The organism is Flavobacterium aquidurense, assembly GCF_031458035.1.
In the GTDB taxonomy this organism is placed as follows: domain Bacteria; phylum Bacteroidota; class Bacteroidia; order Flavobacteriales; family Flavobacteriaceae; genus Flavobacterium; species Flavobacterium aquidurense_C.
Genome location: NZ_JAVDXR010000005.1, coordinates 346,027 through 390,607 on the forward strand (window position 1 = coordinate 346,027; position 44,581 = coordinate 390,607).

The following is a 44,581-nucleotide window of genomic DNA, read 5'->3' on the forward strand; positions in this document are numbered from 1 at the left end:
GTATTAGTTCTTAAAATAACTTTTGCCGGCTGGTTTTGAGCTGTAATTTCTTTAGACCAAACTGCTTCGCCTAATTCTTTTACTCCTAATTCATCCATCCAATCCGGAATAGATTCTTTTAATGCTCTAACTTTTGAAAGTTCGTCAAAACGACCTTTTATTTTTCTCTCAGGAGTTCCTTCCAATTGTCTCCAATCCGGAATAGGATATCCTCTTAAAACTGCCCAAACTGCAAACATTCTCCATAAATTGTCTCTGTCAAAAGGTTCTTTAACTTCGGCAATTTCAGCGTATAATCTTTTCCAACGAACAATTTCGTATATCGTTTCAGCAACAAACTTCCTGTCAGAACTTCCCCAACGTTTGTCTTTTTTTAAGGCTCTTGCTACCACTTTGTCTGCATATTCTCCTTCATTGAAGATAGCATTCAAAGAATCGATGGTAGTATAAACTAAATTTCTGTGTAATCTCATTTTAATTATTTGAGTTGCAAAGGTACTATTAAATGATTGAAAGTTAAATTTTTAATTTTAATTGTTATTTTGACTTTCATTTAAAAAGAAAAAAAACACTCTGATAAAGTTTAAAAGAGTGTTTTTTGAATATGTTTTGGTAACAGTTTATTTTATAATTCGGGTTAATCCGATGTTTTCCGGAGCGTGAAGCACCATTGGGAATTTCTCTATTTTTACCGAACTACTATCTAAACCAAAAGCTCTTTCTTCAGATAAACTTAGTTTTTTAATGAAGAAATAAGAGTTCATAATGATATTTTCGTGCCATCTTAAATCGTTGTCATTTGATAAAAACTTCTCAGACAATACAAATTTGAAGTCACCAATAATATTGTTTTTGTTTAATGATTCGTAACGGCTGGTAATATCTACTTCGCCACGTTTTACCATATCGCGAATTACTTCTCTAAACATTAAATTGATTTTGGTAGGTTCTCTAAAGCCTAAATTAAAATCGATTCTGTAGATATCGTCCTTTGCGATTTCGGTAACTTTATATTGTGTTTTATAAGGCTCAGTAAGAATATTTACGTGTACAAACCAGTAAATGTCAGCTCTTTTAGGACGCTTTTGAAGAATCGAGTAAATCACTTTTTCCTCTAATTCGTCAACACGATTCGCATTTGTCATATAAACTAAATGCGTTGCGTATTTAGGAATAGATAAGTCTTCGCTCAACTCCATCAATACCTTCTTATAATCGTCAATCTTGATGATTTTAGTATAGCTTTTGTTGATTTTCTTAGCCAAATACCAAATTGTCATAATCGAAATAAGCATTATCGCGATGATTAAAGTAACGTAACCACCCTCGGCAAATTTTGTGATATTGGCAAAAAGGAAACTGAATTCTATTATCAAGTAAATCGTGATTAACGGAACCATGAAGTATAGTTTTACACGCTTCATGATTAAGTAATAGTTAAGCAAAATCGTTGTCATGATCATACACAAAATAATGGCAAGACCATAAGCATGCTCCATATTTCCTGATTTCTGAAAGTGCAAAACGATTCCAACACAACCAAAAAACAATAACCAGTTAATTGACGGAATATATAATTGACCTTTAACTTCAGTAGGATATTTGATTTTTACTTTAGGCCAGAAATTCAAACGCATAGCTTCATTTATCAATGTAAATGAACCACTAATAAGTGCCTGAGAAGCAATTACAGCTGCTAAAGTCGCTACTACAATTCCGAATGGTAAAAACCAGTGCGGCATGATAAGATAAAACGGATTTCCATTTTCACCTCCTAATTGTTGTAATGTATTTCCTTCGTGGTGAATTAAGTAAGCAGCCTGTCCAAAATAATTTAGGACCAAAGTCGTTTTTACAAAAATCCAGCTAATTCTGATGTTTTTTCGTCCGCAGTGTCCCATGTCTGAGTATAATGCTTCTGCTCCGGTAGTACATAAAAATACAAAACCTAAAACGAAGAAACCATCAGGGTGTATCGATAACAAATGATAAGCATAGTAAGGGTTAACGGCTTTGATAACCTCAGGATGATTCAATACTTGAATTGCTCCCAAACTTCCTAACATAGCAAACCAAATTAACATCATTGGCGCGAAAAATTTCCCAACTAGCTTAGTTCCAAATTGTTGTATGGTAAATAGTATGAATAAAATTCCGATTACGATATAAACAATGGTAGAAGTTTCCATTGTAGGATAGAATGCCCTGATTCCTTCTACTGCCGAAGAAATAGAAATAGGCGGGGTAATAATTCCGTCAGCAAGCAATGCACTACCTCCAATAATGGCGGGTACAATGAGCCACTGAATTTTGGTTTTTTTTACTAAAGCATATAAAGCAAAAATACCACCTTCGCCATGATTGTCAGCACTTAAGGTAATAAGAACGTATTTTATGGTAGTTTGTAATGTTAATGTCCAAAACACACATGAAATACCTCCTAAAACAATATCTGCATTAATAATGTGTTCACCAAGTATGGCTTTCATTACATACAACGGAGAGGTACCAATATCTCCATAAATAATTCCTAATGTGATTAATAAACCCCCAATAGACAACTTACTGTGTAAGTTTTTATGCGCTGCGCTCATGTATATTTTTATAAAAGACGGTTGCAAATTTACTGTTTTAAAACAAATTAGCGTCAATTAATAGTAAAAAGATAAAAAAAAGCACAATCGTTAAATTGTGCTTTTGCTTTTTATTGAAATCGGACGTCCTGAATTAAATTCTTCTATTCGCTCCACGAGATCCTGAATTACCTTCTCTTTGCGGTTGAGACCCTCTTGATTCTTGGCTAACTCTTGGTGTCTCAGATCTTTGTGCAGTTTGTGGTCTTGCCTCACTTGCTCTGTTTTCAGAATAGTTTCTAGGAGTTTCTTGTCTTGGAGTAGATGCTGTTCTGTTTGTATTCATTCTATTGCCTGAATTTTCTCTTGAGTTATTCATGTTGTTGTCAGAATAATTTCTTGGAGTATCAGTTCTTTGAGCAGGAGCAGTTCTGTTTGATCCCATTCTGTTGTCTGAATTCCCTCTTGAAGTATTCGTATTGTTTTCAGAATAATTTCTTGGAGTTTCAGTTCTTTGAACAGGTGCACTTCTGTTTTCGCTTATTCTGTTATCTGAATTTCCTCTTGAATTATTCATGTTGTTGTTGGAGTAATCACGTGTCGATTCTACTGTTCTTTGCGTGTTTTCAACTCTTGACGGCGTGTTTACTCTGGTTTGATTATCTTTTGATGAAACACGATTTGTATTATAATTGTTGTCAGAATTTGTTCTGTTTTCAGTATAATTTCTGTTAGTGTTTCTGTTTTCATTTCCAGATGGTCTTTCAGTATTAGATCTGTTGCTGTTGTAAACATTAGAGTTTCTGCTTGTTTCTCTGCTTGCAACACGTCTTTGATCAAGTTCGTATCTGTTATTTATATTGGCATGTCTTTGTGAAAAACCATAATTCGGATGCGCTTTTTCGTATCCATAAGTACGTCTTGATTCATATAAAACTGGAGCTCTGTAACTTCTTCTATAATTTACATAGTTGTAATGATTGTTTACATTTATACATACATTTATATTACTTCTGTATCTGTAAATTGGGTAAGGGCTCCATGCATAATAGTATGTTGGATAGTAATTCCAAGTCCAGGCAGAATAGTATGGTCTGTAATTTGTTACCCAAAATGAAGTATAAATTACCGGAGCTACACTGTAAACAGGTTCGTAAATGTAGTTGGCGCCGTATAAATAACTGTTACCAACGACCTGAACGCTTACTTTATTGTAATTATCACGTTCTACATCAATTGTAGCAATGTCCTGATAAACATCGCGATCAAGAACTGCCTGAATAATGACTACGTGTGTTCTGGATTCTACTGATTCGATTACACGAAGATAATCTACTTGATTATCACCATTTAAATCAAGATTTGATATTTGATATTTTGGATCATTTAAACGTCTTTCGAAATCCTGAAGATTCGCTGATTCTCCAAAAATAGAAGCAACGGCTCTCAAGTCTAAATTATCACTGATATCTGAATTTTTGGCGTAAACAGTAGTCTGGCTTTGTACGCCACAAGAACTTAAACCTATAGTTATTAGCGTGAAAAGAAGTAGTTTGGCTTTCATGGCAAAATGATATTAAGATTAATATTCTGAGATATCCAATTACTGTGCCAGAAAAAAGAACAAAAGCTATTTTATATGTTATAAATAATTGTATTTTAGCAACAACTAAATCTTAACCTATATGAAAAAAATACTATTGTTTTGTTGCGCATTTATTTTATTTATGTCTTTTAAAACATTGGGTGATAGTGATAAAATGGCGTTTTATGGTGGTTTTACTTCAATGCAGGTAGATACATTATTTCAGGATAAAATTAGCATTAGAGCTCTTTGTATCGATAAAAATAAGGTTTGGTATGGAGCAGATAATTCTCGCTTTGGATATTTAGATTTAGAAAAAAAGGAAAAATTTGAAGATCATATTTACCGTGATACCTTAAAATTAGAGTTCAGAAGTATCGCTCAAACTTCAGATAATGTTTTCTTATTAAGCGTGGGTAATCCGGCATTACTTTATTCTGTTTCTAAAAAGACAAATAAAGTAAAATTAGTTTATAAGGAAGTCAACCCAAAAGTTTTCTACGATAGTATGCAATTTTGGAATGATAAGGAAGGAATCGCTATTGGTGATCCTACGGAAGATACTTTTTCGATTATTATTACCCGTGATGGAGGAGAAAACTGGACAAAAGTATTGTCCGATAAATTACCTACCAATGCCCAGGGTGAAGCGGCTTTTGCAGCAAGTAATACAAATATTGTTATAAATGGTGATGATACCTGGTTGGTTTCAGGAGGAAAAAAATCACGTGTTTTTTATTCTCCGGACAAAGGAAAAACATGGAAAGTTATTGAAACTCCGATTGTTCAGGGAAAAGCAATGACTGGTATTTTTACAGCTGATTTTTATGATTCTAAGCATGGATTTATTGCAGGAGGTGATTACGATCAGCCAGGCAGAAAAAGAGATAATAAAGCTTTTACGTCAGATGGTGGAAAAACATGGCAATTAATAGGTCAGGATATGGGCTTTGGGTATGCTTCATGCGTACAATATGTACCGGGAGGAAACGGTAAAGAAATTGTGTGTGTTGGGTCTGAAGGAATTCAATACTCTCAAAACGGCGGTGAAAACTGGACGCAATTATCTACTGATACAAAACTTTTTACACTTCGTTTTGTAAATAGAAATACTGCAATTGCTGCAGGCCACAATAAAGTGGTGAGACTTCGCTTTAAGTAATCCAGTAAGATTTAAAATAATAAGCCCCCTAAATAATAAAGTAAGAATTATTATATAGGGGGCTTATCGCTGTTGTACCTTTATTATTTACCGGCTTTATCTCGATATTGTTTTAACAGTTTTCGGTTAAAATCATCCTCAGATTTTTTAAGTTTTAATATTTTCTTTGCAGAAAGTATCTTCTTAAGATTCGACATGTATTTCTCACGTAAAAGGTAAAGCTCTTTGTCTGTGCTTTCAATTTGAGCTAAAAGTGTTGCAGCTTCTTTTTCTGAAATTGAGTTGATATTGTCATCATTTAATCTACTCATATAAGCTTTCATTTTCTCATGACGCAATTCAAATTGCTTGTCATCAAAAGCATTGTAGATTGGCCAGAATTTCTCTGCTTCTGTCGAGGTCAGTTCAAGTTCTGTTGTTAAAAAAGAAACTTTGTATGCTTTAACTTTATCACGTTTTTCATCAAGATTTTTATCATTTTGGGCATAAAATGAAAAAGTGATTAAGAACATAAATAGCGGTAGTATTTTTTTGATTTTCATCTTTTTATGTTTTTGTTTTTATTCTGAAATTAAATTCTCAATATTAGGGTTTGAAGATAAAACATCTTCGAGTGTTTCTTGTTCAAGCGCAACGTTCTTGCCTAGTTTTTCAATGTCTTTAGTATCAAGTTCTTTTACCAGATCATATTGATTCAAATTCGACTGATAGGTTAAATAGGTTTCTAAAGTAGCCTCATCAAGTTCATTTGATGTTGCTTTGTAATTATTAACGACAGGAATCATTAAAGCAATTACAATTGCAGCAGCAGCTACAAGCGAAAGTACTTTTTTACGTCTGTAAATCGGAATTACTTTTACTTCTCTCTCGTTTATTTGTTGTAAAACTTTTGCCGATAAATCATCAAAATAATAATCCGGAGTTTTAAATCCAGTTTTTATTTTCGGCTCGTTTTCTAATTTAAATGCTTTCATAATGTCTATAAGATAGGTTTAGTTACAAAAGGTTTAATTTGACGTAACATATAATTCAATTTTTTTTACCGCATGATGATAAGAAGCTTTCAATGCACCGACTGAGGTTCCTAAAATTTCTGCAATTTCTTCGTATTTTAATTCTTCAAAATATTTCATTTTAAAGACTAGTTGTTGCTTTTCTGGCAATGTAATAATCGCTTTTTGAAGTTTAATCTGAATTTCATCTCCATCAAAATAAACATCTGCCTTCAAATTGTCGATGGTTTTATTTTGTAAATCTTCAGATGTGATTCCGTTTAATTTCGCTTTTTGGTTGAGGAAAGTCAGTGCTTCATTGGTAGCAATTCGGTACATCCAGGAAAAAAGTTTACTTTCTCCCTTGAAATTTTTTAAATACTGAAAAACTTTTACAAATGTATTTTGCAAAACATCGTCTGCATCATCATGATTCAAAACAATATTTCTAATGTGATTATACAAAGGTTTCTGATAATCGGACAAGAGTTTTTGAAACGCAGTATTTTGCGTTTTAGGATTTAATAACTGTTCTATAAATTCCTTCTCGTTTGTCAAGCTTTATCATTTATCTTGTTCCCTTTCAAAGTTAACAATTATAACTTTAAACTTATTAGATTGAATTTTAAAGCAAAGGTTTAACGAACCTTTATTTTTTTTAGAATTCCGACTGTTCTTCTTCAGTTGGTTTTGGATCTGGAGCCGGAACAGCAGGTTTTGCAGGATGTGTTGGTGTCTGTGTTGTTGGTGTTTCCGTCTCTGTTTGAGGTTGATAAACAGGAACTTTTGCAACCGGTATTACTTTAGGTTTAGTCGGGAAATAAATTTCCGTCATCAATTTCGATGGGCTTTTTGTATCTAATTTACTAATCGTAAGTATTTCAAGGTGCGACCAGCTTAAATCCGGAACGATTTTTTCATTATTGATATACGCAGTTGTTTTTGCAATTGCTTCGCTTGTATGTGTGTAATCTCCTTTAAGAGTTGTTTTTACGGCTTCGAAACCATTTAGTTTTCCTGCTGTAATATCACTTCCGGCACTTGTTGTAATTTCTTTATTTATAGGCAAGCAGATTGAAATTTTTGCCAATCCGTTAACTACATCGTAAGTATGATAAATAATAAAAGGTTTTCCGTTTGTGGATAAACCATTAGTTTCACTAAACTGAATAAGTTTCGGAATTACAATTCGGGCATTTTTATTTATCTTTTGAATTTCGCTTGTAAATGTTTGTTTAATATATGGTGTTTCAATTTTTTTAACCACGCCATTTACCTTGATAGCATAAGTTTTGGTCTCGTAATCAAGATTTTTGTCAATGTTGGCAAGACTTTTTTCGTAAATAGTTCCAATGATATTATCAGAGCCTCCATTTAAAGCGGTATAAATTTTAAACAAAAAGCTCATCGTTCCTTTAGCTTTCCAGGTCACTTTTGTTTTACCGGCCAAAGTATCTTTGAATGTCCAGTTGACATCAGCTTCAGTTCCGTCAAAATTCATTTTTTGCAGAATGCTTTCTCCTTCTTTTGTTTTGAGTGTTATTGCATTTCCTTTTCCATCAACACCTTCCCAATAAAATGATGCACCATTACCTGAAGTTTTGTTAGGGAAAGTCATTCTCATCGTAGGATCTTCAACGGACCAGGATTCAAAATCTTCATAATTTCTAAAATCATTAACGTAGTTGTAAACAGTCGTTCGGGATGAGTTGATAACTTTGCTTCTTTCTACAGAAAAAATCCCTTTTTGTGTAGCAACAAAAACGGTTAGCGCAACTAAGCTTAATAATAATAAAAGAAATAAATATTTTAAAATCTTCATTTGGTGTAGGTTGTTTGGTGTCGTAAAGTTATAAATTTTATTACTTGTCGCACGAATTGCAGAAAAAAATAAAACTATACTTTTAAATTGGTTTACAAGTTAAAAACAAGTTCAAACAGAACGATTGTGTTGAAGTTTAATTGTTAATCTTCAACATATATTTTATTTTAAATATAGAAAATAATTCTGGAATTACCTTTTAAAAAAGAATTTGATAACAAATAAGATGGCAATAAACAATAGAAAAACGATCAGGACTTTGTAATTTCCTTTGTAGAAAATTTTGTGTAATGCAAGATCTTTTCGATAAGCAAATATCATAACGATTACAAAGGCGATGAAAAAACAGACTGCGAATATTAATTGTCCCTGACTAAACATAGTTTAAAATTATTTTTGACAAATTTAGAGAATTGTATATGAATAGTTGCTAATTTGGTATTTCATTTCATTAAATATAAAAAACAAATAGTATCATAATATGAAAAAACAACTGGATGCAGTTAAAGAATTTCACACTGCTTTTAAAATAGGACATAGCGAAACGCCAATTGCCGATGTAGGCGAAACGAAAAAGTATCTTCGTTATAATTTAATGAAAGAAGAAAATGAAGAATATCTTGATGCTGTTCAGAATAATGACTTAGTCGAAATTGCAGATGCACTTGGAGATATGATGTATATTTTGTGCGGAACAATCATCGAACATGGTTTGCAGGATAAAATTGAAGCTGTTTTTGATGAAATTCAGCGCAGCAATATGAGTAAATTAGGAGAAGACGGACAACCGATTTATCGTGAAGACGGAAAAGTAATGAAAGGCCCTAATTATTTTAAACCTGATTTTTCTAAGCTTTTATAAAGAAGATTAACCGCAAAGAACGCTAAGTTTTTTTTATTGAGTTCCTGGTAAAAAAACAAAGTTCGCAAAGCTTTGTGTCATTTTTGTCATTTCGACGGAGGAGAAATCCTCGCAAGTAACTCCGTCCCTGAAAGTCGCCAATCTTTGTCGAGCTTCTCACGAGGATTTCTCCTTCGTCGAAATGACAAGATTGTGAAAAAATAAAACCCGACAGCTTTTAAGCTGTCGGGTTTTTGTATTTAATATCCTTTTTTGACTATTGAACTTTAACCGTCCATCCAAAAGTATCTTCAGAAAGTTTATTTTGAAGACTTGTAAGCTTTTCTTTTAAAAGAGAGGCATATGAATTTTCAATCGGAGTCATTTCATAATAAACATCCTGATAAGAGAATCCTTTGATTACGCTGATAACCGCAGCAGTTCCAGCTCCAAAAATTTCTTTTAATGATCCGTTTTTAGCCGCTTCAACTAATTCTGATACAAGAACAGGACGAACTTCTACATTCAATCCTTCCTTTTCAGCCATAGCAATTAAACTTTTTCTGGTAATACCGTCTAAAATTCTTTCGCTTGTTGGTGCAGTCATTAAAGTATCGTTAATTCTGAAGAAAACATTCATTGTTCCTGCTTCCTCCAGTTTTGTATGTGTTGCATCATCTGTCCAGATTACTTGTTGAAAGCCATCTTTATTTGCAAGGTTTGTTGGATAAAACTGTGCAGCATAATTTCCTGCAGCTTTTGCGGCTCCAATTCCACCATTTGCAGCTCTACTATAGTGTTCAGCAATAATTACTTTTACTTCGCCTCCATAATATGATTTTGCAGGAGAAAGTAAAATCATGAATTTATATTCGTCAGATGGATTTGCAATAACACCAGGTCCTGTTGCAATCATAAAAGGACGAATGTACATGCTGCTTCCGTTTCCTCTCTGGATCCATTCCTGATCGATTTTTAATAATTCATTTAAACCATCCATAAAAATAGCTTCCGGAACTTCTGGCATTGCCATACGTACAGCTGAATTATTAAAACGCTTGTAGTTTTCATCAGGTCTAAACAACCAAACATCATTATTTTCATCTTTATAAGCTTTCATTCCTTCAAAAATTGCCTGACCATAATGAAAGACTTTTGAAGAAGGATCCATTAAAATAGGAGCATACGGCTTAATGACAGGAGCTTGCCATTCCCCATTTTTAAAATCACATTCGAATAAATGGTCTGTAAAAACAGCACCGAAGCTTAAGTTTTCAAAGTCTACTGCGCTTATTTTTGACGAAGTAGCTTTTCTGATTTCAATTTTGCTTGTTTGAGTTGTACTCATAATTATGTAAGTTTTATGTAATTTTCATCGCAAGAAAAAAAAACTAAAGCGATGATTTGGTGTAAAATAGATTTTATTAAATGCAAAATTAAGTAAAAATATATAATTTCCTTACTAAAACTGCATTAATTACCGTGTTTAACTGAGATTTATTTATCTTATAATAAACCTAAAAAATTAACTGACTTTTATAAAGAATTTATGAAAAAAGTGGCGTTTTTTAAGGCTTTACGCATTTGTTTTGACTAAATTTGGCTTGCAAAATAGTCTGGAAATCAGTAAATCCAGATTGTAAATATCGAAAAAGTGAAAAGGGAAATAATTAAAACGCTAGATGGTTCAACGACAATTCGTTTGGAAGAATGGGATGAATGTTATCATTCTAAACACGGTGCAATTCAGGAGGCAAAACATGTTTTTATAAAAAACGGACTTTCATTGTTTGAAAATAATCCTGTTAGTATTCTAGAAATTGGTTTTGGTACTGGTTTAAATGCTTTCATTACTTTTTTAGAAGCAACTCAAAAACAACAAAAAATTGATTACGTTGGAGTAGAAGCATATCCGGTTGAGGCTGATGAAGTGCTGGCAATGAATTATGTCAAGGAACTTGATGCATTGGAATTTGAAAATATTTTCGAAAAAATGCATAAATGTGAATGGAATAGTAAAACCGAAATTAGCAATGAATTTTTATTAACTAAAAGAAAACAATTTTTTGACGAAATAGACGATTTTGAAACTTTTGATTTGATTTACTTTGATGCTTTCGGATACCGTGTGCAACCGGAGCTATGGAGTACGGAAATTTTTCAGAAAATGTATAATAGTTTAAAACCAAATGGCATTTTGGTAACATATGCTGCCCGGGGCGTTGTGAAAAGAAGTATGATTTCTGTAGGATTTACCGTTGAAAAATTAGCAGGCCCTCCAGGAAAACGTGAGATGTTTAGAGCGTTTAAAAAGCTATAAATCGCCTATTTATAATAGTTCCACATTGATTTATGTGTATTAAGAAAACGGTTTCGTTATTAAAATTTTGAAAAAAATAAGTTAAAAATACTCGTTATGTGTCATATTTGTTTAAATTTGGTGCGAGTTTAAAAATAAAGATAAACCCCCATAATCTTATTTTATTATGTCAAAAATGATGTTTGATTACACGAAATCAATACTTGAGAGAGTTAGTTTCGATCCGATACTTTTCTGCAAAGAGGTAGAAAAAGCTATCAAAACACTGTTACCGTATGAAATGGAGCAATTGAAAGAATGGTTATTAAATTTCATTATTGAAAAACCAGAATTAAAAGAAAGTTTACTGCTAATTAAAGTATAAAAAAAGGAGCCAAATTGGCTCCTTTTTTATTGCTATTTCTTTTGCAGCGGACTAATGATTTGAACATTCTGAAAAACGATTGCTCCTTTTACAACTCCGGCAATTGTGGATCGAAGCGCGTCAATGATTTGCATTTTTAATTCGCTCTTTGGGTAAATTAAACTAACCTCACGGGCAGGTTTTGGTTCCTTAAAATTACGTAGTTTCAGTTTATCGGAATCTTTTAAATCCATGGTGTGCAGGTACGGTAGTAACGTAGTGCCCAAGCCTTCGTCGGCCAATTTTATCAGCGTTTCAAAACTTCCGCTTTGAATCTGAAAATTGTTTTGTTCGACATCAGTTCCGTTTTTGCATAAATTCAAGATACCATCTCTAAAGCAATGCCCGTCTTGCAAAAGCAAAATCTCGTTGATATTTAAATCGGCTACCTCAATTTCTTCTTTCTGAAAATTGGCATGATGCTCCGGTATATAAGCAACAAATGGTTCAAAATACAAAACAATCTCTTTTATCTTTTCGTCTTCAAGCGGTGTTGCGGCAATTGCTGCATCAAGATGACCATTTTTAAGTTTAACGATTATTTCGTCAGTATTTAATTCCTCGATTAACAGTTTTACTTTTGGGTATTTTTTGATGAAATTGCTTAAGAACATTGGTAAAAGTGTTGGCATAATCGTCGGAATAATTCCTAAACGAAATTCGCCGCCAATAAAACCTTTTTGTTGTTCCACAATATCCTTAATTCTATCGGCTTCGTTTACAATGTTTTTTGCCTGATTGACAATTTTTTGACCGATGTCCGTAAGTTGAATAGGTTTTTTGCTTCTGTCAAAAATTAGAATATTAAGTTCTTCTTCAATTTTCTGAATCTGCATGCTTAAAGTAGGTTGCGTCACAAAACATTTTTCGGCAGCAAGTGTAAAGTTTTTGTGTTCTGCAACTGCTAACACATATTGTAATTGAGTTATAGTCATTTTGATAGTAAATTTTGATACAAAAATAAGAAAATATAATTTTTTTTTATAACTTTTTTAGAGAACTTCCTTTAAATTTGTAGTAACTTACTGTAAAAATAATAATAACATGAAAACGAATATTTTAGGATTACCTGTAAAAGAGTCAGAATTATTAGTAAAAGAGTTAAATGTCTTATTGTCTAATTTTCAGGTTTATTATCAAAACTTAAGAGGGATACATTGGAATATTAGAGGAAAACGTTTCTTTGATTTGCATGTAAAATTTGAAGAATTATATACCGATGCTCAATTGAAAATCGATATGATAGCCGAAAGAGTTTTAACTATTGGAGGAACGCCATTGCATACTTTTGAGGATTACATTAAAAACAACAAATTAACTGTTGGGAAAAATATCTCAAATGATGAAAAAGCAGTTCATTTGATTGTTAATTCTTTGTCGGATTTGCTTAAAATCGAAAGAGAAATTTTGAATAAGTCTGCTGAAATCAATGATGAAGGAACAAATTCTATGATGAGCGACTTCATCGCGGAGCAGGAAAAAACTATCTGGATGATGAATGCATGGCTTGAAGAAGAGCTGTAACGTGTTGTTTATAAATAATTTAAAAGCAGAATATTTTCGTTGAAATATTCTGCTTTTTTTGTGAATGTTAAATTTCTATAAAAATTTTTGCTTCGCGCTTTGATTTTGTTTGTTTAACGCTATTTTTGCCACAATGAAATTAGTCGCTCGCATATTATTATTCATATTTATTGCTTTCTTAGCAACGCCAACAGTTGTGACGTTGATGAAGAAAAGTAATGATACGTCTATGTTCTTCAGTTTTTCTGAAGAGGAGCATTCACACAAAGAACTTAAGGCTGCTGTTTATCCAGCAATACTTCAACATGAAGTTATAATGCCAGTTTATATTGAAAAAAAGACAATAGTGTCTGAAAATATTGTAAAACTAGACAATATTTCTCCAAGCATATTTGCACCACCTCCTAACTTGGCATAATACTTCCGATTATTTTGAACTGAACTGCGCTTGAATTAAGTGTGGTTAATCTTTAATGAATAATTTTTTTAGTATTGTATTATGACAAAAAAAATCAATCTTTTTGCCAACCTTAAGTCTGATTTTGCTTCAGGTTTAGTGGTTTTCTTGGTGGCTCTCCCATTGTGTTTAGGTATTGCAATGGCTTCAGGAGCACCTTTATTTTCTGGAATTATCGCAGGTGTTATAGGTGGTATTGTGGTGGGGTATTTAAGCCAGTCACATATTAGTGTATCTGGTCCTGCGGCTGGTTTGACAGCTATTATTTTGACCGCCATAACTGATTTTGGTGCCTTCGATGTGTTTTTAATGTCTGTTTTTATTGCTGGATTAATTCAATTAGCATTAGGATTTTTAAAAGCAGGAAGTATTTCAAATTATTTTCCAACCAATGTAATCGAAGGGATGCTGGCGGGTATCGGGATAATTATCATCTTAAAACAATTGCCACACGCGTTTGGTTACGATGCCGATTTTGAAGGAGACCAGGCTTTTATTCAGAATGATGGAAGCAATTCATTTTCATTTTTATTCGATGTAATTAACCATATTCAATTAGGAGCAGTAGTAATTTCGTTAGTTTCGTTAATAATATTAATTTCATGGGATAAAGTTTCTTTTTTAAAGAAATTAAAATTAGTTCCCGGAGCACTTGTTGCTGTTATTGCTGGGATTGTTTTAAATCAAGTTTTTATTTCTACAGGTAGCTCATTGGAAATTGCAAAAGAACATTTGGTTTCTTTGCCAGTTCCAAAATCTTTTGATGAATTTAAATCAATTCTTATCACGCCAAATTTTGCAGCAGTTACAAATCCTCAGGTTTGGGTGGTAGCGATAACAATTGCCATTGTTGCTTCTATTGAGACGTTATTGTGTATAGAGGCTGCAGACAGAATGGATGTTCAGAAGCGTTATACCAATACGAACGTTGAACTAAAAGCTCAGGGAATTGGTAATATTGTAAGTTCTCTTTTAGGTGGTTTACCAATGACATCTGTTGTGGTAAGATCATCTGCAAATAATAATGCAGGAGCAAAATCTAAAATGTCGGCAATAATTCACGGTGTACTTTTATTGGTCAGTGTTTTGAGTATTCCGGCGATATTAAATAAAATTCCGTTAGCTACTTTAGCTACCGTTTTAATCTTAGTTGGATATAAATTAGCTAAACCGGCAACATTCTTTCATTTCTGGGAAAAAGGAAAATATCAGTTTGTGCCTTTTATTGCAACTTTAGTGTTTGTAGTAGCTACAGATTTACTTAAAGGAGTAGCTTTAGGAATTATCATCAGTATTATTTTTGTTTTGAGAGGAAACTTAAAGAGGGCTTATATTTTCAAAAAAGAAGAATATGAAGATGGAGATGTTATTCATATTGATCTGGCACAGGAAGTTTCATTTTTGAACAAAGCAGCCATCAAACAAACGTTGAGTGAAATTCCTGAAAATTCAAAAGTGATTATCAATGCACATGATACGGAGTATATTGCGCATGATGTGCTGGATTTAATTCGTGAGTTTAAAGAAACACGTGCCGTTGATCAAAATATCAAAGTGAAACTGAAAGGTTTTAAAAAGGCATACGAGCTGGAAAATACTCCGGAAATCAATAATCACGTTTCTATCGAGCATTATTATGATGTTGCGAAGCGCGTATTGGTGAAAAAAGAAGTTACAAAAGAAGATTTTTAAACAAATTAAATAAATTAAGGTGTTTTTAAAGCGTGTGAAGTATCAAAATTTGGGTAATTTTACATAAGTTCTTATATGATACGTTTAATCACGTAAAAATACTATTCAAAAAAAATATACATAATAATGAAAGATTTTTATAAACAGATATTAGACAATAACAAAGAATGGGTTGAGAAATCATTAGCATTAGACCCAAATTATTTTGCAGATTTAGCTAAAGGTCAAACGCCGCCATTGTTATGGATTGGATGTTCTGACAGTCGTGTTCCTGCAAATGAAATTATTGGTGCAAAACCGGGAGAGGTTTTTGTACACCGTAATATCGCCAACATGGTAATTCACTCAGATATGAATATGCTGAGCGTTTTAGATTATGCTGTAAATGTTCTAAAAGTAAAACACGTTATTGTTTGCGGACATTATGGTTGTGGTGGTGTAAAAGCGGCTATGGGGAATCAGTCTATTGGAATTATTGATAACTGGATTCGTCATATTAAAGATGTTTATCGTCTGCATGATCGCTACTTAGATTCAATTCAGGATGAGACACAGCGTTTTAATACGTTTGTTGAAATCAATGCAAAAGAACAAGTATTTGATTTAGCAAAAACATCCATTGTACAGGGTGCCTGGAAAAATGGTCAGGATTTAACGCTTCACGGTTGGGTTTACGGTTTAAACTCTGGTTTTGTAACCGATCTGAATGTTAATATTAGTTCGAATGATGAACTGGATGAAGTTTATCAATTGAAATTATAACAATAAAAAATCGCCTCAAAAGGGCGATTTTTTTTGGGATAAATTTTTTCTTGACTTCCCAACATCTAATACTAAGGTCTTAGTTTTTTACCACGTTGTTCTGCATAATAATCCAATGCCCTGTAAGAAGCATAAAACTTATAGATGTTACTCACATACTGAACTGTTTCTTGTCCAATCTCTTTGGCTGCGATGAGTTCAACATTATCAAACCACAGATTTGGATTCAATCCTTTAGATTTTGCTATTTCGCGTAATTGTGCTACCCGGGATGGGCCTGCATTATAGGCTGCCAAAGCAAGTAAGTGACGGTTTAATTCATCAATATCAGGATTACTAAAATACCGATCAATTAAAAAGCGCATATATTTGACACCAGCGTGTACATTATTATCTATTTTATTGATATTTCTGATGTAAAATGGTTTACTGGCTGCGGTGGTGGGTAAAACCTGCATAATCCCTACAGCACCCTTATTGCTCACAAGTGCCTGATTCAAACCTGATTCCTGATAACCCTGTGCGATCAAAAGAAGCCAGTCAAGCTGATATCGGTCGGCATATTTCAAGAACGGAGCTTTAAGTACATTCACTTGTGAGAAGGTTTTTGTAGTGTATATTTGAGGTAAAAGATTCGCATTTTTTACATATTTATTGTAAAGCGTATTACCTATCAACGTTCCTTTTGAATTTTTTTCTAAAAACGTATCTACGGCGGCTTTTAATTTTGGTGAGTTTTTTCTAAAAACTATACCGTAGGAAATATTTCGGGCTAGTGGAATTTTATTATACAAGACTAGATTTGGCATTACCTTCGACCATAGTTCGGCAATATCTTCAACCATTGCTGAAAATGGAATAACACCTGAGTGTACCATTTCGAGTACATCTTCTGTTTCTAAATATGGATCCAGGGTTTTAATAATGATCGGCTTCAAGCCTTTATTTTTTAATGAATCATTTAATTTTAAGGCGGCAGATTCATAGCTGCTGCCCTCGCGGAGATAAATTTCCTTGCCAGAAAGATCTGCGAGTGAATTGAGTTTTGGCGATTTCGGGCCACCTACCACAATCTCTTTGAGTCCGGTAATGGATGGAATAGAAAAATCCACCTTTTTTTTTCTTTCCTCTGTAATGGTCATACCAGCGTATGCGAAATCAGCATAACCTTCCTGAAGAAGAGGTATAATCTGACTGCGATTTACGGGGATAAATATTATCCTTACTTGATTAGGCTTTAAGTGTAATTGTTTATTGAGTGAATTTTCAAAAAGAGTTAAAACTTCGAAAGCTACACCACTTCTCTTATTTATATTTATTGCGTAGTAAAAATGGGTATAGGGCACCAAAACGCGTATTCTTCTACGCTGAACCATACTGTCTAGATCACCAAACTGTACTTTTCCTAAGCCTAGAAATTCATTCTCAGAATTAAAATTATACCAGGTCGTATCCACCTTAGTGACTATGCTTGTAGAATCTGAAGCACCGTCTGTTTTTTCTTTTTCATTTCTACAGGATGCGCAACTCAAGGAGATAATCAAAAAGCTCAATATTACTCTTATTTTATGCATCTTTTTTGTGTTTAATATAAATTAAAGTTACGTAAAATAATCTGATTGTCAGTGATTTGATAAAATGTTTAAATAATGTATTTCAGTTTTTAGTAAAAAGCGTATGTATTTCATAGTGTAAAAAAAAAGGAGCTTCAAGTTCTATTGAAGCTCCTTTTTTACTAATGAGGGTAATTTTTTTTATTCGTTTTCGTCTAGATTTTCATTAAATGCAGATGGTAACATTGTTGGAATAAACTTTATTAAAATCGGTAATAATAAGCTTCCGCCAGGCAGTAAAAAAATTGTTAAAGACGGAATCGTTTTACAGATATCCAAAAGTTGTTTTTTTACTTTTTTCTTTTCCTTGGCATCTAAATCTCTTGTTGTAGAATAAGCCAGTAAAAGCATTAATTCTTTACTCTGGACAATTTCCTTAACCAGTCTGTTTTTGTTTCTTATAATCAGTTTTACGACCGTGTGCGTCATTTGATCATAGAAATGTTTTACCGGATTTGAATAATTAAAATACGGAATTTTCTTTTTATGTGTCGTTATAAAGGCGTTTGTAGTCTCAATACTATGAGTAACAAAATCGTCTGGAACCTGCATCATTGAGCCTAACGAATATAAAAAATATGCTTCTTCATTTTCGACAACTCCATCGCTCCATAAAGCCATTCCCGCCATATCGATCAGGTAATAGTGCTCAAGGTTATTATTGAAATAATCGAGGTGCAAAGTTTCCAGAGTGTCAACTGTTACTTTTGAAAATTTTGAATATCGGATTGAGGCTTCAAAAAGCTTTATCAGTAAGTCGTCGTGCTGCGATTTTACGGTTTTGGTTTTTAGTGCCAATCCCACAATACCAAGAACGGTTTCTTCAATTCGCTTAAGATATTTCTCCGGAATTGCACCATGAACCAAATATTGCCTGAAAGCAAGAACATCAATAAACAATAATGCGTTCGTTACAAGATGTGAAAAGTTTTTGCTAATGATACTGTCATTAGTCTGAACTCTCTGGTCTATTATATTTTCTAAAGAAAGGGAAGGCGTGTCTTTTGGAAGTAAAATTTTAAATAAATTAAACCCTTCCGGATTCATTTCTTTATAAAATTTTAAAACTTCTGACGTAAAATTATTGGGCTCAGAATTTCTTTTTTCTAAACAAAACACTCCATATAACGTGTTTAATAGCGCAATTTTAGAAATCTCGGTTTTAAACCAGCCTTTTATCGGAATTGGAATTTGAGAATCAATTGAAATGATATGTCCATAAATGAACCCGGTCGCTCTGACTTTATCGTAAAACGATTCATCAGTTTCAAAAGGAATAGCTTCTGAAAACTTTTGTTCGCTAAAAAACTTATCTATCCAACCTGGTGCTGATGGGTTAATCATTAACTTTTGTTTGAAGCTGCAAAGCTATATCTTTTTCTTGTTTTTAGGTTTAATTTTAAATGAAATAACCACTAAATTTTGTGAAAAATAGTGGTTATTATATTCTTATTTAATGATTCCTGCACAAGCAACTCGGCCACCCGCATTTCCTGTAGGCTGTGTCGTGAAGTCATCTGTTCCCTGATGTACGATCAGACCTTTTCCTAAAACATCTTTGGTTGCATCTCCACAGCCAATACACCATTCGTCAGTGGTTAATGTAATAGTTCCGTTGCCTTTTGCATCAGCGGTAAAATTCCCAATATCACCTTTATGATATTCTGCAGAACCCCATTTCCCGTGCTTTTTAAAAGTAGGATTCCAGTGTCCGCCTGCAGAACTACCATCAGCAGCTGTACAATCTGATTTCTCATGAATATGTATGGCATGAACTCCTGGTTGTAATCCTGCGACTTTTGCAACAAATGTTACCTTACCGTTTTTCTCTGTGAAAGTAGCAGTTCCGCTTACGGTACTGTTGCTTTTTGGCTCTAAATTTACGGTCAGGGTTTTAGCATCACTGGATTTCGTACTAGTCTTGCAACCAATAATTAAGGCAGTGATTATAGCGATAGAAACAATTATTTTTTTCATATGTAATGCTTTTAAATTAAAGATTAAGTAAATTTAACATAAAAAATAGGATATAAGTTACAGTTTTAAGTTAAAAAAATCTAAAACTATTCATTGTAATTTAATGGGACATTAAGTGAAGAACACAAAAATATTGCTTAAATTCGTAAAGGTCTTTAGTGAAAAAAAACGCAATACAGATTTCTAATTCATTAATATTTAATACTTAACATTATGATGAAGAATATTTTTATCCTTGTTTTTCTAAGTTCAGTAATACTTTCCTGTAAATGTAAAAAAGTAGACACCGCTACTAAACTTGAAGGAAATTGGGAACTTAATTACATTTCAGGCCCAAAAATAGCTTTTGATGGATTGTATCCGGATAAAAAACCAACTATAAATTTTGATCTCAAAGAAAATCATATTTCCGGAAATAGCAGTTGCAATTCATTTAACGGGGAGCTTGCTCTCGATGGCAATAAAATTGATTTCACGCAGCCCATGGCTATGACCAGAATGATGTGTGCAGATGGCGAGGGTGAACAGGTTTTTATGAGCACTTTGCAAAAAATCACATCGTACGACGTAACAGATGACGGTAAAACCCTAAATCTTATTTCTGGGGATATCGCCATGATGCGATTGACCAAAAAGTAAAATCTTTTATTTTTTAACTCTATTAAATGGTTGTTTTATGAAAAGTAAATTGTTTATTTTATTAGTGTTATTGGGTTTTTTAAGCTTTCCGGTTTTGTCTCAGGAAAAAACAAAGAAAGAATTAAAAGCAGAAAAAGAATTGAAAAAGCAAAAAGAAATTGAAACGCTTGTTAACGCTAAAAATTTTGTTTTTGAAGCGCAAAAAGCCAATCCGCAAGGAGGCCGGCTTTTGAATTTAGATTACAACACTTATTTTTTGAAGTTTAACGAAGAAAAAACTACTTGTGATCTTCCTTTCTTTGGTCGAGCATACAATGTACCGTACGGGGGAGGAGACGGAGGTATCAAATTCGAAGGTGTTCCTGAAAATATTAAAATTGAAAAAAAGAAAAAATCCTATCTTATAAAAACTACTATAAAAGGTAAAGATGATGCGTATAATCTTTTGTTTACTATTTTCTTTGACGGAAGCGCTTCACTTTCTGTCAACAGCAATAACAGAGGATCAATTTCCTATGACGGACTAATCGAAGCTCCAAAAACGGAAGAAGGCAAAAAGTAGGGAAAGAGCGTTAGTTTTAATAATTATACCCCAGATTTTTCAATTTATGCTAAAAAATATTTTTTATGTTTTAATTCAAAAGTGTCATTTTGTGATACTGTTTTTTATAGGAATAATTACAGCTTCCGGACAGGATTTAGAACCGAGAGTTTATGCTAACGTACCTGTAAAATTAAATGTGGCCGCGATTGGCTATGCTTTTATGGACGGAAATGTATTGACAGATCCGGCGTTGCCTATTTCTGACTTTACATTACAAAGTCACAATATCGCTGCAACTTATGTGAGAACGTTTGGTTTGGCAAAAAAGTTAGCTCGTGTTCAGATTGCCTTACCTTATACTTTTATGGATGGATCAGTAAATGTAAATGGCCAAAACATCACAGGTTCCAGAACTGGTTTTGCTGATATGAAAGTGCGATTTGGAATTAATTTACTAGGCTCTCCAGCTCTGGATAAGCTTGAATTTAGAAGTTTTCAGCAAAAGACAATTTTAGGGGTAAGTTTAGTAACGTCAATTCCAACTGGAAAATATTATGCTGATAAACAAGTTAATATTGGAACAAATCGCTGGGGATTTAAGCCTGAAATTGGTATTTCGAAACGATTTTCTCATTTCTATGCGGAAGTTTATACCGGAGTTTGGTTTTATACTGATAATAACGATTATCTAGGAAAAAAAATGGAGCAGAAGCCCACTGGCAGTTTACAGGCACACGCCAGTTACTATTTTAAAAACGGGATGTGGCTAGGGGTCAATACCAACTGGTTTTTTGGTGGACAAACAATAATAGATGATGTTGCGCAGGCGAGTGAGATTGATAATTGGCGGGTTGGCGGCACTTTTTCTACACCAATTGCAAAAGGGCAATCGATTAGATTTCAATATCATGTAGGAGCATATACGAATAATGGTTTAAATTATTACGCTTTAACGGCAGCTTATCAATATTCTTTCTTTTAAAGAAATTAAAAATTCAGTTAATGTGTTTAAAATCAGTATATTTGATAGTGCATGAAATTTTTAAAACCCATTTAAAATTAAAACTATGAAAAAATTAAGTATTATTCTCGTTATGGCAATTGCCTCCTTTTCATCTTATGCTCAATCTTCATACAAGGAAGATGTTGATTTAGTGCAAAGTATTTACGGAAAATCTAAAAGTGACCTGGTAAGACAATATATGAATTTATCTGATACTCAGGCGGCTGCTTTTACAAAAGTGTATGACAAATATGAAGCAGAGCGTAAGGCTCTTGGACAAACAAAGTTACGGCTAATTAATTATTATGCAGAAAGTTATGATACTCTTACCGATGAAAAAGCAGATGAATTAGCAAAAGGGACTTTGAAAAATAATCAGGATTATGAAAAATTATACAGCAAGACTTATGGCCAGATGAAAAAAGAACTCGGAGCTATAAATGCCGCAAAATTTATTCAATTAGAAGTTTATTTGCAAACTGTAATACGTAACGAAATTCAGGATGCAATTCCGTTTATTGGTGAATTGGATAAAACAAAAGTTCAGGTGAATTAAGTTTTAATTTGAGATAACAAAAAACGGCAACTAATCTTAGTTGCCGTTTTTTGTTATTTGAAACGATTTTATTTCATTGTTTTTATTTTGTAAATTTCATTTACCATTCCGTCTTTTGGACTATCTAAAACGAGTTCCCAAAACATGATTCCCCCTAATTTTTTAGATTTTACATATTCTGTCTTTTCTTTGATAGAAGCTAGATCATCTGCAGTTGCAAATGTTTTTTCTTTTTCATTGTACCAATAAGGAGCTTTCGCTTTTTTATCCCAAAAATATTTCCAGCCGTTTGCTTCGGTTAAAACCGTTGAAAAGTTTTTAAATGGAGTCCCTTCAATATGTTCTCCGGCTTGATATAATCCGTTATTTATATTCGCAACATTTTTCCATGTTCTGGTGTAAAATGCTGCTCCAATAACTAATTTTTCAGCAGGAATTCCAAGTTTTAAGAAATAAGTAACTGCTTTATCTACAGATTCTTCCTCTTTATTTGTGCTGTACAATGGCGTATGATGTCCTGTAACTTTAGAATATCCGTTAACCAAATCATAACTCATAATATTTACACGATTAACTAAAGGCATCACCGCTTTCCAGTCTACAGATTGGTCCAGATATTTTTGAAAACCTCCAGCTGCAAAACTCAGCTCGTAATTTTTTCCTAAAGTTGAACGTAGTATTTTGATTAATTCTGTGAAATGTGGTTTGTCCGAAGGTTGGAATAAATGTCCTGGAAGTCCTTCAATTGCAGGATATTCCCAATCTAAATCTAAACCATCAACTTTGAAATAATCACTAACTTCCTTTACTGATTTTGCAAAAGCCAGTCTTCCTTCGGCAGTTGAAAATGCAGCAGAACAAGGTTCGCAGCCGCCCCAGCCACCCAAAGATAAAATTATTTTAAGCTGTGGATTTGAAGCTTTCAAAGAAACTAAATGTTTGATTGTAGTAGAATCTTTTGGAGAATCTACGCTAAGTTTTCCATCTTTCAAATGGCAAAAACTAAAAATAATCTGATTTAGTTTATTGACTTCGTATTCGTTGATTAGCTTATCATCGCCAGTATAATAAGCAATGATGTCCAGTTTTTTATTTTTTTGCGCAAAGATATTTGTAGTAAAACTGCACAATAATAAAAGGACAATCAGGTTAAGTTGTTTCATTTTTTTGTTTTTTGAGTTTTAGAATGATAAATATAAAACATTAGAATCGAAAAATTGAGTGAACATTTTTGGGCATAAAAACAATTTTGATAAAGATTGTGAAATGCGATATTCTATTCGTGTTGATATTGAAGGAATAAAAAAATGCCACAGATTGAAAGATTAAATGATTAAAATAATCTGTGCAAAAAATATTTTATATGAACTGCTGTTTAGACGCACTGCTGTGCGCCTCTGCTTTTAAATGATCTTACATCACTTATATGGTGGAAAAAAAACGGTGGAAAACAAAAAAATAAACCCGCACAGTTTCGGACTTGTGCGGGTTTAAACAAATTAAAAGCTAAAAACTATTTTTGTATTAGAAGCAGTATTCGTTTTCTGCAACTAACTTAGAAGTAATCGTTTCTCTTAATGCTACAACATTTGGATTGTTTGTATATTTTGTGAAACGTTTTAATCCCATTAACATCATACGTTGTTCGTCACCTTCTGCAAAAGAAATAATTCCTTCTTTTCCTCTAGAGTTCACGATATCTACTGCTTTGTATAAGTATAATTTTGCCATAGCAATTTGCTCTTGTACTTTAGCTTCACCTTGATTTTTGGCTAATTTTTCAGTTCTTAAAATAGTACTTTCAGCCATGTAAACCTCGATTAAGATATCAGAAGCAGCCATTAATAACTGTTGGTGAGAATCTAAATCGGGACCATATTTTTGAACAGCGCTACCAGCAACCATTAAGAATACTTTTTTCAGGTTAGCGATAATTCCTTTTTCTTCAGCAAATAATTCAGAGAAATCAGGAGTATCAAAAGATGGAATTCCCATTAATTCTTCCTGAACTTTCATTGCAGGTCCTAATAAATCAACGTGTCCTTTCATTGCTTTTTTGATCAACATACCTACAGAAAGCATTCTGTTGATTTCGTTTGTTCCTTCGTAGATTCTGGCGATACGAGCATCTCTCCAGGCACTTTCCATTGGAGTGTCTTCTGAGAATCCCATTCCACCAAAAATCTGAATTCCTTCATCAGCACAAGATTGCACATCTTCAGAAACTGCTACTTTTAAGATAGAACATTCGATAGCATATTCTTCAACACCTTTCAATTCCGCTTCCTGGTGAGAAGTTCCTTCTGCTTCACGAGCAGCGATTCTATCTTCGATATCTTTTGCAGCGCGGTAAGAAGCACTTTCTCCTGCATAAGCATTAGTTGCCATTTCAGCTAATTTAGAACGGATAGCTCCAAAAGATGAAATTGCAGTGTTAAACTGAATTCTTTCGTTAGCATATTTTACTGCATTTGAAGTAACTCTACGTTGTGCATCTAAACAAGCCGCAGCCAATTTAATACGTCCAACGTTCAAAGCATTCATTGCAATTTTGAAACCGTTTCCTCTTTCAGACAACATGTTTTCAACAGGAACTTTCGTATCGTTGAAGAAAACCTGACGAGTAGAAGAAGCACGGATTCCTAATTTATGCTCTTCTTCATTCATAGAAATTCCGTTTGACGGATCATTTTCTACGATGAAACCTGTAATATTTTTATCATCTCCAATACGGGCAAAAACGATGAAAACGCTGCAGAAACCTGCATTCGAAATCCACATTTTTTGTCCTGTAATTTTATAATGAGTTCCATCTTCAGATAAAACAGCTTTTGTTTTTCCTGAGTTTGCATCAGATCCTGCGCCTGGTTCCGTTAAGCAATAAGCTCCAAACCATTCTCCAGAAGCCAATTTAGGAACGTATTTTTTCTTTTGTTCTTCTGATCCATAAAGTGTAATTGGCATAGTTCCAATTCCTGTATGCGCACCAAAAGCAGTTGAGAAAGATCCTGTAGCACCAGAAATGTAATCGCAAACTAACATTGTAGAAACGAATCCCATTCCTAATCCACCGTATTCTTCAGGAACCGCAACTCCAAGAAGTCCCAATTCTCCAGCTTTACGCATAGAAGCTTCTGTATAAGCGTAATCTTTTTTCTCAAAACGATCTTTATGCGCCCATAATTCTTTGTCAACAAACTCTTTTACAGAGTCACGCATCATTAACTGCTCTTCTGAGAAATCTTCTGGTGTAAAGACATCTTCGCACTTTGTTTCTTTAACTAAAAACTGACCACCACGGGTTACGTTTTTTTCGATTGTATCTGCCATTTTTTATTCTTTTTAGAGAAAAGAAAATAGAATATAGAGAATAGACTTCATGCTGAACTTATTTTAGTCCGTTTTGGAAACCCATTGTCATTCTTTGAAATTCTTCTATTTTAATTTCTAATTGGTTAAATTGTTTTTCGTTTATGTATTTTCTATGTGTAGCAATTAATAATTGTGTAATGAGTTCAAATGAAGAACCTAGAGAAATGTCTAAAAAATGACTGAAAGATTTATCTGTTCTGGATGAACCTTCAGCTATGTTACTAGGCATAGAAACAGAACATCTGCTTATTTGAGAACTTAGATCATACCTTTCATGTTTCGGAAAGTCTATTAGTAAATCTGAAATATCATTCGCGATTAGAATTCCAAGTTGCCAAATCTTTAAGTTCTTATAATTATGTCTCATGTTTTTTGAGCCAAGTTAAAGAATTAAAATAAAAATGTAAGATTAGTACTATTTTATTTTGCTTTTAAAACATTTTGTCATTCCAAAAAGTCTTATCTCTATCTCTTCTCAAAAAAAAAATCTATCCTCTATATTCTATGTTCTATATTCTATTTTCCTCTCTTTACAATACCTCGTAAATCCCAGCACTTCCTTGCCCAGTCCCCACACACATACTCACAATTCCGTATTTACTACCTCTGCGTTTCATCTCATCGAATAACTGAACAGAAAGCTTAGCACCTGTACATCCCAGAGGGTGACCTAAAGCGATTGCTCCACCGTTTACGTTTACGATATCAGGATTTAAACCTAGCTCGCGAATTACAGCCAAAGACTGAGAAGCGAATGCCTCGTTTAATTCAACCAAGTCAATATCTTTCAATTCTAAACCAGCTTGTTTCAACGCTTTCGGAATAGCTTTTACAGGACCGATACCCATAATTCTTGGCTCAACGCCAGATGAAGCAAAATTTACTAATCTGGCAATTGGCTCAAGATTCAATTCTTTAACCATGTCCTCACTCATGATTAAAACAAAAGCAGCACCATCACTCATTTGTGATGAGTTACCTGCTGTAACGCTTCCGTCGGCAGCAAAAACAGGTCTCAATCCAGCTAAAGCAGCAACTGATGTTCCGGCTCTTGGACCTTCGTCTTGTTTTACAACGTATGATTTAGTTTCTTTTTTTCCATTTTCATTGATGAAAGTCTGCTCAACAGTAATCGGAACGATTTGTTTGTCGAATTTCCCTTCAGCCTGCGCTTTTAACGCTTTCATATGAGAGTTGTAAGCAAACTCATCCTGATCTTCTCTTGAGATTTTGTATTGGTTCGCAACCGCTTCAGCAGTTAAACCCATTCCCCAGTAATAATCTTCGTGACCTGCAGCGGCAACTTTATAATCTGGAGTTGGTTTGTAACCTCCCATGGGAATAAAACTCATACTTTCAGCTCCACCGGCGATAATACAATCTGCCATTCCTGATTGGATTTTAGCAGTTGCCATTCCGATAGTTTCTAGCCCAGAAGCGCAATAACGGTTTACAGTAACTCCGGGAACATCTTCAACTTTTAATCCCATTAAAGAGATCAAGCGCCCAACGTTAAGTCCTTGTTCTGCCTCCGGCATGGCATTTCCTACCATAACGTCATCAATACGTTTTTTGTCAAAATCAGGCAGTTCATCCATCATAAACTGAATAGTTTCTGCTGCTAATTCGTCAGGTCTTTTAAATCTAAAAACCCCTTTTGGTGCTTTTCCTACCGCAGTACGGTAAGCTTTTACGATATATGCTGTTTTCATGTTTTTTTCTTGTTTAGATGAAAGAAGAAAGAGTCAAGAGAAAAGACTTTATCTTGCTTCTTGTTTCTTGTCTCTAGTTTCTTAATGGTTTTCCTTTAGTTAACATATACTGAATTCTCTCTAAAGTCTTACGCTCAGTACAAAGAGATAGGAAAGCTTCACGTTCGATATCTAATAAATATTGTTCAGATACTAAAGTCGCTTCAGATAAATCACCACCAGCCATTACGTAAGCCAGTTTGTTAGCGATTTTCTTATCGTGCTCAGAAATGTATTTTCCAGCTTCCATTTGATCCGTTCCAACTAAGAACATTCCAAGTGCCTGTTTTCCTAATACTTTCACGTCAGTTCTTCTGATAGGTTGTGTATAACCAGCTTCAGCCATTAATAAAGCATGTTTCTTAGCCTCAGCAATCTGACGATCTTTGTTTACTACGATAACATCTTTTCCATGTTGAAGAAGTCCAGTGTCGAAAGCTTCGTAACCAGAAGTTGATACTTTTGCCATAGCGATTGTTAAGAAATACTCCTGAAGAACGTTCAATTCCACATCATTTTTGCGGAATAAATCAGACGCTCTTAAAGCCATTTCTTTAGATCCACCACCACCAGGAAGTACACCAACACCAAATTCAACTAATCCCATGTACGTTTCGGCAGCAGCAACCACTTTATCAGCATGTAAGCTCATTTCGCATCCACCACCAAAAGTCATTCCGTGAGGCGCAACTACAACTGGAATAGAAGAATAACGAACGCGCATCATCGTGTCCTGGAACATTTTGATCGCCATATTTAATTCATCATATTCCTGCTCAACTGCCATCATGAAAATCATTCCGATATTAGCTCCAACAGAGAAATTCGCTGCCTGGTTACCAATAACTAAACCTTGATATTCTTTTTCAGATAAGTCGATTGCTTTATTGATAGCCTGAAGTACATCGCCACCAATAGTATTCATTTTAGATTGGAATTCTAAGTTCAAGATTCCATCTCCTAAATCCTGAATGATTGCGCCACTATTGCTCCAAACTTTTTTGCTTTCGCGAATGTTGTTCAGAATAATAAATGAATCTTGTCCAGGAACTTTAACTTGTGATTTTGTTGGAATGTTATAGAAATAAGTTGCTCCTTCTTTTACAGAATAGAAACTTTCGCTTCCGGAAGCCAACATTTCAGTAACCCATGCAGCAGGCTCTAAACCTTCTGCTTTCATGATTTCGATTCCGTTGGCAACACCAATAGCATCCCAAATTTCGAATGGACCATTTTCCCATCCAAAACCAGCTTTCATCGCATCATCAATTTTGTATAATTCGTCTGAGATTTCAGGAATTCTGTTTGACACATAAGCAAACATTCCAGCGAAACTCTTACGGTAGAATTCACCCGCTTTATCTTTTCCTTTTACTAAAACTTTAAAACGATTGATTGGTTTATCGATAGTTTTTGTTAGTTCAAGCGTAGCAAAATTTGCTTTTTTAGCAGCACGGTATTCTAATGTATCTAAGTCTAAAGAAAGAATATCTTTATCTACTTTTTTATAAAAACCTTGACCAGTTTTGCTTCCTAACCAATTGTTTTCCATCATTTTTGTTACAAATTCCGGAAGTTTAAACAATTCGTGTTGTTCGTCAGTTGGGCAGTTTTCGTAGATACCGTTGGCAACGTGTACCAAAGTATCCAAACCAACAACGTCAACGGTACGGAAAGTAGCCGATTTTGGGCGACCAATTACCGGACCAGTCAATTTATCCACTTCTTCAATTGTTAATCCCATTTCTTTAACCAAGTGGAATAAACTTTGAATCCCGTAAATACCAATTCTGTTTCCAATAAACGCCGGAGTATCTTTAGCAACAACCGAAGTTTTTCCTAAGAATTTAGAACCGTATTCGTTTAAGAAATCCAATACTTCAGTTGAAGTTTTTGGACCAGGAATAATTTCAAATAATTTTAAGTAACGCGCAGGGTTAAAAAAGTGAGTTCCGCAGAAGTGTTGTTGAAAATCTTCGCTTCTTCCTTCACTCATAAAATGAATTGGAATACCGGAAGTGTTTGATGTAACCAAAGTTCCCGGAGTACGGAATTTCTCGATTTGTTCAAAAACCAGTTTTTTGATATCCAAACGCTCTACAACAACTTCAATAATCCAGTCAACATTGGCAATTTTTGCCATATCATCAGTTGTATTTCCAGTTGTAATTCGGCTAGCGAATTTTTGACTGTAAATAGGAGACGGTTTCGATTTTAATGAATTCGCTAAGTGCTCATTTACTACTCGATTGCGAACAGCCTTACTTTCAAGTGTTAATCCTTTTTTAGCTTCAGCTTCTGTCAGTTCGCGTGGTACGATGTCAAGCAATAAAACTTCAACACCAATATTGGCAAAATGACAAGCTATTCCTGAACCCATAATTCCGGATCCAATTACAGCAACTTTTTTAATTGTGCGTTTCATAATAAGTCGTTAATATTTATTTGTTTTTTGAATTAGAACAAACCGTCTCCACAACTGTGAATTTTGTTTATTCGTTTTCTGTTTTTTCCGTTTGATTAAATATGTTTTTATCGTGAATCAGTTCGTTTATGATTTCCGAAACTTCGATAAAATGTTTTAGTTTTTCGTCTGAAACATGTTTTCTAACAGTTTCATTAAATTTCAAAACTGTATTTTTAGATAACTCTCTTTTTTCTCTTCCAAAGTCGGTCAGGTAGATCAAAACACCGCGTCCGTCAGATGGGTTTTTTTTACGAACAATTAAACCTTTGTCTTCCATCGATTTTAATGTTCTGGTCAGGCTTGTAGCTTCCATTCCCATTCTTGGGCCTAAAGCTGTCGAAGGCGTTCCTTCTTCTTTGTCCATACTCAAAAGCGCAAATCCTGTTGCCATCGTAGCATCATACTTTGCTGCTTCCTCATTGTACATTCTTGAAACAGCCTGCCATGTCGCTCTCAAGATATAATCTATTGTTTTGTCTTTCATAGTTAACTATATCGATTTCAAATATAATCAAAAAATACTATGCGTGCATATGATTTTTGAATAAATTTTTGGTTAATAATTATTTGGTTCTGGTTTTCAGTGTTTTATGGTTGTTTTTTAATTGAAATATACTATTCTTTTTTATAAATTTAACAATTTAAGTGCATTAAAAAGTATAAATTGATTCGAAATTGTGGTTTTAATTACTCTTTAAGTAAAAAAATAACATAAAGAATGCGAATAAGTTTTTTATTTAAGGCATGGATCTCTCGCATAAAATAAAAAAGGCTGTCTAAATTTTAGACAGCCTTTTCGTTGGTTATATTATTTTGGAATGTTATTCGTGACCATAGATTTTTGCGTAAAGATCTTTGTAGATTTCTTTAATGATTTTACGTTTTAATTTTAGGGTAGGAGTAAGCTGTCCGCCATCGATAGACCAAACATCCGGAGTTAACTCAAAACGTTTCACTTTTTCCCAGTTTCCAAATTTCTCGTTAATCGTTTCAACTTCTTCGTCAATACGTTTAATTACTTCTGGATTTTCACTGATTTCCTTATCTGTTTTTCCTAAAGTTACTTTATGCAGTTTTGCCCATTCTTTTACAAATTCAAAGTTAGGCTGAATAAAAGCACCCGGCATTTTTTCTCCATCTCCAATAACCATAATCTGCTCGATAAAACGAGATTGTTTCATGGCATTTTCGATCAATTGAGGAGCAATATATTTTCCGCCAGAAGTCTTGAACATTTCTTTCTTACGATCTGTAATTTTCAAGAAACCTTCGCTGTCGATTTCTCCAATGTCTCCCGTATGGAAATAACCGTCTTGCAATGCTTCGGCTGTTTTTTCAGGATCTTTAAAGTAACCTAACATTACGTTTGGTCCTTTGCAAAGAATTTCTCCGTCTGCAGCAATTTTAACTTCTACGTTACGAATTACTTTCCCGACAGTTCCAATCTTAAATCCTTTGTTTCTTTGATCGTTCACCGCAATTACCGGCGATGTTTCAGATAAACCGTAACCTTCCATTACCGGAATTTCTGCAGCAGCAAAAACTCTCGTTAAGCGTGGCTGTAAAGCAGCACTTCCGGAAACCATTAAATCTAAATTCCCTCCCAAACCTTCTTTCCATTTGCTGAAAATAAGTTTGCGGGCAATTTTTAACTGAAATTCATACCAGAAACCATTGGCTCCGTATGGCTCATATTTTAAACCTAAATCAATAGCCCAGAAAAACAGCTTTTTCTTAACGCCTGTTAATTCGGTTCCTTTTGCATAAATTTTATCGTAAACTTTTTCTAAAAGTCTTGGTACAGCCGTAATTACTGTTGGTCGAACTTCTTTTAAGTTATCACTGATTTTATCAATTGATTCTCCAAAATAAACCGAAACTCCATAATATTGATAGATGTATAAAATCATTCTTTCAAAAATATGGCAAATAGGCAAGAAGCTCAATGCAGTGCTTTTTCCCGGATCAAATGGAATTCTTGGCGCGCTGTCTAAAACATTCGAAACAATGTTTTTGTGCGAAAGCATAACACCTTTAGGTCTTCCAGTTGTTCCTGAAGTATAAATAATCGTTGCCAAATCATCAGTTTGAATACTGTCTTTTCTGGCTTCAACTTCATTTTGATTGCTATTATCTTCACCAAGTGCCAATAAATCGGTCCAATGTTTACAGCCTTCAATTTCATTAAAAGAATAAACTTCTTTTAAAGTTGGCACATTAGCCTGAATTAGACGTACTTTTTGAAGCACTTCATCATCAGAGACAAAACAGTAAATACTGCCACTGTGATTCAATATATATTCGTAATCTTCTTCAGATATAGTTGGGTAAATTGGAACATTCTGAGCACCAGTCTGCAAAATACCAATATCCATGATATTCCATTCCGTACGATTATTTGAAGTGATTAAAGCAATTTTATCATCTTTCTGAACGCCCATTCGCAGTAATGCTCGAGAAACAGCATTTGCTTTTGCAATATATTCTTCACTAGATGTTTTTTCCCAGACTCCGTTTTTTTTTGTTGCCAAAGCAACCGGAAGGTTATAAGTTTCTTGTTGATAATAGGGAAAATCAAAAAGGCGTGTGATTGAAATCATTGTATGATATATTGAATTTTATCGCAAATTAAATAAAAATTAGGTACAATTTTTAATTTTACGGAATTTTATGGGAAAATTTATGAGGACTATTGAAAACCAACGAAAACGTTTTCTTTTTTGTAGTAAATTTTGGAAAAAACTAATTATTATTTAATTGAAGCTGATTTTTGGAGGTCATTATAATCTTCATATTCTTTTACTATCTCACCCATAATGAACATTTTTTTCTTTGCAAAGTGAATAGAAAATTGCGTGTAATACCAATCTTCACTGTCATTGGTTCTATACCAAAGTATATATGAAGCACTATTAAATCCTTCCTTAAATTCAGGGATTCCCTCTTCAGTACATTCTATTCCCCAATTAATCTTTTTTTTGCTTAAATCGTCATACTGAAAAACTCCTGTTCCGTCAGGATTCAATAAAATAATTGGTTCTTTTTTCCCTGCAGGCGCATAAGTTCCGGGAACTGGATAACCAATAGTGGTAGTTATAAAATGATCGTGTGCTTTGTAGGTAATTTGATTTACTTCAACTTGTGAGTACGAGTGGGTTGTAACTAAAAATAAGCTGAAAAAAAGTAATTTTAAAGATTTCATTCTATGTGGGTTTAATTGTTTTGGGGGTGAACAAAAAATTCTGTGGCTGGAACTTTTTGGCGAATATAGTTCAAATTTCAATAGAAAAATGAATCCAAAATACAAGAATGAACTTTTTTTATAGGTTTCAGGAATAGTTTATGATTATGAGCTTGAGTACATTTTGGTTTGGTTTGAAAAAATATTTTTAACCACAAATTGCACAAATTACCTCAAATTAGAGAAGATTATTTACTTCCTCAATTGCGCTATCGCTCGTGTGTGTTAATTTGTGCAATTTGCGGTAAATAAAAGTGGTGCAACCGTTGTTTTAAGGAATATTATTCCGTTGAAAACTGATTCTCCAACAGTTTTTCTTTAAAATCAGATTTAAAACTATAAGCAAAAGTTACCATCAAAGCACGCGTGTCTGATTTATTGGTACGATTGGCGCTAAACAATGCCGTATTGTTTTTATAACCGCTCTCAAGAGTGTTGAACATATCGGTAACTACCAATCCTAAGCGTGCATTTCCTTTGCCTAATTTTTGTTGAAATCCCATGTCAACATTGTAAATCGCAATTCTTTTTCCTTGAGGAGTCGCCAATGGTGCGTTATAATTTCCAATTATTTGAAGTTTTCCTCCATTCCAAGGAACAAAATTGTTGATGATTTTTCCGTACCAGCTAAAAGCATTTTTCACGACATCCGCTCCAATATTAGAAGCGTCTATATTTTGCTGAATAGCTGTTAAACTGATGTTTGCATCATAAAAACTGAAAGGTTTGAGACTAAAAATAGTTTCTAATCCGTAAGTAATTGTACTTCCAATATTTTTTGGCATTAATAAAACAGAACCATCATCCTGGAGTTCGCCGTATGGTCTAATTGTATTAGTAGCATTTCGGTAGAAGGCATTTGTTGAGAATGAATAACTGTTCCAATCTTTGTTGTAGCTCATCTCAGCAATATGTATAATTTCTGGTTTCAAATACGGATTTCCACTATGCGGATTCAACACATCTGTAATATCAACAAAGGGATTCAGCTGGTCTAAATCCGGGCGATTGATACGTTTGCTGTAGCCAATCTTCACAAATTCATCAGATGCTAAAATCAATTGCGCTGACGCTGAAGGGAAAAATTTTATATAATCATTAGTAAAGCGATCGCTATTAGTTTGTGTTGCTCCAGTGTTGGAAACATTCTCTGCACGCAATCCTAAATTGTATTTCCATTTCGGATTTTCAGCCGATCCTGAGAAAGAATTCAACATTCCGTAAAAAGCATTTATTTGTTCGTTATAATCAAAAGTATTGCTTGCAATTGGGTCAATTACATAGTCGCCATTGACCATATCCGCAGTTTCAAATTCGGATTTAAAAAATCGGAAAGTCCCTTTATAACCCGTTTCCAGCATTGTTTTTTCCGAAATTGGCAAACCGTAATTTACAATGGCGTTTGAAATATTTTCATGCTCATAATTGTGTGTTCTTTGTAAATAAACATCCCCAATCTGCTGATTATATTGATCGTAGTTATAAGTATCAATATCAGTATTTTCTTTGTCCTTGTTGAAAGAAGACGTAATACTCGCATTCAGGCTCTTTTTTGGATCAGAGAATTTTCGGTCATAATTAAAAGCCAGTTCCGCTACTTTTGAACGTTCTAATTCTAGGGAATGTCTTTTGTTATTAGAGAAAAACTCATCCGTACTCGTATTTACCTGCGTGTATAAAGTTTCGTCATTGTCCTGACTTTCCAAATTTCCAAGCGCCTCAAATGAAAAGGTATTGTTTTCATTTGGAGAAAAATCAATATTGAATTTTAAATTCTGCAGACCTTCCGTACGCTCGTCATTGCGATGCTGTTTAATGTAATGTTCGTCGTCAATAAAAAAGTTAGTGCGATCTGACTTTATTTCTTTGGTTCGGCCAGCAAAACGATTGTCATACCCAATACCAAAATTCCATTTTCCTTCTTTATTATTTAAAAGAACCGAACTGTTGAATCTTCCTTTAGCGCCAAAACCACCTCCCAAAACCGCAGCGCCGTTTATACCGCTTTGGTTGTTTTTTTTGAGTTTGATATTGATAATTCCGCTTTCTGCATTAGCATCGTATTTCGCCGTCGGATTACTGATAACTTCAATGCTCTCAATACTGCTAGCCGCAATCTGATCCATATTGGTAATTGCCGAATTTTTTCCGTTGATTAAAATCATAGGAGATTTTCCTCTCAGAGTAATTCCTCCTTCCGCATCGACTGCAACTGTCGGAATACTTTTAAGCATATCGGTGGCAGTTCCTCCAGATTGTGAAATATTAGAAACAGCATTAAAAATAAAACCTTCGTCCGTTTTCTGAATTTGTTTTTTCTTTGAATTGACCACAACATCATGCAGTAAATTGGTGTCGCTCTGCAAAACAACAGTTCCAATTGAAACCGGAGCGTCCACAATTTTTATCTTTTGAGTTATCGTTTTAAATCCGATTAATTTGAATTGTAATTGATACTCACCTAAAATCACATTGTCTAAAGCGAAATTTCCCGAAACATCAGTTACGGCAAAACTTGCCACTTTTGTAGTGTCATTTGCCTTTTTTAATATTACATCAACAAATTCGATCGGAAGTTTTCCATCAGAAATAGTTCCTTTTACAGAAGAAGTTTTTTGTCCAAAAGTGAATTGGCTTATAGTGAAGAATAATATTAGTAGTGAGAGTTTTTGCATCCAGTTTTTCATGCAACAAAGATATTTATACAAACAAAGGAAGTTTTGAAAACTGCCTTAAGATATTATTAAAGTAGTCTTAGAATTTTTTAAACAAAAAAAGCGTCCGAAATTCGAACGCTTTTAATCAAAAATATATGTTAGTTTTTCTCAATCCATTTTCTTGCGTTAACAAAAGCTTCATGCCAAGGTGAAACTTCATCGTTTCTGTCTTTTGGATAATGTGCCCAGTTCCATTGAAAAGTCGAACGCTCAATATGAGGCATCATCACCAAATGTCTTCCTGTTGTGTCACACATCATTGCCGTGTTGTAATCAGATCCGTTAGGATTTGCAGGATAACCTTCGTAAGCATATTTAGAAACAATGTTGTAATTTTCTTCGGCAAGAGGCAATTTGAATTTTCCTTCTCCGTGAGAAACCCAAACTCCTAAAGTGCTTCCGGCCAAACTAGATAACATAACCGAATTGTTCTCCTGTACTTTTACAGAAGTAAAGATACTTTCGTGTTTGTTACTTTCGTTATGCAGCATTTTTCCGTGAACTTCATGTTCCGGATTAATTACCTCTAATTCCATGAACAATTGACAGCCGTTGCAGATTCCAACAGATAAAGTATCTTTTCTTTTGAAGAAATTATCTAAAGCTGTTTTTGCTTTTTCGTTGTATAAGAAAGCTCCGGCCCAGCCTTTAGCAGAACCTAAAACATCTGAATTAGAGAATCCTCCAACAGCTCCAATAAGCTGAATGTCTTCCAAAGTTTCACGACCAGAAATTAAATCCGTCATGTGAACGTCTTTTACATCAAAACCGGCTAAGTACATAGCATTTGCCATTTCGCGCTCAGAATTACTTCCTTTCTCACGAATAATAGCCGCTTTTGGTCTTGGTTTAGAGTTGTCGATTTCTGGTTTTTTACCAGTAAAATGCGCTGGGAAAGTATAATTTAAAACCTGATTTTTATAGTTTTCGAAACGTGCCTGAGCTCTTCCGTTTTTAGATTGTTTTTGATCTAATAAATAAGATGTTTCGAACCAGATATCTCTGTACTTCGCAATGTCCAAATTATAAATTCCAAATTCCAAACTTGGTGTGTTTTGAACTGAACCAATTTTGAAGAATTCGATATTGCTTGATTTCAATTTAGCTTCAACAGCTGCATCTTCTTTTGCCTGGAAAACAATTCCGATGTTTTCTGCGAAAAGGATTTTCAATAAGTCTTTTTCTGCGAAAGCGCTAAAATCAATTTTAGCTCCCAAGTTTACATCTGCAAAACACAATTCTAATAAAGTAGTAATCAATCCACCACTTCCGATATCGTGACCTGCTAAAATTTGGCTTTCGCCGATTAATTCCTGAATCGTGTTAAAAGCATTTTTGAAGAAAGAAGCATCTTTAATTGTAGACGTTTCGTTTCCGATGGTGTTTCTGATTTGTGCAAAAGAAGAACCTCCTAATTTGAAATCATCCTGAGACAAATTGATATAATAAATGGAATCTCCGTCTTTTTGTAAAACAGGTTCAACTACTTTTCTAATATCAGTACAGTTTCCTCCGGCAGAAATAATTACCGTTCCCGGTGCAATTACTTCGTCATTTGGATATTTTTGTTTCATTGAAAGTGAATCTTTTCCTGTCGGAATATTGATTCCCAATTCAATTGCAAATTCTGAACAACCTTCAACGGCAGCGTACAAACGAGCGTCTTCACCTTCGTTTTTACAAGCCCACATCCAGTTGGCAGATAATGAAATTCCTTTCAATCCGTCTTTAATTGGAGCCCAAACAATGTTTGATAACGATTCTGCAATAGCATTTCTGCTTCCTGCAACCGGATCAATCAAAGCCGCGATAGGAGCGTGGCCAATTGAAGTTGCGATTCCTTCTTTTCCTAAATAATCCAGAGCCATAACTCCAACATTATTCAAGGGCAATTGCAAAGGTCCTGCACATTGTTGCTTGGCTACTTTTCCACCCACACAACGGTCCACTTTATTAGTTAACCAGTCTTTTGAAGCAACAGCTTCTAAACGTAAAACGTCTTGTAAATAACTTTCGAAGTCATTTGCCGAATAAGAAACAGCAGCATATTTTCTGTCGATAGTTTTATCTGTCATCACCGTTTTTGGAGAACTTCCGAAGAAATCTTCCAAAGCATAATCCATCGGTTTTGAACCATTTGATTTTGATTCGAATGTAAAACGGTGATCTCCCGTTACATCTCCAACCTGATACATTGGCGAACGCTCTCTGTCAGCAATTCTTTGCAAAATATCAATATCTTTTTGACCAATAACCAATCCCATTCTTTCCTGAGACTCGTTACCAATAATTTCTTTTGCAGAAAGTGTTGGATCTCCAACCGGTAATTTATCCAAATCGATTAAACCTCCTGTTTCTTCAACCAATTCCGAAAGACAGTTTAAGTGCCCTCCAGCTCCGTGATCGTGAATAGAAACAATTGGATTATTGTCGCTTTCTACCAAACCACGAATGGCGTTGGCAGCACGTTTTTGCATTTCAGGGTTTGAACGCTGAATGGCATTTAACTCGATTCCTGAACCGAAAGCTCCGGTATCTGCAGAAGAAACCGCAGCACCACCCATTCCGATTCTATAATTTTCTCCACCAAGAATTACGATTTTATCGCCTTCTTGTGGTTTCTTTTTGATTGCCTGATCTAATTTTCCGTAACCAATTCCTCCCGCCTGCATGATTACTTTGTCATAACCAATTTTACGGTCATTTTCTGAATGTTCGAAAGTTAAAACGGAACCTGTAATAAGCGGTTGGCCAAATTTATTTCCGAAATCAGAAGCTCCATTTGAAGCTTTGATCAAAATATCCATTGGAGTCTGGTACAACCATTTTCTTTCTTCCATTGCGTTTTCCCAAGTCCTGTCATCCTGAGCGGAGTCGAAGGATTTCAAACGAGAATATGAAGTCATGTAAACTGCAGTTCCTGCTAATGGCAATGAACCTTGTCCACCTGCTAAACGGTCACGAATTTCTCCTCCTGAACCTGTTGCAGCTCCGTTGAAAGGCTCAACTGTTGTTGGGAAATTGTGTGTTTCTGCTTTTAAAGATAAAACCGAATCAAATTCTTTTATCTCGTAATAATCTGGTTTGTCAGCTGTTTTTGGTGCAAACTGCTGCACTTTTGGTCCTTTTACAAAAGCTACGTTGTCTTTGTAAGCAGATACGATATCGTTAGGATTTTCCTGTGATGTTTTTTTGATTAATTTGAAAAGAGAAGTTTCTTTTTCTTCACCGTCAATAACAAAAGTTCCGTTGAAAATTTTGTGACGACAGTGCTCTGAATTTGCTTGTGAGAAGGCAAAAATCTCAGAATCCGTTAGTTTTCTTCCTAATTTTACAGCAAGATTATCTAAGTAATCAACTTCTTCCTGGCTTAAAGCCAAACCTTCTACTTTATTGTAAGTTGCAATATCATCGATTTCCAGAATTGGTTCCGGCTGTATGTTGATAGTGAAAATTTCCTGATCTAATTGATTGAATTTTTGAAAAAGCATCGGATCAAAATCAGTAAAGTCAGCCGTTGCAGGATGAAATTCTTCAATTCTGATGATGCCCGGAATACCCATATTCTGAGTAATTTCTACAGCATTTGTACTCCAAGGTGTGATCATAGTGGCACGAGGACCAACAAAAAAATCCGTCAAGGCGGATTTTTCGATCTTATTAGAGTTGGCAAAAAGCCAGTTTAATTTTGAAATGTCTTGAGCCGAAATTTCGTTTTGCGTTTGTACGGCAAAAACAGTTTTGCTTTGGTTTTCAAAGAAATGGATCATTGTGATGTGTAGTTTGTTGTATTGAGGTGCAAATTTAGTGTAAATAAATAGTAAGCGCAAATTTGAAAAGAAACTCTTTTGAAACTTTTTGCCACTTTTTGCCACGAAGGCACTAAGACACAAAGTTTTTTTGTTTCACGCAGATTTTGCAGATTTATGCAGATTTGAATTGATTTTAATTTTATTTAAATCTGCGTTAATCTTTATTCAGTTTTTTGTATCTGCTTTATCTGCAAAATCTGCGTGAAAAGAATTTTTTTGCCTTCGTGGTAAGTTCTTATTACTTAGGAAAAATAGCACTCTGATAAGCACCCAAATCTGGTGGAGAAGTTCTTGTAGCTCCAATAATATCTAACGGAATTATATAAGCCTGATTTCCTTTCGCGTAAGCGGGCGACGTATTATCGATGTTGAATTTATTCTGTGCAACATTAAAAAACTTCGGATTTTCATTCAGGATAATCTGATTGTAATGAGCGGGATCAGTTTTAAACTGATAATCCGGATTTGTGGTCGAACTGTTAAATTTTAAAAGACAATTATTCAATTGCCAGACAAATGCGGCATTTGCATTTTTATCCAAATTGAATTCATTGGTATTCGATCCGTAAATAATGCAATTGTTGAAAGTTGCCTGCGTCAACGGGTTTGTTTCAGGAGTTGCACCGGCTAAACTATTACTCAAATTGACTGCAAAATGCGAATTATTTTGCCAATTGTTATTGAAAGTGCAATGGGTAAAGCTGTAATTTCCGCCGTATACACACGATAAACTCGCTAAACCAGCGTAATTAATAACAATATTTTCTCCTGTGATATGAGCATTTTGAGCCGATATTCCGTACTCAACACAATTATAAATCTGAGTGTTTTTTATGGAAACAGTTGTTGCGTCCTGATTTTTAATATCCAAGCCGATAACTGCATTTTTAAGCGTTAAATGATTGATGGTGTGATTTGTACTTCCGTCGGCTAAAATAACCGAATTCCATTGTCCGGGAATATTATCGTAAAGGGATTCTAATCGGTCGCCTTCAAAAATAACTTCGTTTTCAAGTTTTTCAGTGGTCGATGTAGTTCCGTTTATTTTTAGAGAAGCTTTTTTATCTACAAAAAGTCCTGAATTAGCATGAAAATGAACTCTGGCTCCGGCATCAAAAGTTACGGTTTTATTTTCGGGAACTCCTGCGTAACCGTATATAACGTAAGGTTTTTTATTGCTGAAAACTAATTCGTTTCCGTTTACTGCATCATTTTCATCCAAATAAAAACCATCAACAGTTTTGCCGTCAATCTGAATTTTTTCTTTCGATCCGTCTGCATTTTGCTTCGGATATAAAAAGATGGCATCCTGAATTAAAGTTACTAAAGCCACTTGTTGCAGATTTTCACCGCTGTCAAACTGAATTTCATCAGTATATAAAAAATCGGCTGGGTCGGCATCTGTAATATCTGCGGTGGTTTCGACAAAAATGTATAGACTGTCTTTGGCGAGAAGCGTTACATTATTAAAGATTTTTCCGTTGTTGCCGGTCATTCCGTCAACGGTCATTCGGTATTTTGAGTTTAATCCTTTTTTGAGTTGAATAATCGGAATCGAAATGTCATTTTTACTTCTGTTATACACTTTAAGCTGATACGTACTCGAACCAATATTTTTAAAAACAGTATCCAAATAAACCGTATCTTTTGAAAACTTTAAGTCTCCTGAACTCGCAACAGTATCAAAATCAGTTCGGCATGAACTGAAAATGAGAATTAAACCGAGGATGAAGAGTGCAAAATAATGACGCATTTTTATAAGTTTATTTTTTTTGCCACTGATTAAAGGATTTAAATTTTTTTTTATTTCAACCCTAATTGACTGTATTTTTAATCTGTGAGAATCTGTGAAATCTGTGGCATAAATAAAAAATATTTCGCAGCAGATAAATAGTAATGTTTTGTAAAAATAGCAAAAAAGGGTCAGGTTCATAAATGATTTTTGATATTAGAATTGGATTTTCTGATTTGTATCTCATCTTTTATTTAATTTTACGATTTTAAAGCCCATTCTAAATGAATTATACCAAAGAACAAATTTTAGAGCGTTGCAATCAATTTTCTAAAAACACTTTGATGGAAACGCTAAAAATTGAATATATCGATGCTGGCGCTGACTTCTTAACTGCTAAAATGCCCGTAAATCCAAGCGTTCATCAGCCAATGGGATTGTTGCACGGAGGGGCTTCGGTAGCTTTGGCTGAAAGCGTAGGAAGTGCTGCATCCTTCTTTTTTATCGACGCAAAAGAGCAGGAAGTAAGAGGAATCGAAATTTCTGCAAATCACCTAAAAAGTATTCGTGAAGGCTGGGTTTTTGGAACGGCACGTATCATTCATAAAGGGAGAAGTATTCATCTTTGGGAAATTAAAATTACTGATGAAGCCGGAAACCTGATTTCGCTTTGTAAACTGACCAATATGGTTTTAGAAAAAAAGAAAACCGAATAAATTATGAACGACTTTTTTTCTACAATTAGAAAACACCAAGAGCAAAACTTACCTTTTGTAATCTATTCTAAACCTAACTCGTCTGGTATTTTTGCTATTTTACAGCAAGATGATACTTTGTATAAAGTCTCTGATTACAGCGAAAAAGGATTTATTTTTGCTTCTTTCGATGAAAAACAACTGATCTTAATTCCGGAGAAACAATCAAAAATTATAAGTGCTGAACAGACGGCAGTTCATTTTGATTTCAATGAAATTGATGATGTAAATTTTGATCCCACAGCTAAAGCACAATATGAAGCTTTAGTAGAAAAAGGAATTCAGGCGATTAATAATGAAGAATTTAAAAAAGTAGTTTTATCAAGAAGTGAAACTGTTGATTTGACTGATTTTGATTTTATCATTACTTTTAAACGTTTGATTCATTTATATCCATCCACCTTTACGTATTGTTTTTCGCATCCTGAAATTGGATTCTGGATGGGAGCAACTCCGGAACAATTATTAAAAGCAAGCGAAAATGTTTTTGAAACAACAGCATTAGCCGGAACTCAAAAAGCAAATTCTGAAGCGGAAATATCCTGGCAGCAAAAAGAGAAAGACGAACAGCAATATGTAACCGATTTTATTATAAAAAGATTGCGGGAAGTGGCTTCATCTGTAAATGTTACCAAACCTTACAGTATAAAAGCGGGATCAATCTGGCATATTAAAACAGATATTTCCGGAGTTTTAAATGATAATTCAACGTTGGAGGAAGTTATAGAAACTCTACATCCGACACCGGCAGTTTGTGGTTTGCCAAAGAAAAAAGCAAAAGCATTTATCATAGAAAATGAAAATTACGATAGGACTTTTTACACTGGGTTTCTTGGGGAACTAAACAGCAGTTTTGCCCATAAAGCAGTAAGTTCTGATTTATTTGTAAATTTACGAAGCATGCAAATCAAGGACAATAAAGCAATTTTGTACATGGGATGCGGTATTACCAAAGAAAGTATTCCGGAAAAAGAATGGGAGGAAAGCGTCAATAAATCGATGACGATGAAACGAGTTTTGAATGTAAAAAAGAATAGTAATTGTTAAAAATAGTTTCAAGTTTCAGGTTTCACGTTTCAAGTTATTGGAGCGTTAAACCTGAAACTTGAAACCTGAAACTTGAAACAAAAAACAAATGAAATTAGATATATTAGCCTTTGGTGCACATCCTGACGATGTAGAATTAGGTTGTGCGGGAACTATTTTAAAAGAAGTGTCTTTAGGGAAGAAAGTTGGAATCGTAGATTTAACCCGAGGCGAATTAGGTACTCGTGGTACAGCGGAAACCAGAGATGAAGAAGCAAAAGCAGCTGCAAAAATATTAGGCGTTTCAGTTCGTGAAAATTTAGAAATGCGCGACGGATTTTTTACCAATGATGAAAAACATCAGTTGGAGATTATTAAGATGATCCGAAAATACAGACCTGAAATTGTATTGTGCAATGCAGTTGATGATCGCCATATCGATCACGGAAAAGGAAGTAAATTAGTATCAGACGCCTGTTTTTTATCCGGATTGATGAAAATTGAAACTTCTATTGATGGTGAAAAACAAGAGGCCTGGAGACCGAAAATAGTATATCATTATATTCAGTGGAAAAACCTGACTCCGGACTTTGTTGTTGATATTACTGGATTTGAACAGAAAAAAGTTGAAGCGATTTCGGCATACAAAACACAGTTTTATGATCCGAATTCTAAAGAACCTGCAACTCCTATTACCAGTAAAAACTTCTTTGAAAGCTTAAATTACCGTGCGCAGGACTTAGGAAGGCTTGTTGGGAAAGATTTTGCTGAAGGTTTTACTGTCGAAAGATGTTTGGCAGTCAATAGCTTAGAAGATTTGATTTAAAAAGTTCAATATTTTTTTAATTTTTTCTTTGTAGAAGTAAACCTTTGTTATATATTTGCAACCGCTAAGCAAAATGGTGGTTGTAGCTCAGCTGGTTAGAGTAGCGGTTTGTGGTGCCGCGGGTCGCCGGTTCGAACCCGGTCAGCCACCCAGAAATTTAAAGCCTTGAAGAAATTCAAGGCTTTTTTTGTGGAATAAATTTAAACTCCACTTTATCACAATCTTGTCATTTCTGAAATGAACAAAAAAAGGATCATGCACAAAAGTTGGGGATTAGGCAAAAAGATTCGATAATCTAAATAAGAAGAAGTCTATGTTTCTCACTCCTCTAAATTGGCTTCTAAATGCTTTTATTTTTGCATTAAAGGATTCTGCCGAAGCATTTGTACTTCTGTTATCAAAATAGTTTAGGATTGA

40 protein-coding genes and 1 tRNA gene (1 of these 41 cut by a window edge) are annotated in these 44,581 nt (G+C 34.3%); 16 read left to right on the forward strand and 25 right to left on the reverse strand.

The features are described 5' to 3' along the window. From J2X17_RS10675 to J2X17_RS10685, 3 genes are all read right to left on the reverse strand, one after another. Nucleotides 1-473: the 5' end (the start) of an RsmB/NOP family class I SAM-dependent RNA methyltransferase gene (locus J2X17_RS10675; RefSeq protein WP_310297505.1), read on the reverse strand. 742 nt of this gene lie to the left of the window's left edge; the window shows 473 of its 1,215 coding nt (coding positions 1-473); the start codon lies at nt 471-473; its stop codon lies beyond the left edge, outside the window. A gap of 147 nt (nt 474-620) precedes the next feature. Next, complete coding sequence (locus J2X17_RS10680) at nt 621-2,594, reverse strand: KUP/HAK/KT family potassium transporter (RefSeq protein ID WP_310297507.1); 1,974 nt, start codon at nt 2,592-2,594, stop codon at nt 621-623. 133 nt (nt 2,595-2,727) lie between these two features. Continuing rightward, a complete protein-coding gene (locus tag J2X17_RS10685) occupies nt 2,728-4,137 on the reverse strand; it encodes a hypothetical protein (RefSeq protein ID WP_310297510.1) in 1,410 nt (469 codons plus the stop codon). 121 nt (nt 4,138-4,258) lie between these two features. On the opposite strand from J2X17_RS10685, the gene J2X17_RS10690 reads away from it, so the two are divergent. Further along, a complete protein-coding gene (locus tag J2X17_RS10690) occupies nt 4,259-5,320 on the forward strand; it encodes a WD40/YVTN/BNR-like repeat-containing protein (protein ID WP_310297512.1) in 1,062 nt (353 codons plus the stop codon). A gap of 83 nt (nt 5,321-5,403) precedes the next feature. On the opposite strand, the gene J2X17_RS10695 is transcribed toward J2X17_RS10690, so the two are convergent. The 5 genes from J2X17_RS10695 to J2X17_RS10715 form a co-directional block, all read right to left on the reverse strand. Continuing rightward, complete coding sequence (locus J2X17_RS10695; RefSeq protein ID WP_310297515.1) at nt 5,404-5,862, reverse strand: sensor of ECF-type sigma factor; 459 nt, start codon at nt 5,860-5,862, stop codon at nt 5,404-5,406. Nucleotides 5,863-5,880: 18 nt separating this feature from the next. Further along, nucleotides 5,881-6,294 carry a hypothetical protein gene (locus tag J2X17_RS10700; protein WP_310297517.1) on the reverse strand — a complete coding sequence of 138 codons (414 nt, stop codon included), beginning with the start codon at nt 6,292-6,294 and terminating at the stop codon, nt 5,881-5,883. A 33-nt stretch (nt 6,295-6,327) separates the two neighbouring features. Further along, nucleotides 6,328-6,870, reverse strand: coding sequence for an RNA polymerase sigma factor (locus J2X17_RS10705; protein ID WP_310297519.1), 543 nt, complete (start codon nt 6,868-6,870; stop codon nt 6,328-6,330). A gap of 100 nt (nt 6,871-6,970) precedes the next feature. Further along, on the reverse strand, nt 6,971-8,134 hold the full coding sequence (locus tag J2X17_RS10710; RefSeq protein WP_310297523.1) for an SRPBCC family protein: 1,164 nt from the start codon (nt 8,132-8,134) through the stop codon (nt 6,971-6,973). A 192-nt stretch (nt 8,135-8,326) separates the two neighbouring features. After that, entirely contained in the window at nt 8,327-8,515 is a 189-nt protein-coding gene (locus J2X17_RS10715; protein ID WP_072972699.1) for a hypothetical protein, read from the reverse strand. 100 nt (nt 8,516-8,615) lie between these two features. Here J2X17_RS10715 and J2X17_RS10720 point away from each other — a divergent pair, with 100 nt between their 5' ends. Then, on the forward strand, nt 8,616-8,996 hold the full coding sequence (locus J2X17_RS10720) for a pyrophosphohydrolase domain-containing protein (RefSeq protein ID WP_310297527.1): 381 nt from the start codon (nt 8,616-8,618) through the stop codon (nt 8,994-8,996). A gap of 256 nt (nt 8,997-9,252) precedes the next feature. Here the strand turns inward: J2X17_RS10720 and J2X17_RS10725 are convergent, their stop codons facing one another. Continuing rightward, on the reverse strand, nt 9,253-10,323 hold the full coding sequence (locus tag J2X17_RS10725) for a branched-chain amino acid aminotransferase (RefSeq protein WP_310297530.1): 1,071 nt from the start codon (nt 10,321-10,323) through the stop codon (nt 9,253-9,255). 306 nt (nt 10,324-10,629) lie between these two features. Here J2X17_RS10725 and mnmC2 point away from each other — a divergent pair, with 306 nt between their 5' ends. Further along, nucleotides 10,630-11,295, forward strand: coding sequence for a tRNA (5-methylaminomethyl-2-thiouridine)(34)-methyltransferase MnmC2 (gene mnmC2, locus J2X17_RS10730; RefSeq protein ID WP_310297533.1), 666 nt, complete (start codon nt 10,630-10,632; stop codon nt 11,293-11,295). A 166-nt stretch (nt 11,296-11,461) separates the two neighbouring features. Next, a complete protein-coding gene (locus tag J2X17_RS10735; protein ID WP_310297535.1) occupies nt 11,462-11,659 on the forward strand; it encodes a hypothetical protein in 198 nt (65 codons plus the stop codon). A 32-nt stretch (nt 11,660-11,691) separates the two neighbouring features. Here the strand turns inward: J2X17_RS10735 and J2X17_RS10740 are convergent, their stop codons facing one another. Further along, nucleotides 11,692-12,633, reverse strand: coding sequence for a LysR substrate-binding domain-containing protein (locus J2X17_RS10740; RefSeq protein WP_310297537.1), 942 nt, complete (start codon nt 12,631-12,633; stop codon nt 11,692-11,694). Between the two features lie 109 nt (nt 12,634-12,742). Between J2X17_RS10740 and J2X17_RS10745 the strand changes: the two genes are divergently transcribed. The 4 genes from J2X17_RS10745 (at nt 12,743) to can (ending at nt 16,133) form a co-directional block, all read left to right on the forward strand. Then, nucleotides 12,743-13,222 carry a Dps family protein gene (locus J2X17_RS10745; protein ID WP_310297540.1) on the forward strand — a complete coding sequence of 160 codons (480 nt, stop codon included), beginning with the start codon at nt 12,743-12,745 and terminating at the stop codon, nt 13,220-13,222. A 133-nt stretch (nt 13,223-13,355) separates the two neighbouring features. Further along, nucleotides 13,356-13,640, forward strand: coding sequence for a hypothetical protein (locus tag J2X17_RS10750; protein WP_310297542.1), 285 nt, complete (start codon nt 13,356-13,358; stop codon nt 13,638-13,640). 81 nt (nt 13,641-13,721) lie between these two features. Beyond that, a complete protein-coding gene (locus J2X17_RS10755) occupies nt 13,722-15,371 on the forward strand; it encodes a SulP family inorganic anion transporter (RefSeq protein ID WP_310297544.1) in 1,650 nt (549 codons plus the stop codon). A 126-nt stretch (nt 15,372-15,497) separates the two neighbouring features. After that, on the forward strand, nt 15,498-16,133 hold the full coding sequence (gene can, locus J2X17_RS10760) for a carbonate dehydratase (protein WP_310297546.1): 636 nt from the start codon (nt 15,498-15,500) through the stop codon (nt 16,131-16,133). A gap of 71 nt (nt 16,134-16,204) precedes the next feature. Here can and J2X17_RS10765 read toward each other — a convergent pair whose 3' ends face one another. From J2X17_RS10765 to J2X17_RS10775, 3 genes are all read right to left on the reverse strand, one after another. Further along, on the reverse strand, nt 16,205-17,707 hold the full coding sequence (locus tag J2X17_RS10765; protein WP_310297548.1) for an MltF family protein: 1,503 nt from the start codon (nt 17,705-17,707) through the stop codon (nt 16,205-16,207). A 180-nt stretch (nt 17,708-17,887) separates the two neighbouring features. Beyond that, on the reverse strand, nt 17,888-19,090 hold the full coding sequence (locus tag J2X17_RS10770) for an LETM1-related biofilm-associated protein (protein WP_310297550.1): 1,203 nt from the start codon (nt 19,088-19,090) through the stop codon (nt 17,888-17,890). 105 nt (nt 19,091-19,195) lie between these two features. After that, nucleotides 19,196-19,723 carry a superoxide dismutase family protein gene (locus tag J2X17_RS10775; protein WP_310297552.1) on the reverse strand — a complete coding sequence of 176 codons (528 nt, stop codon included), beginning with the start codon at nt 19,721-19,723 and terminating at the stop codon, nt 19,196-19,198. 213 nt (nt 19,724-19,936) lie between these two features. Between J2X17_RS10775 and J2X17_RS10780 the strand changes: the two genes are divergently transcribed. The 4 genes from J2X17_RS10780 to J2X17_RS10795 all read left to right on the forward strand — a co-directional run bounded on the left by J2X17_RS10780 (nt 19,937) and on the right by J2X17_RS10795 (nt 22,465). After that, nucleotides 19,937-20,362, forward strand: a complete 426-nt coding sequence (locus J2X17_RS10780) for an META domain-containing protein (protein WP_310297553.1) — start codon at nt 19,937-19,939, stop codon at nt 20,360-20,362. Nucleotides 20,363-20,399: 37 nt separating this feature from the next. After that, nucleotides 20,400-20,924 carry a DUF4251 domain-containing protein gene (locus J2X17_RS10785; protein WP_310297555.1) on the forward strand — a complete coding sequence of 175 codons (525 nt, stop codon included), beginning with the start codon at nt 20,400-20,402 and terminating at the stop codon, nt 20,922-20,924. A 91-nt stretch (nt 20,925-21,015) separates the two neighbouring features. Continuing rightward, nucleotides 21,016-21,888, forward strand: coding sequence for a transporter (locus J2X17_RS10790; RefSeq protein WP_310297557.1), 873 nt, complete (start codon nt 21,016-21,018; stop codon nt 21,886-21,888). Nucleotides 21,889-21,973: 85 nt separating this feature from the next. After that, a complete protein-coding gene (locus J2X17_RS10795) occupies nt 21,974-22,465 on the forward strand; it encodes a hypothetical protein (RefSeq protein WP_310297559.1) in 492 nt (163 codons plus the stop codon). A gap of 68 nt (nt 22,466-22,533) precedes the next feature. Here J2X17_RS10795 and J2X17_RS10800 read toward each other — a convergent pair whose 3' ends face one another. The 11 genes from J2X17_RS10800 to J2X17_RS10850 form a co-directional block, all read right to left on the reverse strand. Further along, entirely contained in the window at nt 22,534-23,628 is a 1,095-nt protein-coding gene (locus tag J2X17_RS10800; protein ID WP_310297560.1) for a glycoside hydrolase family 18 protein, read from the reverse strand. Nucleotides 23,629-23,989: 361 nt separating this feature from the next. After that, entirely contained in the window at nt 23,990-25,795 is a 1,806-nt protein-coding gene (locus tag J2X17_RS10805; RefSeq protein WP_310297562.1) for an acyl-CoA dehydrogenase family protein, read from the reverse strand. A gap of 58 nt (nt 25,796-25,853) precedes the next feature. Beyond that, nucleotides 25,854-26,204, reverse strand: coding sequence for a four helix bundle protein (locus J2X17_RS10810; protein ID WP_310297564.1), 351 nt, complete (start codon nt 26,202-26,204; stop codon nt 25,854-25,856). A gap of 163 nt (nt 26,205-26,367) precedes the next feature. Continuing rightward, nucleotides 26,368-27,549 (reverse strand): thiolase family protein, encoded by a 1,182-nt coding sequence (locus J2X17_RS10815; protein ID WP_026984655.1) that lies wholly within the window; start codon nt 27,547-27,549, stop codon nt 26,368-26,370. Between the two features lie 73 nt (nt 27,550-27,622). Continuing rightward, entirely contained in the window at nt 27,623-30,013 is a 2,391-nt protein-coding gene (locus J2X17_RS10820) for a 3-hydroxyacyl-CoA dehydrogenase/enoyl-CoA hydratase family protein (RefSeq protein ID WP_310297567.1), read from the reverse strand. 67 nt (nt 30,014-30,080) lie between these two features. Beyond that, the gene (locus J2X17_RS10825; protein ID WP_310297570.1) at nt 30,081-30,539 is read right to left on the reverse strand and encodes a MarR family winged helix-turn-helix transcriptional regulator; all 459 of its coding nucleotides are present in this window, start codon (nt 30,537-30,539) and stop codon (nt 30,081-30,083) included. Between the two features lie 337 nt (nt 30,540-30,876). Further along, nucleotides 30,877-32,655, reverse strand: coding sequence for an AMP-dependent synthetase/ligase (locus J2X17_RS10830; RefSeq protein ID WP_310297573.1), 1,779 nt, complete (start codon nt 32,653-32,655; stop codon nt 30,877-30,879). Between the two features lie 149 nt (nt 32,656-32,804). After that, entirely contained in the window at nt 32,805-33,257 is a 453-nt protein-coding gene (locus J2X17_RS10835; RefSeq protein ID WP_310297575.1) for a hypothetical protein, read from the reverse strand. Between the two features lie 320 nt (nt 33,258-33,577). Further along, entirely contained in the window at nt 33,578-35,983 is a 2,406-nt protein-coding gene (locus tag J2X17_RS10840) for a TonB-dependent receptor domain-containing protein (protein WP_310297577.1), read from the reverse strand. Nucleotides 35,984-36,111: 128 nt separating this feature from the next. Further along, nucleotides 36,112-39,783, reverse strand: a complete 3,672-nt coding sequence (gene purL, locus J2X17_RS10845) for a phosphoribosylformylglycinamidine synthase (protein WP_310297579.1) — start codon at nt 39,781-39,783, stop codon at nt 36,112-36,114. Nucleotides 39,784-40,063: 280 nt separating this feature from the next. Continuing rightward, the gene (locus J2X17_RS10850; RefSeq protein WP_310297581.1) at nt 40,064-41,578 is read right to left on the reverse strand and encodes a hypothetical protein; all 1,515 of its coding nucleotides are present in this window, start codon (nt 41,576-41,578) and stop codon (nt 40,064-40,066) included. A 263-nt stretch (nt 41,579-41,841) separates the two neighbouring features. Between J2X17_RS10850 and J2X17_RS10855 the strand changes: the two genes are divergently transcribed. The 4 genes from J2X17_RS10855 (at nt 41,842) to J2X17_RS10870 (ending at nt 44,314) form a co-directional block, all read left to right on the forward strand. Beyond that, nucleotides 41,842-42,273, forward strand: coding sequence for a PaaI family thioesterase (locus tag J2X17_RS10855; protein ID WP_310297583.1), 432 nt, complete (start codon nt 41,842-41,844; stop codon nt 42,271-42,273). A gap of 3 nt (nt 42,274-42,276) precedes the next feature. Continuing rightward, entirely contained in the window at nt 42,277-43,359 is a 1,083-nt protein-coding gene (locus tag J2X17_RS10860; RefSeq protein ID WP_310297585.1) for a chorismate-binding protein, read from the forward strand. 88 nt (nt 43,360-43,447) lie between these two features. Continuing rightward, complete coding sequence (gene bshB1 / locus J2X17_RS10865) at nt 43,448-44,164, forward strand: bacillithiol biosynthesis deacetylase BshB1 (protein WP_310297587.1); 717 nt, start codon at nt 43,448-43,450, stop codon at nt 44,162-44,164. Nucleotides 44,165-44,240: 76 nt separating this feature from the next. After that, a tRNA-His gene (locus J2X17_RS10870) sits at nt 44,241-44,314 on the forward strand. 123 nt (nt 44,315-44,437) lie between these two features. On the opposite strand, the gene J2X17_RS10875 is transcribed toward J2X17_RS10870, so the two are convergent. Continuing rightward, a partial coding sequence (locus J2X17_RS10875; RefSeq protein WP_039120611.1) for a transposase occupies nt 44,438-44,581 on the reverse strand: 144 nt, incomplete at its 5' end.

Excerpts from the sequence above, each read along its gene's own strand:
- J2X17_RS10680 (WP_310297507.1), bottom strand. The coding sequence starts at position 2,594 with ATGAGCGCAGCGCATAAAAACTTACACAGTAAGTTGTCTATTGGGGGT.
- J2X17_RS10685 (WP_310297510.1), bottom strand. The coding sequence starts at position 4,137 with ATGAAAGCCAAACTACTTCTTTTCACGCTAATAACTATAGGTTTAAGT.
- J2X17_RS10690 (WP_310297512.1), top strand. The coding sequence starts at position 4,259 with ATGAAAAAAATACTATTGTTTTGTTGCGCATTTATTTTATTTATGTCT.
- J2X17_RS10695 (WP_310297515.1), bottom strand. The coding sequence starts at position 5,862 with ATGAAAATCAAAAAAATACTACCGCTATTTATGTTCTTAATCACTTTT.
- J2X17_RS10700 (WP_310297517.1), bottom strand. The coding sequence starts at position 6,294 with ATGAAAGCATTTAAATTAGAAAACGAGCCGAAAATAAAAACTGGATTT.
- J2X17_RS10710 (WP_310297523.1), bottom strand. The coding sequence starts at position 8,134 with ATGAAGATTTTAAAATATTTATTTCTTTTATTATTATTAAGCTTAGTT.
- J2X17_RS10715 (WP_072972699.1), bottom strand. The coding sequence starts at position 8,515 with ATGTTTAGTCAGGGACAATTAATATTCGCAGTCTGTTTTTTCATCGCC.
- J2X17_RS10720 (WP_310297527.1), top strand. The coding sequence starts at position 8,616 with ATGAAAAAACAACTGGATGCAGTTAAAGAATTTCACACTGCTTTTAAA.
- J2X17_RS10725 (WP_310297530.1), bottom strand. The coding sequence starts at position 10,323 with ATGAGTACAACTCAAACAAGCAAAATTGAAATCAGAAAAGCTACTTCG.
- J2X17_RS10735 (WP_310297535.1), top strand. The coding sequence starts at position 11,462 with ATGTCAAAAATGATGTTTGATTACACGAAATCAATACTTGAGAGAGTT.
- J2X17_RS10740 (WP_310297537.1), bottom strand. The coding sequence starts at position 12,633 with ATGACTATAACTCAATTACAATATGTGTTAGCAGTTGCAGAACACAAA.
- J2X17_RS10745 (WP_310297540.1), top strand. The coding sequence starts at position 12,743 with ATGAAAACGAATATTTTAGGATTACCTGTAAAAGAGTCAGAATTATTA.
- J2X17_RS10750 (WP_310297542.1), top strand. The coding sequence starts at position 13,356 with ATGAAATTAGTCGCTCGCATATTATTATTCATATTTATTGCTTTCTTA.
- J2X17_RS10755 (WP_310297544.1), top strand. The coding sequence starts at position 13,722 with ATGACAAAAAAAATCAATCTTTTTGCCAACCTTAAGTCTGATTTTGCT.
- can (WP_310297546.1), top strand. The coding sequence starts at position 15,498 with ATGAAAGATTTTTATAAACAGATATTAGACAATAACAAAGAATGGGTT.
- J2X17_RS10765 (WP_310297548.1), bottom strand. The coding sequence starts at position 17,707 with ATGCATAAAATAAGAGTAATATTGAGCTTTTTGATTATCTCCTTGAGT.
- J2X17_RS10770 (WP_310297550.1), bottom strand. The coding sequence starts at position 19,090 with ATGATTAACCCATCAGCACCAGGTTGGATAGATAAGTTTTTTAGCGAA.
- J2X17_RS10775 (WP_310297552.1), bottom strand. The coding sequence starts at position 19,723 with ATGAAAAAAATAATTGTTTCTATCGCTATAATCACTGCCTTAATTATT.
- J2X17_RS10780 (WP_310297553.1), top strand. The coding sequence starts at position 19,937 with ATGATGAAGAATATTTTTATCCTTGTTTTTCTAAGTTCAGTAATACTT.
- J2X17_RS10785 (WP_310297555.1), top strand. The coding sequence starts at position 20,400 with ATGAAAAGTAAATTGTTTATTTTATTAGTGTTATTGGGTTTTTTAAGC.
- J2X17_RS10795 (WP_310297559.1), top strand. The coding sequence starts at position 21,974 with ATGAAAAAATTAAGTATTATTCTCGTTATGGCAATTGCCTCCTTTTCA.
- J2X17_RS10800 (WP_310297560.1), bottom strand. The coding sequence starts at position 23,628 with ATGAAACAACTTAACCTGATTGTCCTTTTATTATTGTGCAGTTTTACT.
- J2X17_RS10805 (WP_310297562.1), bottom strand. The coding sequence starts at position 25,795 with ATGGCAGATACAATCGAAAAAAACGTAACCCGTGGTGGTCAGTTTTTA.
- J2X17_RS10810 (WP_310297564.1), bottom strand. The coding sequence starts at position 26,204 with ATGAGACATAATTATAAGAACTTAAAGATTTGGCAACTTGGAATTCTA.
- J2X17_RS10815 (WP_026984655.1), bottom strand. The coding sequence starts at position 27,549 with ATGAAAACAGCATATATCGTAAAAGCTTACCGTACTGCGGTAGGAAAA.
- J2X17_RS10820 (WP_310297567.1), bottom strand. The coding sequence starts at position 30,013 with ATGAAACGCACAATTAAAAAAGTTGCTGTAATTGGATCCGGAATTATG.
- J2X17_RS10825 (WP_310297570.1), bottom strand. The coding sequence starts at position 30,539 with ATGAAAGACAAAACAATAGATTATATCTTGAGAGCGACATGGCAGGCT.
- J2X17_RS10830 (WP_310297573.1), bottom strand. The coding sequence starts at position 32,655 with ATGATTTCAATCACACGCCTTTTTGATTTTCCCTATTATCAACAAGAA.
- J2X17_RS10835 (WP_310297575.1), bottom strand. The coding sequence starts at position 33,257 with ATGAAATCTTTAAAATTACTTTTTTTCAGCTTATTTTTAGTTACAACC.
- J2X17_RS10840 (WP_310297577.1), bottom strand. The coding sequence starts at position 35,983 with ATGAAAAACTGGATGCAAAAACTCTCACTACTAATATTATTCTTCACT.
- purL (WP_310297579.1), bottom strand. The coding sequence starts at position 39,783 with ATGATCCATTTCTTTGAAAACCAAAGCAAAACTGTTTTTGCCGTACAA.
- J2X17_RS10850 (WP_310297581.1), bottom strand. The coding sequence starts at position 41,578 with ATGCGTCATTATTTTGCACTCTTCATCCTCGGTTTAATTCTCATTTTC.
- J2X17_RS10855 (WP_310297583.1), top strand. The coding sequence starts at position 41,842 with ATGAATTATACCAAAGAACAAATTTTAGAGCGTTGCAATCAATTTTCT.
- J2X17_RS10860 (WP_310297585.1), top strand. The coding sequence starts at position 42,277 with ATGAACGACTTTTTTTCTACAATTAGAAAACACCAAGAGCAAAACTTA.
- bshB1 (WP_310297587.1), top strand. The coding sequence starts at position 43,448 with ATGAAATTAGATATATTAGCCTTTGGTGCACATCCTGACGATGTAGAA.